This window comes from Bacteroides sp. MSSM.1001136sp1_RTP21357st2_D2_RTP21359_211015, assembly GCF_040913205.1.
GTDB lineage: Bacteria > Bacteroidota > Bacteroidia > Bacteroidales > Bacteroidaceae > Bacteroides > Bacteroides ovatus.
Map to the genome: position 1 here is coordinate 1 of NZ_JBDFVF010000033.1, position 57,671 is coordinate 57,671.

At 45.0% G+C, this 57,671-nt stretch carries 30 protein-coding genes (1 of these 30 running past the window's edge); 10 read left to right on the forward strand and 20 right to left on the reverse strand.

Going from position 1 to position 57,671, the window contains the following annotated elements:
- The 7 genes from AB5217_RS19020 to AB5217_RS19050 all read left to right on the forward strand — a co-directional run.
- A partial coding sequence (locus AB5217_RS19020; RefSeq protein ID WP_368117378.1) for an alpha-L-rhamnosidase C-terminal domain-containing protein occupies positions 1-275 on the forward strand: 275 nt, incomplete at its 5' end.
- A gap of 3 nt (positions 276-278) precedes the next feature.
- The gene (locus AB5217_RS19025; RefSeq protein ID WP_032844332.1) at positions 279-1,058 is read left to right on the forward strand and encodes a DUF5040 domain-containing protein; all 780 of its coding nucleotides are present in this window, start codon (positions 279-281) and stop codon (positions 1,056-1,058) included.
- Between the two features lie 18 nt (positions 1,059-1,076).
- A complete protein-coding gene (locus AB5217_RS19030; protein WP_032844331.1) occupies positions 1,077-2,996 on the forward strand; it encodes a sialate O-acetylesterase in 1,920 nt (639 codons plus the stop codon).
- Positions 2,997-3,173: 177 nt separating this feature from the next.
- On the forward strand, positions 3,174-4,310 hold the full coding sequence (locus tag AB5217_RS19035) for a GNAT family N-acetyltransferase (protein WP_004298422.1): 1,137 nt from the start codon (positions 3,174-3,176) through the stop codon (positions 4,308-4,310).
- Between the two features lie 9 nt (positions 4,311-4,319).
- On the forward strand, positions 4,320-6,197 hold the full coding sequence (locus tag AB5217_RS19040; protein ID WP_004302623.1) for a DNA topoisomerase IV subunit B: 1,878 nt from the start codon (positions 4,320-4,322) through the stop codon (positions 6,195-6,197).
- Positions 6,194-6,652, forward strand: a complete 459-nt coding sequence (gene coaD / locus AB5217_RS19045) for a pantetheine-phosphate adenylyltransferase (protein ID WP_032844330.1) — start codon at positions 6,194-6,196, stop codon at positions 6,650-6,652. The genes AB5217_RS19040 and coaD overlap by 4 nt, the downstream gene beginning before the upstream one ends.
- A gap of 37 nt (positions 6,653-6,689) precedes the next feature.
- A complete protein-coding gene (locus AB5217_RS19050) occupies positions 6,690-8,267 on the forward strand; it encodes a S41 family peptidase (RefSeq protein ID WP_032844343.1) in 1,578 nt (525 codons plus the stop codon).
- Between the two features lie 155 nt (positions 8,268-8,422).
- Here the strand turns inward: AB5217_RS19050 and AB5217_RS19055 are convergent, their stop codons facing one another.
- From AB5217_RS19055 to AB5217_RS19075, 5 genes are all read right to left on the reverse strand, one after another.
- Positions 8,423-10,651, reverse strand: a complete 2,229-nt coding sequence (locus AB5217_RS19055; protein WP_080706876.1) for a glycoside hydrolase family 3 C-terminal domain-containing protein — start codon at positions 10,649-10,651, stop codon at positions 8,423-8,425.
- A 22-nt stretch (positions 10,652-10,673) separates the two neighbouring features.
- The gene (locus AB5217_RS19060) at positions 10,674-13,229 is read right to left on the reverse strand and encodes a beta-galactosidase BoGH2A (RefSeq protein WP_080706875.1); all 2,556 of its coding nucleotides are present in this window, start codon (positions 13,227-13,229) and stop codon (positions 10,674-10,676) included.
- Between the two features lie 19 nt (positions 13,230-13,248).
- Positions 13,249-16,113, reverse strand: a complete 2,865-nt coding sequence (locus AB5217_RS19065) for an alpha-xylosidase BoGH31A (protein ID WP_185968687.1) — start codon at positions 16,111-16,113, stop codon at positions 13,249-13,251.
- A 143-nt stretch (positions 16,114-16,256) separates the two neighbouring features.
- Positions 16,257-20,306, reverse strand: coding sequence for a two-component regulator propeller domain-containing protein (locus tag AB5217_RS19070; protein ID WP_032844329.1), 4,050 nt, complete (start codon positions 20,304-20,306; stop codon positions 16,257-16,259).
- Positions 20,307-20,551: 245 nt separating this feature from the next.
- Positions 20,552-22,033: a cellulase family glycosylhydrolase gene (locus AB5217_RS19075; RefSeq protein WP_050486365.1), complete on the reverse strand. Its 1,482-nt coding sequence runs from the start codon at positions 22,031-22,033 to the stop codon at positions 20,552-20,554.
- Between the two features lie 243 nt (positions 22,034-22,276).
- Between AB5217_RS19075 and AB5217_RS19080 the strand changes: the two genes are divergently transcribed.
- Positions 22,277-23,845 carry a glycoside hydrolase family 43 protein gene (locus AB5217_RS19080; protein WP_032844328.1) on the forward strand — a complete coding sequence of 523 codons (1,569 nt, stop codon included), beginning with the start codon at positions 22,277-22,279 and terminating at the stop codon, positions 23,843-23,845.
- Positions 23,846-23,955: 110 nt separating this feature from the next.
- Here the strand turns inward: AB5217_RS19080 and AB5217_RS19085 are convergent, their stop codons facing one another.
- From AB5217_RS19085 to AB5217_RS19105, 5 genes are all read right to left on the reverse strand, one after another.
- A complete protein-coding gene (locus AB5217_RS19085; RefSeq protein ID WP_032844327.1) occupies positions 23,956-26,556 on the reverse strand; it encodes a hypothetical protein in 2,601 nt (866 codons plus the stop codon).
- 21 nt (positions 26,557-26,577) lie between these two features.
- Positions 26,578-27,957 (reverse strand): hypothetical protein, encoded by a 1,380-nt coding sequence (locus AB5217_RS19090; protein WP_368112631.1) that lies wholly within the window; start codon positions 27,955-27,957, stop codon positions 26,578-26,580.
- A gap of 108 nt (positions 27,958-28,065) precedes the next feature.
- A complete protein-coding gene (locus tag AB5217_RS19095; protein WP_368112630.1) occupies positions 28,066-28,620 on the reverse strand; it encodes a hypothetical protein in 555 nt (184 codons plus the stop codon).
- A gap of 49 nt (positions 28,621-28,669) precedes the next feature.
- Positions 28,670-30,349 (reverse strand): RagB/SusD family nutrient uptake outer membrane protein, encoded by a 1,680-nt coding sequence (locus AB5217_RS19100; RefSeq protein ID WP_032844325.1) that lies wholly within the window; start codon positions 30,347-30,349, stop codon positions 28,670-28,672.
- A 21-nt stretch (positions 30,350-30,370) separates the two neighbouring features.
- Positions 30,371-33,565, reverse strand: coding sequence for a SusC/RagA family TonB-linked outer membrane protein (locus AB5217_RS19105; RefSeq protein WP_070783044.1), 3,195 nt, complete (start codon positions 33,563-33,565; stop codon positions 30,371-30,373).
- A gap of 434 nt (positions 33,566-33,999) precedes the next feature.
- On the opposite strand from AB5217_RS19105, the gene AB5217_RS19110 reads away from it, so the two are divergent.
- On the forward strand, positions 34,000-36,360 hold the full coding sequence (locus AB5217_RS19110) for a glycoside hydrolase family 3 protein (RefSeq protein ID WP_032854207.1): 2,361 nt from the start codon (positions 34,000-34,002) through the stop codon (positions 36,358-36,360).
- Positions 36,361-36,596: 236 nt separating this feature from the next.
- Here the strand turns inward: AB5217_RS19110 and AB5217_RS19115 are convergent, their stop codons facing one another.
- A complete protein-coding gene (locus AB5217_RS19115) occupies positions 36,597-36,926 on the reverse strand; it encodes a hypothetical protein (protein WP_032854206.1) in 330 nt (109 codons plus the stop codon).
- A gap of 762 nt (positions 36,927-37,688) precedes the next feature.
- On the opposite strand from AB5217_RS19115, the gene AB5217_RS19120 reads away from it, so the two are divergent.
- Positions 37,689-38,348, forward strand: a complete 660-nt coding sequence (locus AB5217_RS19120; RefSeq protein ID WP_004323992.1) for an HU family DNA-binding protein — start codon at positions 37,689-37,691, stop codon at positions 38,346-38,348.
- A gap of 100 nt (positions 38,349-38,448) precedes the next feature.
- Here the strand turns inward: AB5217_RS19120 and AB5217_RS19125 are convergent, their stop codons facing one another.
- The 9 genes from AB5217_RS19125 to AB5217_RS19165 all read right to left on the reverse strand — a co-directional run.
- A complete protein-coding gene (locus tag AB5217_RS19125; RefSeq protein WP_032844316.1) occupies positions 38,449-40,791 on the reverse strand; it encodes a hypothetical protein in 2,343 nt (780 codons plus the stop codon).
- A gap of 94 nt (positions 40,792-40,885) precedes the next feature.
- Positions 40,886-42,853, reverse strand: a complete 1,968-nt coding sequence (locus AB5217_RS19130) for a hypothetical protein (RefSeq protein WP_032844315.1) — start codon at positions 42,851-42,853, stop codon at positions 40,886-40,888.
- Between the two features lie 19 nt (positions 42,854-42,872).
- On the reverse strand, positions 42,873-44,141 hold the full coding sequence (locus AB5217_RS19135) for a DUF4861 domain-containing protein (protein ID WP_032844314.1): 1,269 nt from the start codon (positions 44,139-44,141) through the stop codon (positions 42,873-42,875).
- Between the two features lie 60 nt (positions 44,142-44,201).
- Entirely contained in the window at positions 44,202-48,311 is a 4,110-nt protein-coding gene (locus AB5217_RS19140) for a hypothetical protein (protein WP_032854860.1), read from the reverse strand.
- A 12-nt stretch (positions 48,312-48,323) separates the two neighbouring features.
- Positions 48,324-49,496: a glycoside hydrolase family 105 protein gene (locus AB5217_RS19145; protein WP_004302643.1), complete on the reverse strand. Its 1,173-nt coding sequence runs from the start codon at positions 49,494-49,496 to the stop codon at positions 48,324-48,326.
- A gap of 39 nt (positions 49,497-49,535) precedes the next feature.
- Positions 49,536-50,585: a formylglycine-generating enzyme family protein gene (locus AB5217_RS19150; protein ID WP_229115765.1), complete on the reverse strand. Its 1,050-nt coding sequence runs from the start codon at positions 50,583-50,585 to the stop codon at positions 49,536-49,538.
- A gap of 28 nt (positions 50,586-50,613) precedes the next feature.
- Positions 50,614-52,143, reverse strand: a complete 1,530-nt coding sequence (locus tag AB5217_RS19155; RefSeq protein ID WP_004302645.1) for a RagB/SusD family nutrient uptake outer membrane protein — start codon at positions 52,141-52,143, stop codon at positions 50,614-50,616.
- Between the two features lie 12 nt (positions 52,144-52,155).
- Positions 52,156-55,356, reverse strand: a complete 3,201-nt coding sequence (locus AB5217_RS19160) for a SusC/RagA family TonB-linked outer membrane protein (RefSeq protein WP_032844312.1) — start codon at positions 55,354-55,356, stop codon at positions 52,156-52,158.
- Between the two features lie 156 nt (positions 55,357-55,512).
- Positions 55,513-57,671: the 3' portion of a two-component regulator propeller domain-containing protein gene (locus tag AB5217_RS19165; RefSeq protein ID WP_050486522.1), read on the reverse strand. The gene runs 1,909 nt beyond the window's last position; the window shows 2,159 of its 4,068 coding nt (coding positions 1,910-4,068); the start codon falls outside the window, past its right edge; its stop codon occupies positions 55,513-55,515.

Here is a 57,671-nt window from a genome sequence, read left to right on the forward strand (position 1 = left end):
AACATCCCGGATTCAAGCATATTTTGCTAAAACCTTTCTTTCCGGCAGACATGAATGAACTTACCATACGCTATAATACTCCCTATGGCTGGTTAAATATCAACTGGGTTCGTCAAACTAATGACTGCATCCGTTATACAATCGATATTCCGGCAGGCACTTCTGCAACATTTGTTCCTTTTACAATGCCAGAACCCCAAAAATCTATAACTTTACAAGCCGGAAAACATTCACTTGAACTTGATTTTATTCACCAATTAATCAATCAACGATAACTTATGTACAAAAGAATCACCTTATTCACATTCATTTGCCTGCTCGCTTTAGCAGGAATAGCCCAAAATAAAGACACTTATACCATTTTATTATCCGGAGCATCTTTTGCCGAACCTAACAATAAGTGGTTTGAAATGGGATGTCGTGCCCTTCACGCCATCCCCATCAATCGGGCTGTAAGTGCAGAATCTATTGCTCACACTGCAAATAAAATGCTGGACGGCACTCTCTATACCCCGGAAGAATTCGATAACATTGATGTATTTGTCTTGATGCAAGTACATGAAAAAGACGTATATAACGAAGCAAACTTAAAAGAGAACTACAAGGATTATAAAACTCCTTTTGATGCTTCCGACTATGCCGTTTGCTATGATTATGTCATCAAGCGCTACATATCAGACTGTTATAACCAGAAATTCAATCCAAAATCCAGATATTACAACACTCCTTATGGGAAACCTGTTTCTATTGTCTTATGTACTCATTGGCATGACAGTCGTCCTATATTCAACACTTCGGTCCGAAAACTGGCAGAAAAATGGGGATTCCCAGTAGTAGAATTCGACAGATACATCGGATTCTCCAAAAAACAGAAACATCCGGTTACAGGAAAACAATATAGCCTAATTTACACTGGGGATTCACAAAAGACTCATGGAGAAGTATTTGGATGGCATCCGCCACATGGAGAACATTCATTTATTCAACAGCGCATGGCTGCAATCTTTGCCGATACGCTTCGTAAGATATTGCTTCCCAAAGAATATATCAATGAATAATCACCAAATACTCATCGGATGAAAAAACTTCTATCATTAACAGTTTGCTTGCTATTTGTCCTATCACAAATGATGGCACAGCTTTCCGTACCTTCTTTCTTTTCAGACCACATGGTGCTGCAACGTGAGAAGCCAATCAATATATGGGGCACAGCCAGTGCCGGCGAGCGAATTAGCGTAACATTAGGAAATGCTCAAAAGAGTACCCGAACCGATAAAAATGGGAAATGGTCAGTCAGCCTGCCCCCTATGCAAGCCGGTGGACCGTATACTCTAAATATGAAAAGCCCCAAGCAGACTTTATCATTTACAGATATTTTAATCGGTGAAGTATGGATCTGTAGCGGACAGTCAAATATGGAGTTTCGTCTGCGTAGCGCTAATCATGCTACCGAAGAAGTCGCAGCTGCCAATTACCCTCAAATCCGTTCATTCAACGTAATTCAAGAAATGGGGCACACTCCTAAAACCAACTTAAAAGGTAAATGGGAAGTATGTTCACCCGCCTCCGCTTCTGATTTTTCAGCTGTCGGCTATTTCTTTGCACGTGAATTATACCAAAAACTCAATATTCCTATCGGATTCATCAACTCCTCATGGGGTGGTACGGACATCGAAACCTGGATGAGCATGGAAGTGATAGAGCATTTTCCGAAATATGAAAAATCATTAGCCCGTATGCGCTCTTCTGAATTCGAAGAATACATCAAACACAGTGACAAAGTCAAAAAGGAATTCGAACAAGCCATCATAAACGAACCGGGAGAAAAAGAGAAATGGTATTTAGAAAACACCTCTACAGAAAACTGGAAGGAACATATTGTTCCGTCATTATGGTCAAATGAGGAATTATCCGGTATAGATGGAGTTGTATGGTTTACTTATCAGTTTTCCATACCGGTCAACTGTTTAGGACAGGATGCAGAATTGAGTCTCGGTACTATCGATGACGATGACATTACCTGGGTTAACGGACATGAAGTAGGACGAACGGTAGGATATGACCTGAAACGTCTATACAAGATCCCGGCAGAAGTATTAAAGGAACAGAATACCATCACTATTAAAATATCCGACTATCGTGGAGGAGGCGGTCTATATGGTCCTAAAGATGAAGTATACCTGAAAGTCAACAACCGAATTTTCCCTTTGTGTGATAATTGGAAGTATAAAGTTGCAGTATCGAGTGCACAATATGATTATGTAGAATATGGTCCTAACGCTTTTCCTTCTTTGCTGTTCAACGCAATGATTCATCCACTGGTAGGTTTGGGGATGAAAGGGGTAATCTGGTATCAGGGAGAAAACAATGCCGCCCGCGCCAACGAATACATTGATTTATTTCCGGCTTTAATTACAGACTGGAGAAGTAGATGGAATAACGAATTCCCATTTTATTGGGTTCAATTAGCAAACTTCATGTCTCCGGCCAAGCAGCCCTCTGAAAGTCATTGGGCAAACCTGCGGGATACACAGTCGAAGACACTGGCCTTACCACATACAGGACAGGCCGTCATTATAGACATCGGTGAAGAAAATGACATACATCCCCGCAACAAACAAGATGTAGGTAAACGACTTGCTTTGCATGCTCTCCACAATGATTACGGATATAACTCTATTGTTTGCACCGGCCCGATATTCCAGTCGGTAAAAAGAATCGGAGATGCACTGGAGGTCACCTTTAACGCTTGTGACGAGCAACTAGTAGCTCGTAATAAATATGGCTATTTATCAGGATTCGCCATTGCCGGCGCAGATGGAAAATACCAATGGGCACAGGCTAAAATCGAAAACAATAAAGTAATAGTATGGAATAAGGAAATACAGCAACCGGTCTCTGTACGATATGCTTGGGGAGATAATCCCGATGATGCTAACTTATACAACGCAGCCGGTTTGCCTGCCTCGCCTTTCGAAGGACACATCAGCCAATAAACGGCCTACAAAAACAGAAAAAGAATACCGGCAATGAATGTATGATCATCATTTCCGGTATTTTTCATATTTACAGTCCACTCCCTAATCGTCCAGAGACTATATTTTCTCTTTCCGGCGCGTTGTAATTTAAAGATTATCACGTATCTTTGCTTCCTCAAATCATAAATACGAGATATGGCTATTACAATCAAGAAAGTCTCCACAAAGAGAGAACTTAAGAAATTTATCCGTTTCAATTACAGAATGTACAAGGGCAACCCTTACTCTGTGCCTGACCTCTATGACGACATGCTCAACACCTTCAACAAGAAGAAAAATGCAGCATTCGAATTCTGTGAAGCTGATTATTTCCTCGCATATCGGGACGATAAAATAGTAGGACGTGTAGCTGCAATTATCAATAACCAGGCGAACAAGAAGTGGGAATGTAAAAACGTTCGTTTCGGATGGATAGACTTCATCGACGATCCCGAAGTATCATCCGCACTTATCAAAACAGTGGAAGAATGGGGAAAAGAACGGGGTATGACTCATATTGCCGGTCCTCTCGGATTTACTGATTTCGATGCGGAAGGAATGCTGATCGAAGGATTCGACCAGCTTAGCACCATGGCCACTATCTACAACTACCCGTACTATCCGGTACACATGGAAAAACTAGGCTTCGAGAAAGATGCCGACTGGGTGGAATACAAAATCTACATACCGGATGCTATTCCCGACAAACATAAGCGTATCTCCGAACTGATCCAACGAAAATACAACCTTAAGATAAAGAAATATACTTCCGGAAGAAAGATAGCCAAAGACTATGGACAGAAGATTTTCGAACTGATGAACGAAGCATATAGTCCACTTTATGGTTATTCTCCGCTGACACAGCGGCAAATCGACCAATACGTGAAAATGTATCTGCCAATCCTTGACTTACGGATGGTTACACTGATTACTGATGCCAATGATGAACTAGTCTGTGTAGGTATCTCTATGCCATCTCTCGCTGAAGCTTTACAGAAATCAAACGGACGTCTGTTGCCGCTCGGATGGTTCTATCTGTTAAAGGCATTATTCATGAAACGTCGTGCCAAAATGCTTGATCTGCTACTCGTTGCAGTGAAACCGGAATATCAAAATAAAGGTGTTAACGCTTTGTTATTTTCCGATTTAATTCCAGTTTATCAAAAATTAGGTTTTATCTTTGCGGAAAGCAACCCCGAACTGGAACTGAATGGAAAAGTTCAGGCACAATGGGATTACTTTGAGACTCAACAACATAAGCGCCGCCGTGCGTTCATCAAAGAGATAAAATAAAAAACAGCTATGGAAGAGAACGAATTGATACCTGTAGACAACAACAATGCAGTAGAGTACACTGACGACAACATCCGCCACTTGAGTGACATGGAACATGTACGCACACGCCCCGGTATGTATATCGGAAGGCTGGGCGACGGTGCACATGCCGAAGATGGAATCTATGTCCTCCTGAAAGAAGTAATTGACAACAGTATTGACGAGTTCAAAATGCAAGCCGGTAAGAAAATCGAGATTACCGTTGAAGAAAACCTTCGTGTCAGTGTACGCGACTACGGACGAGGCATCCCACAGGGAAAACTCATCGAGGCTGTCAGCATGCTGAATACCGGTGGTAAATACGACAGCAAGGCATTTAAGAAAAGTGTCGGACTGAATGGTGTCGGTGTGAAAGCCGTCAACGCTTTAAGCTCCCGTTTCGAGGTACGCAGTTACCGCGACGGCAAAGTGCGTATCGCCACTTTCTCAAAAGGAAACTTACTGACCGATGAGACGAAGAATACCGAAGAAGAAAACGGAACTTACATCTTCTTCGAACCGGATAATACACTATTCCTGAATTACTGTTTCAAGCCCGAATTTATTGAGACAATGCTACGTAACTACACGTATCTCAATACGGGGCTTGCTATCATCTATAACGGACACCGTATCTTGTCGCGCAACGGTCTGGTAGACCTTTTGAACGACAACATGACGGCAACCGGGCTTTACCCGATCATCCACCTGAAAGGGGAAGACATCGAAATCGCCTTCACACATACCGGACAATACGGAGAAGAATATTATTCTTTCGTCAACGGTCAGCATACTACCCAAGGTGGTACACATCAAAGTGCCTTCAAAGAACACATTGCCCGTACCATCAAAGAGTTCTTCAACAAGAACATGGACTACACCGATATCCGTAACGGATTGGTTGCCGCCATTGCCGTCAATGTGGAAGAACCGATCTTCGAAAGTCAGACGAAAACTAAACTGGGTTCTACCAATATGGTTCCCGGTGGCGTAACGGTCAATAAGTATGTAGGCGACTTTATCAAACAGGAAGTGGACAACTTCCTGCACAAGAATGCGGACATAGCCGAAGCAATTCAACAAAAGATACAAGAATCTGAAAAGGAGCGTAAAGCCATTGCAGGGGTAACGAAACTTGCCCGTGAACGTGCCAAGAAAGCCAACCTACACAACCGCAAACTACGTGACTGCCGCATACACCTCAACGATCCGAAAGGCAAAGGACTGGAGGAAGACTCCTGCATCTTTATCACCGAGGGAGACTCTGCAAGCGGTTCCATCACCAAAAGTCGTGATGTCAACACCCAAGCTGTATTCAGTCTCCGTGGTAAACCATTGAACTCTTTCGGACTGACCAAAAAAGTGGTTTACGAGAACGAGGAATTCAACCTGCTTCAAGCAGCCCTGAATATAGAAGATGGTATTGAAGGATTACGCTACAACAAAGTAATCGTAGCAACCGATGCCGATGTGGACGGTATGCACATCCGCCTGTTGCTGATTACTTTCTTCCTGCAATTCTTCCCTGATCTCATCAAGAAAGGGCACGTATATATCCTGCAAACGCCTTTGTTCCGTGTACGCAACAAGAAAAAGACAAATTACTGCTACAGCGAGGAAGAACGTATCAATGCCATTAATGAACTAGGACCGAATCCGGAGATCACCCGATTTAAAGGTTTGGGAGAAATCTCACCGGATGAGTTCAAACATTTCATCGGTAAAGATATGCGTCTGGAGCAGGTGACACTGCGCAAAACGGACGCGGTAAAAGAACTACTCGAATTCTACATGGGCAAAAATACCATGGAACGACAGAACTTTATTATAGACAATCTGGTTATAGAAGAAGACTTGGCATCATGAGAAAAGCAATATTCCCGGGTACTTTCGACCCTTTCACCATCGGACATTACTCGGTAGTGGAACGTGCACTTACCTTTATGGACGAAATTGTGATAGGAATCGGTATCAATGAGAACAAGAATACCTACTTCCCCATTGAGAAAAGAGAAGAAATGATTCGGGAACTTTATAAAGACGAACCTCGTATCCAGGTGATGTCCTACGACTGTCTGACAATTGATTTTGCGCAGGAAGTAGAGGCCAGGTTCATTGTCCGCGGTATCCGTACGGTGAAGGATTTCGAGTACGAAGAGACCATTGCAGACATTAACCGCAAACTGGCAGGGATTGAAACCATCCTGCTCTTCACAGAACCGGAACTGACTTGCGTCAGCTCTACAATTGTACGCGAGTTATTAACCTATAATAAAGATATCAGCCTGTTTATTCCCAAAGGAATGAAAATGAGTGAATAACACTCGTTAGGGAATAGGCGGTGAGTCAGAAAAGATGATGAAGAAACTAACGATTATACTATCCGTTTGCTTGTGGGCAGTTGCCGCACAAGCCCAGAACTTCGGTTCCGAAGCCATGCGAAAGCTACAAATGGCAGAGTTTGCAATCTCCAATTTCTATGTGGACAAAGTAGATGAAGACAAGTTGGTAGAAGAAGCCATCATCAAGATGCTGGCACAACTTGATCCGCACTCTACTTACTCGGATGCAGAGGAAGTGAAGAAGATGAACGAACCGCTCCAAGGTAACTTCGAGGGTATCGGAGTACAATTCCAGATGATAGAAGACACCCTGTTGGTGGTACAGCCTGTCAGCAACGGACCTTCCGAGAAAGTCGGTATCCTTGCCGGTGACCGTATCATTGCCGTGAACGACAGCGCTATTGCCGGAGTGAAAATGAGTACGGAAGATATAATGAAGCGTCTTCGTGGCCCGAAAGGTTCGAAAGTCAATCTGACAATTGTTCGTCGCGGCGTAAAGGACCCTTTATTGTTTACAGTAAAGAGAGATAAGATACCTATCCTTAGCCTCGACGCCTCTTATATGATTCAACCTAAAACGGGTTATATCCGCATCAACCGCTTCGGAGCAACAACTGCTGAAGAGTTCAAGAAAGCAATGAAGGATCTCCAAAAGCAAGGTATGAAAGATATGATTCTTGACCTGCAAGGAAACGGAGGTGGTTATCTCAATGCAGCCATTGACCTTGCTAACGAATTCCTGGGACAAAAGGAGCTAATCGTATATACCGAAGGCCGGACTGCCAAGCGTAGTGATTTCTATGCCAAAGGTAACGGAGACTTCCGTAATGGCCGCCTCATCATATTGGTAGACGAGTATACAGCTTCCGCCAGCGAAATTGTCAGCGGTGCGGTACAGGATTGGGACAGAGGAATTATTGTAGGCCGCCGTTCTTTCGGCAAAGGCTTGGTGCAACGTCCTATCGATTTGCCGGATGGTTCCATGATTCGTTTAACCATCGCCCGTTATTATACTCCATCAGGGCGCTCGATTCAGAAACCATACGACAGCACTGTCGATTACAATAAAGACCTGATAGAGCGTTTCAACCACGGTGAACTGATGAATGCCGACAGCATCCATTTCCCGGATTCACTGAAAGTACAAACCAAGAAACTCGGACGTACCGTTTATGGTGGAGGTGGCATCATGCCGGATTATTTCGTGCCTATCGACACGACTCTTTATACGGATTATCACCGTAATCTGGTAGCTAAAGGAGCTGTGATTAAATTCACCATGCAGTTTATTGAAGGACACCGGGAAGAGTTGGCAAACAAATACAAGAAGTTCGAATCATTTGATGAGAAGTTCGTAGTCAATGATGATATGCTCGCCACTTTAAAGGAAATCGGAGAGAAAGAAGGGGTGAAGTTCAATGAAGAACAATATCAGAAATCACTTCCTCTTATCAAAACCCAGCTCAAAGCACTGATAGCCCGTGACCTTTGGGATATGAACGAATATTTCCGGGTAATGAATACCACGAATGAAAGTATACAAAAAGCTTTGGAAATACTGAATTCGGACGAGTATCAGAAGAAACTAAAATAGGGTATTCAATAAACAATCATAAGACATCGTCCTTCAGTTCGGTGGACATATATACTTATCGTAGTGGACATATAGATACACAATGGTGAGTATATATATCCACCGCGCTGTATCTATATGTCCACTAAACACGGTGTATTAACCTGTTAACTTCATCATTGGGTATACTCGAATGTCACCGTACCGCGAATATCAGAAGAAGAAGCGGCAATGTATGCCTTAAATTTACCAGGTTCTGCCACCCAAGTATGCTGTTTATCATCAAAGAATTGCAATGCTTCCGGTTTGATCGTAAACTTCACTTCTTTTTCTTCATTCGGAAGAAGCTGTACTTTCCGAAAGTCCTTCAACTCTTTTACCGGGCGAAGAACACTACACTCTTCGTCACCAATATATAACTGAACGATCTCTTTCCCTACCATTTCTCCTGTATTCTTAATTTTTACAGTAAGATCAATACTGCCATCAGCATTCATTGTTTTAGCCGATACTGCAGGCTTACTATATTCGAAAGCGGTATAACTCATACCATAGCCAAAAGGAAAGAGCGGTCGAATCTTCTTCGTATCATACCAGCGATAACCAACCAAAATATCTTCTTTATATTCCTGGCGGATGCTATCGCCCGGATAACTGATTTCTCCAAAGAAATGTGCCGGACAATCCTTCAATTTCACCGGATAAGAAAAAGGTAGTTTACCACTGGGAGTCACCTCTCCACTCAACACATCAGCCAGCGCCTCTCCACCAACAGAACCTAAATACCATGATTGGACAATAGAAGGAATCTCCTTCACCCAAGGCATTTCCACTGCATTTCCACTAACAATCACTGCTACCAGATTTTTATTTACTTTCAACAGAGCTTCTATCAATTCATTCTGTCCAAAAGGAAGTCCATACGACAGACGGTCACCCCCCTCACAATCCTGAAAATGATTCTTATTCAGTCCTCCGACAAAGATCACCAAGTCCGCATTCATTGCTTTTTTCACCGCGTCATTACGTAAAGAATCTACAGTTGTCTGTGGAATAACATCCGCCCGGCCATACATCGGGCGACCGCTTGTATAGCCTTGTGCATAAACCACATTCTCACCAAACTTCGCTTTTATACCATCCAATGGTGAAACTACCCTCTGAACTTTCAACTCCGAAGAGCCGCCGCCTAACATCAAATTACGGGTAGCATTATCTCCCACAACCAAAATACGTTTATATTTTCCTTGGGGAATAGGTAATAATGCAGGCTGTTTCTTACCTGTCCCATTTTTCAACAAGACAATGCCCTCTGTTGCAACCTCATAAGCTGTACGATAGTGCTCTTCGCTGGTCAGTGCACCGAACGGTTTCCGGCGATTCATCGCTGTACGGAAAATCAGACGTAACACACGTGCGGCCTTATCATTCACTACCTCCATCGGAATCTTACCTTCGCGAACCATTTTCAAATAAGACTTACCCAAATAATAATCATCAAAACCAAATTCCGATTCCGAAGTCAAACCATTCGTATAAGATCCCATTTCAATATCCAAGCCATACATGGCAGCTTCATAGGTATCATGCGCAGCTCCCCAATCTGTTATGACACAACCGTCGAAATTCCATTCTCCCTTCAATATATCATTATTCAGCAGTTTATGATGAGTAGCATGGGTTCCGCGCACCTTATTGTACGCTCCCATAATAGACCAAGCCTTCCCTCTTTCCACAGCAGCCTTAAAGGCAGGCAGATATATCTCATACAATGCACGGTCACTTAGCTGCACATCGATATGTCCCCGCCATAATTCCTGATTGTTCAGTGCGTAATGTTTTACGCAGGCGGCTACTCCATTCTTCTGCACTCCCTGAATATAAGGTACACAAAGCTCCGAGGCTAAATAAGGGTCTTCCCCCATATATTCAAAGTTACGCCCGTTGAGCGGAGTACGATAGATATTCACACCCGGTCCCAGCAAAACATCCTTTTCACGATAACGGGCTTCTTCACCGATAGCATATCCATATTTCGCTGCTAATAGCGGATTCCAGCTAGCTGCCAGACAGGTCAGTGCAGGAAAGGCTGTGCAACTATCGTTCGTCCATCCGGCATATCCCCAATCATTCCAGTTAATTTCGGCACGTACGCCGTGAGGTCCGTCACTCATCCAAAGTTCAGGAATACCCAAACGGGGACAGCCAGGGGAGCTAAACTTCCCTTGTGCATAACTAAGACGAGTTTTCTCCTCCACAGTCATACGGTTCAACGCATCCTGTACCCTAACCTCTATCGGTTGTGTATCATCCAGATACACCGGTGTTTGTTCTTTGTCTTGAGCAATCGCCACCATACCTGTCTGAACAGACAGGAAACATATAGTCAATAAAAATGTCTTCATTATTCCAATAATCATTTACAGTTTACAATTCCTCTGCCGAAATCTTTAGTACAGCTTGCCGAAGTCCCTCTGAAGTAGCCGTCAGCTTTGCTTTTCCCGGTTTTCCATCGTTCTGAATGACAACAAGGCATTTTCCATAAAATGCTTTCCTCTTTTCATCCTTAAAGCGTTCCATCGATACCGGGTTTCCGTTGTCTACCCCTGCGATAAAGCCATTACCTTGTACTGTGAAATTCACTAGATTGTCAGCATCAGGGCAAAGATTTCCTTTCTCATCCAACACCTCCACAGTGACAAAACACAAATCTTTTCCATCAGCAGTCAGAATAGAACGATCAGGAGTCAGACGAATCTCTGCGGGTTTTCCGGCTGTGCAGATTTCCTTTTCCGCCACTACCTTACCACTCTCTCGTGCAATGACCTTCACCGTTCCCGGTTCAAACTTCACACGCCAAGCTACATGCAGATTATCAAGGTCTTTACGCTTCACTCCTTGCGACTTTCCATTCACAAACAGTTCCACTTCATCAGCCTGATTATAGTAGCACCACATATCAATCTCCTGTCCCGGAGTCCAGTTCCAGTGCGGGAAAAGGTGCAACACCTGCTTATCCGTCCATTCCGACTGATACAAATAGTAGACATCTTTCGGGAAACCAGCCAGATCTACAATACCAAAGTACGAACTACGCGCAGGCCATCCATAAGGAGTCGGTTCCCCGATATAATCAAATCCCGTCCATACATATTGCCCGCTGATAAAGTCGTTGTCCCTGACTAATTTCAAGCTTTCCTCATGAGTGTTTCCCCAAGGCACATGACAGTTTTCATAAGATGAACAGGCAAATGTGGAATCGGCAAAGGATTTGTCCCAACGCTCGGGCCAGATAAACATCCGGTCGCTGGGCATACGGTAATATCCGCGAGTCATCAACGCTGAATTGCTTTCAGTAATGATAAACGGCTTGTCCGGGAAATTAGCCGGAACATTGGGAATATCCTTGTTATGATAATTATAGCCAATCACATCCAGTACGCCGGAACGGAATAAATGATTGCCGGAATTCGGTTCATTGCATCCGGCAGTGATAGGACGGGCAGGATCAAGCCCTTTTACAAAGCTTACCAGTTTTTTCGTCAGCAAAGAGTTGACACTCTCCTCTCCTTCTTTGGCTAACATTTCAGAAGAATGTCCGAAATTTAAGATCAGATTGGCCTCTTCCAGACTCAACGTATCCGCTTTGGCATCACTCCATTGTTCGAGGACTTCATTACCGATACTCCACATAAAGACAGAAGGATGATTACGGTCACGCAAAATAAAGTCATTCAAATCGCGCTCGTGCCATTCATTGAAGTAACGGGCATAATCATGTGCCGTTTTTTTCTTCCGCCACATATCAAAAGCCTCATCCATCACGATAAATCCCATACGGTCACAAAGATCAAGCAGTTCGGGTGCGGGAGGATTATGGGAACAACGTATGCCGTTACACCCCATTTCTTTCAGAATTTGCAATTGCCGTTCAATGGCACGTGTGTTGACTGCCGCTCCCAAACAGCCCAGGTCATGATGCATACACACACCATTAATTTTTGTCTGCCTGCCATTCAACGTGAATCCTTTCCGGGCATCAAAACTAAATGTGCGAATACCAACAGGAGTAGTATACCTATCCATACATTCTTCGTTTCGCATCACTTTGGTAACCAGTGTATACAGATAAGGAGTATCAATATCCCACAGTTGAGGTTGCTTTACAGTCAGTTGCTGGGTAAAAACAACTTCCTTACCGGCTTCCGCTTTCCCGCTCGACCGGGTTTCAGCAACTTCTCTGCCTTCAGCATCCTGCAAGGAAGAACAGACAGTAACATTTTCGTTCGTATCACTTTCATTCACAAGGGTAGTAGCGAGATTCAGTACAGCCTGTTTTTCGTCAACTGACGAGGTTGTGACATACGTTCCCCATCCACCCACATGTATTGGGCCGGTCTTGCTTAGCCACACATTCCGGTAAATGCCACAACCTGAATACCACCGTGAATTAGGTTGCTCCGCATTATCCACACGTACAGCCAGCACATTCGGTTCATCCCATTTCAGATAAGGAGTCAGGTCATAGCTGAAACTAATATATCCATAAGGACGTACTCCCAATGAAACACCATTGATAAATACCTCCGAGTTCATATATACTCCGTCAAACTCAATGCGAAATATCTTTCCTGCATCCGCTTTGTCTACACTAAAGGTTTTGCGATACCAACCGACTCCTCCCGGAAGTGCCCCTCCTCCTGTACCGGAAGGATTTTCCTGACTGAAGTCTCCTTCAATCGCCCAGTCGTGGGGCAAATCCAGTACACGCCAGTCATTGTCGGCAAAACCAGGTTGTGCCGCTTGCAGCCCGTCTCCCAAATGAAAACGCCAGTCTGCATTAAAGTCGGATCGCTCCCGCGGAGATACAAGGGGAGAACTGCTACATGCTCCTAATAACATCAGACAGCCTCCCAATGCCAAGCAGCTCCCCAGTATAAGGCAGCCCCCCAGCATCAAATATTTTAGTTTACCAATCATCATCAACGGATTATCATTCAGCTTACAGTTTCAATGTCTGCTCGCTGCCATTATACTTCACAGTCCCCCCTTTCGCGTTCAAATCAAACGGTTGGGCTTTCTCCTTATTCACCGTAACTACCGTGAAAGTACGCTCCTTCAGCATACCCGGGAACTCCCCCTGACGCTCACCAATCACTAAAGTCTTGGTAGCCTCATCATACTTCATCGGTATCATGGCATACATCCCTTGTTCATAGTTATAATTCACACCTTCATCTTCGTATAACGTAAACTCCCCATCCGCTCCCTGATAAATATACAAACGGATGTGCTCCGCCGGTTTTTCATCCGTATACTGAATATCATCTCCGAACGGAATGATAGCGCCTGCACGCACATACAACGGAATACGCTCATAAGGAGCTTCTATTACTTTTCTCTCTCCTCCAGCCTGGAATTTGCCGGAATAGAAATCATACCAGCCCTCTGCTTGAGGGAAATAAATTTCACGACTGCGGTCACCATAGCGATAAACCGGAGATACCATAAACGAAGGACCGAACATAAACTGGTCACCAATATCATTCACTTCAGCATCCGCTGTGAAATCCATTACCAAGGGACGCATGATTGTATAATCATCAAACCAAGTCATACCTGCCAGCGAATAAATATACGGCATCATATTATAACGTAACTTAGTATAATATACAACCGACTGATAAGCAGGATGCCCTTCCGGCGCAATCTCCCATATTTCACGGAAAGGGTATTGTCCGTGTGCACGATATAAAGGAACAAACGCACCGAATTGATACCAGCGGGTATTCAGCTCACGCCATTCTTTATAATCAGCATTTTCCGTCTTTGTCGCGTTCCATTGTTTCTGTCCGGCCACATAACGATTCTCTACACAAAAACCGCCAATATCCATTGTCCAGTAAGGTATTCCACTCATGGCAAAATTCAATCCGGCAGAAATCTGTGCCTTCATGTCCTCCCAACGTGTACCGATATCCCCACTCCATGTAGCCGTGGAATAACGCTGTAATCCGGCAAATCCCGAACGGGTTAATAAGAACACCCGTTTGTTATTATCTACTCCGCGCTGACCGTCATAAATGCCTTCTGCATTCATCAGTGCATACGCATTGAAAAATTCCGTAGAGGAACCCAACGCTGTAGGTCCGCACAAAGCTTTCCGATATTCCAAGTCAGTACAGTCACGTACATTCGGTTCGCTGGCATCCATCCACCAGGCATCGATACCCAACGGATAATAGTGCTCATACATCTGTTTCCAGAACAGTTTCCGTGCATCGGGATCATACGCATCATAAAAACCATAATGGTAACCGGGACCTACCCAATCTTTCAAACTATCTTTAACAGACTGCTGATACATCCACCCATTCTCGTCGAACTCCTTGAAATGTTCGGTAGTAACATAAAACTTAGGCCATACCGAGATCATCATACGGGCATGCATAGCATGGATGGAATCAACCATTGCTTTCGGGTCCGGAAAACGAGCTTTATCAAACTCATGACTTCCCCAGGCATTCTCCGGCCAATGATTCCAATCCAGTACGATATTATCCACCGGAATTTTACGATCACGGAAACCTTTCAGTGCTCCCAACATTTCCTCCTGTGTATTATACTTCTCACGACTTTGCCAGAAACCCATTGCCCATTTCGGCATAACGGGAGACTTTCCGGTCAGCGAACGATAACCGCTAATCACGTCGTCCATATCCTCACCAGCCATAAAATAATAATCGAGCTGCTTGGTCATTTCACTCCACCACGACTGTTTCCCCTGTTCTTCCGGATTAACAGGTGTCAATGCACGCAGTCCGCAATAAGACTGCCCGCCATCAGGCTGCCACTCGATTTTCAACGGCACACGCTTTCCTGCTTCCAAATGAGCAGCAAACTTATAACTATTAGGATTCCATGCAGTCCGCCAACGTTCCGGCACTACCGGCTCATTGTTCAAATAGACCTTAACATATCCCGCATAATAAAGAATAAACTTGAACTCTCCCGTTTGAGCAGGTTCTATCTCTCCTTCATAAGTGACTTTAGCCCCCATTAACGGCAGTTTCTTCGGAAGATTCTCAATCGTTTTCAGATTCTCGAAATAGATGGAGTCTTCCCGGCGGACCAGAGTTTCTCCTTTTTTCGGCACATAAGTACCGGTTAGCGCCCCTTCCTGGCCTGTCTTATCATAAAGTTTAAAGATACGATTCAACTGGGAGTAATCATTCGGATTACCGAAACGACAGAAGGAATAACTATCCAGCAGTATACCATAGTTTTTATTCGAAACAACAAATGGAACAGAAACTTTCGTATTGTACTGGAACAGTTCCTCGTTCTTACCCTTATAATTAAATTCATCCGCCTGATGCTGACCTAATCCGTAAAACGCTTCATCTTCGGGAGATTCAAAAACCTGACAGACCGTATATCCTTTCGTTCCTTCCACTTCTATCGGAGTAAACGTCTTTCCTCCTCCCTTATTTTCCTGCAGGATTAACTCTCCGTTTTTATCCGTAAACCACACCTCTCCGGTACTAGCCAGTACGGATGCTTTCACTTCTTCAGTAGACACTGTAATCGTATCGCCATTCTGCACGACGGCAAAAGATGTTTGTTTTTTCTGCGGGACAACAATCAGACTTTGCGGATCGGCAAACTTGCTGTCGGCAGTGGCAGAAACGTGAATTAACTTATCTCCCATCACCTGAAGGCGAACCAAACGGGGACCTCCTGTTTCTTTGTGTTGTACTTTGACTATCACACTATCACCTGTCTTCTCGTAGACCTTATTGGAACATGCTCCAAAAAGAAGTCCCGGCAACAGGCAATAGAAAATGTTTTTCATATTCATAATCATACCTACCTTTAGGGTTCAACAATATATTTTCTCATATCGCAAAAGTAAGTACTATAAATGAAAAGTTCCCCTTCTAATGTTTTATAGAAGGGGAACTTTTAAACAGTGACCGGACGATATGTTTTTTTCAGAGGTATCATTTGTTATTTCCCTTCTTTTTCCTGGTAAACGGAGGGTAAAACACCAAATTCATCCTTGAAATAACGGCTGAAATATTTAGGATTATTGAAGCCACACTGATAGGCTATCTCCGACACATTCCGCTGGCTTTCACGCAATAATTGCGCCGCCCGCTTCAGGCGGATAACACGAATAAATTCGATAGGAGTCTTACCCGTTATCTGTAATAGTTTTTTATAAAGATGTACCCTACTCATACCCAGTTCATTACTCAACTCCTTCACCGACAAATCACACCGGGCGATGTTTTCCTCCACATACTTGATGGCGTTCTCCACCAATTTCTCGTCCATGGAAGTAATGGCAATCTCGCTCGGCTCGGGGTCAATACGCGTCTTTATCTTGTCAGTCCGGTTTCTACCACTCAGTTCTATCAGTTTTCGCATACGCAGTATCAATATCTCCACCATGAAAGGTTTCGTCATGTAGTCGTCCGCACCGATGGTCAGTCCCTCCACTTTGTCTTCCACAGCCTGCTTGGCTGTAAGCAATATCACCGGGATGACACTGGTACGATTATCCGTCTTCACCAAGTGACACAACTCGTTACCATCCATTTCGGGCATCATCACGTCACTGACGATGATATCCGGCATCAGGTCTGGTATCATCGACCAAGCCTCCCGGCCGTTGGAAGCCGACTGCACCCGGAAATACAAGCTCAGACTTTCTTTCATGAACTCAATTAAGTCCCCGTTGTCATCCACAATCAGCGCCACTGGCTTTTCCCTTTTGTTTCCGTCTTCTTCCTCGTCCGGAAGTTCATCCAAAGAGATTTCTTCCTCCTCCATGCTAGACAACAGTTCTTCACGTTTGCAGTGCTTGACAGGCAGTTCGACCAAAAATACGCTGCCCGAACCGACATTATCCACCACCCGTACCGATCCTCCATGCAACATTACAAAATCACGCACCAAACTCAAGCCAATACCGCTTCCCGTAGACTGATGATGATCCGATCCCTCCTGTTCCACCTGATAAAACCGTTCAAAAATCCGTTCCTTGTCTTCATTCTTGATGCCGATGCCCGTATCTGAAACCTTTATCAACAACCTGTCCGGTTTTTCCTGCTGCATCTCCAAAGCCACATCCACCCGTCCTCCTTCCGGAGTAAACTTGAAAGCATTGGACAAAAGGTTCATCACAGTCTTACCTATCTTATCTTCATCAAACAACATATTCAGGGACTTCATGCCAGCATAGAATGTCAGATTCACATGCTTCTTCTCGGAAAGCATCAGGAAAGAAGCACAAATATTGCGTACAAACGCCACGATGTCCCCTTCGGATAAAGACAGGTGCATACCCGACATCTCGTTCTTGCGGAAATCGAGTAGCTGATTGACCAGGTTCAACAATCGCACGGCATTACGGTGCATCAACTGTAACTTATTCTGCAGTTTCTCATCTGTCATTTCCTTCATCATACCCTCCAAAGGGGATATAATCAGCGTGAGCGGTGTGCGCAGCTCATGACTGACATTCGTAAAGAAGCGGAATTTCATCTGGTTCAATTCATCTTTCTTCTTTGCATCCTCTTCGATCTGGCGTATCTTGAACTTATTCCGCTCTCTACGCCGCACGGAATAGAATACAAACAAGATAATTCCGGCAAGCAAAAGCACGTAAAGAACGTAAGCCCACGGAGTCATCCAGAAAGGAGGAAGAATCACTATCTTCAAGCAGGCTTCATCAATCCCTTTATAGCCATCGCTATTGACAGCCCTCACCCTGAGCGTATACGTGCCGGGAGCCAGATTGGTATACGTCACACGGTGCATATCAGCCGTACTCGCCAGCCAGTCGTCATTAAACCCTTCCAGTTTATAGAAGTAACCGGTCTTTTCGGGTAACACATAATTGTCCGAAGCGAAGAATACCGTAAATACATTCTGCTTATAATCCAAAACGATTTCTTCCACCTCATTCAGGGCTTTCTTCAATATCACGCGGCCCGCATATTCTCCGCCCACCCTTACATCCTCATTGAAGAGCTGGAATCCGGTAAACATTACTTTGGGAAAAGTGCGGTTGTACTTTATATTGTCGGGATAGAAACGGTTTAATCCATACAGCCCGCCTACCACGATTTCTCCTGTATGCAAACGCTTGAGCGAACGCTGGTTGAAATCACAGCTCTGCAACCCATCCTTGTCGTTATAGGCATAGCAGTGAAAAACAGGTTGCTCCGTCTTGCTGTCCACCTGCAAGACCACATTTATCAGTTCGCCTCCTGTACTTACCCACATGTCTTTATTGTCACCTTCCGTAATACCCAATATCGGCAACTTTGAAAAATCTGTCTTGATGGGAACCTCGTACAGTTCGTCCCGCTTCAGATCGTAAACATTGAGCCCCTCACGCGTGGCCAGCCAAAGCAGCCCGCGACTGTCTTCATAAACCTGGTTGATAATCAAATGGGAAAAAAGCGCCTTACCGGACTTGGTGCCGGTGACGTTTGTAATCGTCCGCATGTTCAGATCCATGACAGCCAGGCCCGCTGTCGTACCCACATACAGCATATGATCGCGCCCAATACAAAGAGAGAATATATAATCGGATACCAGATCAGAATTTCCGGTGGTATAGGTCGTAAAAGTTCCCGTTTCAGGATTCAGACACTGCAGCCCCTTGCCTAAGGTACCGATCCAGATATTGCCTTCAGCATCTTCGGCCAATGCCCACACATTGTCATATATCAACGAATTGCCACCTCTCTCGTCGGCACGGTAATGCACAAAACGGTTTCCGTCGTAGCAGTTCAGACCTCCCCAGAAAGTACCTGCCCACAAACGCTCCTTGCTGTCGCGCAAAAGACATACAATCACATTACTCGAAATGGAACGGGAATCTGCCGTATGCAAAAATACTTTCCGCTCATCCGTCAGCATATTCCAACGAATCAATCCGCAGTCGTTTGTCCCCAACCAGACAATGTTTCCCGGCCCGTCTTCCACGCAATTGATATCGCCTACATCGGCAAAACCAAACTTGAAACTGCTTTCATTATAATACGATACACCTTTCTTGTATGTTCCCGCCCATAGCGTACCGGCCGCATCGGTATAGAGCGCAGTCACCGTATTGTTCGAGAGCGTGCGGTCATCATTGGGATCGTTCATCAGCCGAAGAACCTTCCCGTCCTTTCCCAGCACCTCAATGCCATCCTGATCCCGCCCTATCCAGATATTGCCATAGTTATCTTGCGAGACGGCACGCACGATACTGCTATAATTTCCGTTTCCGCCGGAACAGGTCTCCCACGTTTTGCGAGAAAGATGGTAGATCCACATGCCTTCAACACCATACATCCATATACGTTCATCATGGTCTACAAATAAAGTAAACACTTCCTCCTTTTCCTTTTCCCAATGGCGGGCAATATCTTCAGTAACCCATTTCACTTCCAGCTTCTCCTTATCCAGGCAAGCCAAAGTTCCGTTATAGAGAGCCAACAAGATGCCTTCGCTGCATTCCGCTATATCGGAGACATCCGCATTTGACAGTAAGGTATCACTTCCCCTAACCATTGCGGCACTTCTCTTTCCTTCCTCAAAACAATAGATTCCTTTTCCCGGGACTTTAATCCAAAAAGACATTTCCCGATCAATATAGATAGCCGAAAGCTCCCCGTCTATGCCGATATTCTCCATCCAATTTTCCATATTGCGGTCGAAAGTGTCGGAATCTGAACGATAAATGGTATAGCCCGCTCCCGTACGCAGCCACAGATTTCCGGCCGCATCTTCCTGAATGTCTTCAATGTAATTGTCCAGCAAAGATGTTTCGTCATCCTTCTGGCTACGGTATACACGGATGTCGTAACCGTCATAACGATTCAGTCCGGACGCCGTTCCAAACCACATGAATCCGCGTGAATCCTTATAGATAGCATTAACCTGATTATTGGAAAGGCCGTCCTTTACTTCCAGATGCTTGAACATATAATCGTGTGGAAAAACCCTAAAGCATATCGGCCAGACACACAAAATAAACAGTAGTATTTCTTTCATATTATTAGAGATAAAAGTCTCATTTTATTGCAAAAAAACCAAAAAGCTCACAGAAAAACAAGAAAAGCCGAAGCTTTTATCGTGTGCTCCTTGATTTATTCCATAAACACAAAGGAACAAGGAGAAGCATATCCCTTGCAGAAAGCTTCTCCGAAACCAATCAAAAATATTCAATAAGCTTATATCTCTAAAGCCTCACATTCAAAAACTTATTAAAATACCTTATGCTGTTGCTTATTTCACCATCAGAAAGGATAATTACCGGCTGCGGCTCCCTTCATGATACCCTCAATGGCATAATCTTCTTTCGCTGTCCCTGTAGTACGGTCGATGTCACCGCCCGTCTCCCAGTAGAAGGGCAGACAACCGTGGGCTTTCGCTTCCCGGGTGACCACCTCATTCCAGTAGGCACGGCTCTTGTCGTGCATCTCCTGATTCTCGCTTACGGTGCGCTTCATGGCACTGTACTCGCCCAACACAGCAGGATAGCCCTTGTCCACAAAATACGTCTTTATCTTAGCAAACTGTTCTTTCACATACTCCTCTTCGCCCCACGTGGCGTTGTGTTCCGATCCGGCCACGATATTGTCCTTGCCCCAGTACCAGAATATCTTGCCCCAGTCGGCGTCATTCTCCATCAGGCAGAAGTTATACGGGTCGTAGAAGTGAAATTCCACCATCAAACGACTCTCCACCACATCCGTCGGCATGGCATAGACTCCTGCCACGGCATCGCTTATTCTAGTGGCCGGAGCCTGTACTATCAGGCAGCGGGTGGCGTTGTTCCCACCGGTGGCACGGACGGCGTCCACAAATGCCTGTTCGTATTTCATGATGGTGCGAATGTCTTCGGCATTCTTAAATTCGTTATTCGTACTGCTGGTTTCGTTCATGCCCAACTCGTTGCTTCCGGCAAAGAGCAGGTGTTCATCGTAGTCATTCAACTTGGTAGCAATCTGCGTCCATAGGGTTTTCTGTTTGGTATTCAGCGCCTCGCTGTAACCGCCCAAGATATGATCTTCCAACCAACCACCGTCCCAGTGGATATTAAGAATAGCATACATATTGTTTGCCACGCAATAACCTACCACTTCACTGACACGGTTCAGCCATGCGGCATCTATCTGATTCGTCGTTTCATTGGAGAGATGAGAATTCCAAGCACAAGGAATGCGCACGGCGTTGAAGCCCAAAGCTTTCAATCCCTTGATGTAGGCCTCACTTATCCGCGGATTTCCCCAGGCAGTCTCACCTCCGGTAGCCTCCAACGTATTACCGATATTGACACCGGCATAAATCTTTGCCGCCAAGGTTTTGGCATCGCTTTCCATGGAACCCGACGGAATCTCCGGTTCTCCGGCAGTTTTGGGTTTCTGTTTAACCAATACCCGTCCCAACGCAATGTTGTCGCTCTTGATAGTGACTTTCGCTTCGCGCGGTGTGGTTTCGACATTGGCAGCCATCGTAGCATAATAGCTTATACCTTTTTCCGCCTTTTCCGAGATTACACACCAAGAAGCGTCACTACTAACGGTAACGGCTGCATCGGCAGTAAGCAACAAGATTTCCCCCTGACCTTCCACGGGAACATCGACCGTACCGGCGACAATATGTACAGCAGGAGTGATCGGATTTCTTTCATCATCGGAACATGCGATAATCATACAAAAGAAAAAGAATGCTGGAAATACAGCAACAAAATTGAAACGTTTAATGGTATTCATCATCTTACTTAAACTTATGGTTAATCTTTGATGCCAAAAGTAATGAAAAGCAACGAGAATCAGGTTATCAGATGTTGCTCGAAAGGGTATCATTTGTTTTCTATCGGGATCAAAAAGTAATCTATGGCAGACATCCGCACATTCCGGAGTCATTTCAGCTTGCAAGAAAGGGAAATATGTATTATTTTTGTGTAGATGCCTGTGGGCACAAAACCGCTAATAACCATTTAAAACATTTATGTACCGATGAAAAAAAGTATACTACTCTTCGGACTGGCTTTCAATCTCTCTTGTTTCGCCCAAAACGGACAAGGCTATCAAAACCCCATTATCCCCGGCTTCCATCCCGATCCCAGCATTTGCCGGGTGGCGGACGATTATTATTTGGTAAACAGTAGCTTCCAGTACTTCCCCGGCGTACCGTTGTTCCACAGCCGCGACCTTGTGAACTGGGAGCAGATAGGCCACTGCCTGACACGCCCCTCACAACTGCCGCTTCATTCCTCCAGTGCCTGGGGTGGCATCTATGCGCCTACCATTCGCTACAACGACGGCACGTTCTACATGATTACCACTAATGTGTCCGACAAAGGAAACTTCATTGTCCACACCACCGACCCGCACGGCGAGTGGTCCGAACCTGTCTGGCTAAAGCAAGGCGGCATCGATCCCTCCCTCTACTTCGAGGACGGCAAATGCTACTTGGTGAGCAATCCCGATGCCGGCATCTGGCTTTGCGAGATAAATCCCCGGACCGGAGAGCAACTGACAGAATCCAAACGCATCTGGAACGGTACGGGCGGACGACATCCCGAAGGACCGCACATCTACAAGAAAGACGGCTGGTACTACCTGCTGATTTCGGAAGGTGGCACGGAATACGGGCACAAAGTGACAATCGCCCGCAGCCAAAGCATTGACGGGCCGTATGAAGGCAACCCTGCCAATCCTATCCTAACCCATATTAACAAGAATGCCCAGAACAGTCCGATTCAAGGTACCGGACACGCTGACTTCGTGCAGGCCTCCGACGGAAACTGGTGGATGGTCTGTCTCGCTTTCCGCCCGCAAACCGGCTCTCATCATCTGTTGGGACGGGAAACTTTCCTCGCTCCTGTCCGCTGGGATCCAAATGCCTGGCCGGTGGTGAACGGAGACGGCACCATAGCCCTGCAAATGAACGTGCCCACCCTGCCCCTGCAACCTTTTGCCGAAAAGCCCGTCCGCACGAAGTTTAAAAGCGGAAAGCTGGGAAATGAATGGGTACACATCCGTAATCACCATCCGGAGAACTATACTTTCGTTTCCGGAAAACTACGTCTAAAAGCCACTTCCGTCAATTTGGACAATAGCACAGAAAGCCCCACCTTCATAGGTCGCCGACAAGAGCATATCGACTTCTGCGCCACCACTTCCATGCAGTTGCAGAAAGCTACGGCGGGCGATGAGGCCGGACTGACGGTCTATATGTTCGAACCTGCCCACTACGACCTCTTCGTGAAGCAACTTGCCGACGGGAAGCAGGCCGTGACGCTCCGCTATCGCTTGGGAGCGTTGTCCCACACGGAGAAGGAAGTCATTCTGCCACAGAACAGGAAAGTACAGCTTCGAGTGAAAGGTGGCAGCGAGTTATACACCTTTGAATATGCCACTGACGGAAAGCATTTCCAAGAATTGGGCAAGATGAACACCTGTTACATCAGCACAGAGACAGCAGGCGGATTCACCGGAATCATGTTAGGCCTGTATGCCGCAGCCAATGACGATGCCTCTGAAGCATCTGCAGATTTTGAATACTTCGACTATCTGAAGTAGAGTATCAAAAGCCACGACTTGAAACAATTATAAAAAAGAAAATCCGGGATGTTTAGAAGCACCCCGGATTTTTTCTATTGTTCATAGGATCCGTCAACCGGTATCTACAGTTACCATTGCGGAACGGCAAACAGGCTGTGAATGGTGAACTCCACTTCCATAATGTTTCTGAAACCAAGTTCCTTGATGACATCACCTTCCGGCGTACCGAAGGCACAACCGGTATCCTTCGTCTTGCCATAACAGTTCCAAAGTTCCAGACGATAGCTATTGCCGTCATTAGTATCGATCACTTTCGTTGCGTCATAGCCCGTCACTTTAGTACCATCCAAATAGAGATTATCCAACTCGGCGTGCATCTTCGGAAAATATTGAAAGATGTCGTCCACCTGCACAAACGTCATGATAGCACCTGCGGCATGGTCGGTCGACTCATACTTGATGTCGAAAATAGGATTTTCAACGGAATATTGGAAGTTCTCGTACTTCACGTTGAACATAGCACCTTGGTTATTATTCCAATCACCGCCCCAAGTCGGATTAATAGAGACGAGTTTCGGGGTATAAGCCTTTGCCACATCGGCATCGGTAATGATTGTACAGGTAATCTCCAGACTGCCTCCGAAGCTGAAAGTCGGTTCGGAACTAACATTCTGCGAATCACTGAAAGCGCTGTTCAGCACCTTGCCTTCAGCAGCGCCCTTCCCCCAAACATTGAACAATTCAATGCGGTAATTACCATTATTCTCGATATCTCCATAGAAAAAGTTGTTAGCATTGAACTTAATGGCATTGCCATCGCATTTCATTTCGTCGATACGGACAAACACGTTAGGGTATCTTGAAACCAATCCTTGAAAATCGAGCGTAAATACCATAGCGTCACTGCAAGCCCCTTCATATGTAAAAGTATGCTGTCCGTCCAACTTAGCAGGATCGATCTGTCCGACAACGGTTCCCCACGTTCCGGGCTCACCGTTTCCCGCACAGAGGAGCGTTACAGGAATCATCGCATCCGCCTCAGCCTTGCGCTGGCTGTAATAGTTTACAGAGTATGCATAACCGTCACCGTTGGGCAGGGCTATCTGCAAGCCGTCACTTGTCAAAGTCAATATATTCAACTTACCGCTCTTTCCGGCTACCCACGTATCGGCACAAAGCACATTGATGTCAATGTCAATCACCTTATCGGCCTCATTAATGGTATATCTGCCGGTTTCGTCAGTGGAAACACCCTCTCCGGTCAGACGGTGAATGTTCACTGTTCCGTCTTCAAGGAACTCCATGTAACCATAATCCTGACCGTAAGTATAACCTATCCATCCGTTGTCCGTACCCATTTCCCAATGAATCTGCTGCTCAATATTAGGTTGTCCGTTGGAAACGGTAGCCCAGCTATCCGTATCGCCCCATTGAGTGAACGGACCCTCAAACACATGCTGCTTGCCGTCCTGCCCGTTATCAATGTACCATTTACCATAAAGCAACGTTTTGTCAAATCTCACATTCTTAGCCGTAGATACCGGACGGACAGCAAGCGCCTGATAAACCGGAGTCGTCGTACGTCTATCGGCTCCCGCATTGAAGTGGTAGCTCATGGCAAACCGGGAATCGGAACTGTTGATAGAACCGGACAGATAATAGCCTTCCATACCTGCTCCCTCCGTAACCGCCTGACTGCGCGAACCTGCCGCCGGCAAGAAGATGGAGTTTCCGTTGGGACCAGTAAGTTTATAGCCGGACACACCGTCTACTTCCGTCCATTCTTTGGAGCAAAGGGTGAAAAGTTCTTCAAATTCCGCAATGGTAGGCATCGTTACTTTTCCTTCAAACGCCTTGTTTGCAACGTCACGAGCAGTCCTGTAAACATCAGCGGAAGCATATTGTGCCGGATCAAGACTGGTATTGAATCCGGTCATATCACCGAATCCGAACAAACCTCCGATTTCCGATTCAGTAGAAGCACCCACATTATATTTTGCCCATTTGGTGGAAAGGCCGAGATCGACCAAGTCGTCATCGAGGCTGAAAGTCTGGGAAGCAGTCGTGAAGGACTTCACATCGCCATAGACTAATCCGGCACCGAGATCCAGATAAGCCACATAATAATAGGTAGTGCCGGGCATCAAGCCTTCCACATCTACCGTATAGCTGTCCTTGGGAACAGTGGCGACACGCACGCCTGCACGAACGTTTTCCGTGCCTGCCACACCCGACACCATAATGCCGCTTTCCGCATTTGCAGGGAAGTCGGCAAGCGATCCGGCAAGCGTAATCCTGTTGGCCTCCACATGGGTGGCGTCACCAGTAGTGGCTCTAGCATTGGTCAGCACCAAGCTTTTGACCTCGCCAATGTAGGTAACCTTACCTTGCAGGGTGACGTATGCCTGGTAATAGATGGTCTGATTGACACTGCCCGCTACGGTAGCGGAGAAATCCTCCCCGCCCGTAGCCACCACCTTCTCCGTCAACGCATCGGCACCCTCACCATAGTTAAAACCGGTGGTGTATGCGCTCGAAGCCTGTCCTCCGAGCCCTGACACCGTCCCATGCAGAATGGCCGAAGTAGCTGTCACATCCGCCGATCCCGTCACTACCGAATTGTCGGCAAGCAACGGCTGTGTACTTATGGCATAATCGTCATCGCTGCATCCCGCCATGAAAACGCCCACGACGAGAACCATTATTCCGAATAATATCTTGTTTTTCATTCTACTAATTCATTTATGTGATTACTCAATAGTCATTGAAACAATTTCTACCTGAACATTGGGGCTTCCGTCTTCCAATGTTTCCACGGTGGCGTTGCCCTTGTTCTGTATACCTATGATGAGACAGCTTGTCCCGTCATAAGTCACCGTCGCACCGGTAGTATTGGTCACAGTCACCGTCTGGGTCGCACCCGAAACCATGTCAAAGTTTACGGCATGTTCCAGACTGTAGCAACCGTCTTCCCACGCGTTTCCGATGTTGTTGTCCAAAATGACCGTCTTGGGAGCCGCTCCTTCATTCCAGGTGATGCCGCCAAGCACCTTATATTGGATGGTGAGTTTCTGATTCTTTTTCAATTTCACCTTTGTGACATCGATAGGCCATTCCACATCTGAAACCCACGGGTTATAGAACTGGATGCGCAGGCGTTCGGGATTGCCGTCACCGAAGATGACCTGTACCTTACTGTTGTCCACCTTCACCTCAGTTGGTCCGGTTGTCCCCGAAGAGACTTTCTTGTAAAGCAGGTTGGCTACGAGGTAAGTGTTCACCACTCCGTTCTCGTCCACCGATTCGGGAATGCCGAGAGTCAGTGCTTCACCTGCCTCTACGCTCAATACATTGAAAGAGGTGCCCTTCACAATGACAGTACGCTGATCGTGCGAAGCGGTAAGGAAGGTGATTTCCTTATCAAAGGTTATCACGTTGCCGGCTATGGTCATATTGCCGCTCAAGTCTCCGCATTCGTACTTATACGTACCGTCAGAAGCTTTGCTCAGAATCAGTTCAAAGTCTTCCGTCTCCTCGCCCGGAGCAGGGGCCCAAGTGGTGTTGTAAGATCCGCCTGTCACGCTTTCCCATTCGGCAACATCAGGCGAACCGTTCCACCACAACCAGTCGTAAGGGATTTCAGTATTGAGGTTGAAGGTCATCTGTTGACCCACGTAAGATACACCTTCGATTTCGGTCGTGAAGAGGTCTGTCTGCAAATTGTCGAATGACGGCAATACGGGTTCTACCTTATTTATCAGTCCGCTTTCTTCCTTGGGAATGCACTCGCCTGCGGTTTCAATCACTTCTTCGGAAACGAAGTTCCATACGATGTACCAGTTGCCTTCGTCATTGGTACGCTTGGTCACTAATTGCAGGATGTAAGGAGTTAGTTCTATAATCTGGATATCCTGCGTATAGTTGGAGCAAACGGCATCAAAGCCTGCGTTGTGCATAGAATAGCAGTCGGTGAACGAGATGAGGGGTTTAGTCTTGTCCGCTAGATTCATATTGAATTTCCCCGTCATGTTCGAACCCGTGCTGGCCCCTTTCGTACCGTTCTCCCCCCGATACATGGTAGCCACGCAACCACCGGAAGCATCCATGCTAAAGAGCATATACGAATCCATGTAAGGGTCGGTAGCTGAAATCAGCCAGTCCTGAAAGCCGGGATCCCAATTGGGTTTCCAGTTGCCCGTACCGAAGACGATATCCTTATAAACAGCATCGGCCTCTTCCTATTCAGTATAACCGGCGCCATCGCCGTCCGGGTCGAAAGGTGACAGGTACATTACCGGACCGGAGCACTGCCCGATACCGTAGTTGGCGTCACAAGGATACCACTTCTTGCTGACACCGGCAGCCAATGTCTCGGCATCGGGAAGGGCATCGCCCGTCTTGAAATTCTCGTCCGCCAGAAGGAACCACTTCTCATCTCCCAACAGCGAGAAGTCGTTCTGCCCCAACGTGAAAGAATAAGGCTCGCCATAAACAATGCCACCGGGAGTTTCAGCTCCAAAAGTCACCTCATAAGTACCCGAGAAAGGCAATTCGATAGTGAGGTCGCTCTCCTGCGAGCGTCCTTGAGGAGTAACCCACAACGGAGTGCAGCCGGAGATGTTCGATTTGAGATGTACCTGATTTCCCGAAATGGTGACCGTATAGGCCGTACCTTGCACCAAATCACCGGATACGTAGGTCTTTCCACCCATATCGTATTTATCAGGCGTACATGCCGACAGCATCAATATCAAGCCGGCAATGAGCGAATATATATAACGATTCAATTTCATATCTTACTAATTTTAATATTTTTCATCAATAGCCCGAACCTTCCGGAATTTACCAACCCGGATTCTGCACAAGCTTGTTGCCCGAAAGCGTGATTTGCGTACTCGGAATCTGCATCAGTCCTTTCTTTGCGGTGAAGTTGCTTTCGGAGAAAGAAGTAGTGGCCTCGTTGCCGCCAATCATTACCTTAGCGCCGTTCTGTGCGGCGGCAATGGCACGTGCGGCATAGGCGCCATCTTTCTCATAGCGCATCAGGTCCCAATAGTGCACGCCCTCAAAGGCCAACTCAATGGCACGTTCGTTGCGGATGTTTTCAATGCTGTAAGGCAAGGATTCACCGGGATATACGCGCTGATGAACCAGATTCAACCCCCGGTTGTTCCCGTTAAGTTCGGAATGCATCAGCAACACGTCGGCATAGCGCATGATGGTGTAGTCCTGATAGTAAGTGATGTTCATGTGTTTCTCGCCCAACTCAAATCCTACCTCTTGACGTGTTCCATCGGCAAAGCACATCGGTGCATACTTGCGGGTATAGTAGCCGGTGTATTCATAAGAATCGGCAATGTCGGCATCGAAACCGGCTTCACTGCAACTCCATACGCAGGCACTGAAACGCGGGTCTTTGGAATATTGCTCCACAAAGGCGGGCGTCACCGAGCAACCTCCCCAACCGCTGGCAATGCATACACCTGTTGCGCATCGGTTGCGCGGACCTAAATAGACCGAGAAGGTGTTGCCGTCTCCATTACCATTGTAGTCAGAAGTACTGTTCATCTTCAGGTTGAGCACAATTTCCTTGGAGAGATTGCCCTGACCAGCCTGCCAAGTAGAACCATCGTACCATTTGCCTGCATACGTGGTTTTCCAGGCATACGTGTCACCGCTTGAAGCATCGGTGGTGCAAGCCGGCATCCAAAAGTCGGCATAGCTGCTTTCCAGTTCATAACCGCCATAATCTACCACATCGTTGATGGCCGCCACCGCTTCCGCTTTCGTACAAGCGGGATGTTCTTCGCCATAGTAACCGGTATAATAAAGATAGGCGCGAGCCATCAGTGCTTCAGCAGCATACTTGGTGATGCGGCCGTCGTTGGTGTTACGGTTTAACAACGGATAGGCATCGGCAGGAATATGCTCGGCGCCATACTTGAAGTCGTCGAAAATAAGCTGATAGACATCTTTTGCCGGAGAACGGGGAATGTTCTCTTCGGACGGAGCGGTGAGCAAAGGCACGTCGCCGAACAAACGAACGAGATCGAAATAAAGGATACCACGAAGTGTGCGAGCCTCACCGATAACACGTCCTTGCGCACCGGTGTCTCCACCCCAGTCTATGTTGTCTTCCCGCGCGATGAGCTGGTTGCAGCGGAATATCGCCTTGTAATAGTTTATCCAGTCCGTATTGAAGAGGTCGTTGTAAGAAGGGGCGATTCCTAAGTCGAACTGGTCTATCACATTATTATTCTTGGCATCGGAAAGGCCGAGACCGGCAAAAGCCTGTTCGGAAGCGAATTCCGCCACCAAATACATGCCCACTCCCTCATCGGAGACAGTGCGTTGCCAGCCGTCGTAGCAACCCACTAATGCCATTTCGGCTGATTCGAGGTTGCTGTAAGCGGTTTCGGTATTCAAGGTTACCTTTGAGGAAGTCTCAAAGAAATCATCGCACGAGGTGAAGGCCGCAGCCGACAGTGCGAGTACCCCCATGGCTAATATATATTTGTTCATATTACTTTTCTTTTTCATGGTTTAAAACGCAAGATTAATACCTACAATAAAGGTGCGCGGATGCGGATAGTAACCCATATCTACGCCCGACACCCATGTTTGGTTGGTCGTACCGTCCGCATTCTGCCTATTGCCGTCCGTACCGTTGAACGATCCGATTTCAGGGTCCATACCGTCATACTTGGTCAGCGTGAAAAGGTTCTGCGCCTGTACATAGAGCCGCAATTTGGAGATACCTTTCCAAGAGATAAGACGTTTGAAGTCGTAGCCCAACGTAATGTTCTGCAGGCGGATGTAATCGCCGTCTTGCAGGTAGAGGTCAGAAAATTGCCAGTTGCCCACATCGTTGTAGGTCACGCGGGGAATATAGTTGCTGGTTCCTTCGCCCGTCCAGCGGTTGAGAATCCGGCGGCTGTAGTTGGCTTGCGAGGAATTCGGGTCGCGATAAGACTGGGCGATTTGGAAGCCTGCGGCACCGGTAGCATTCAAGCTGAAGTCGAAGCCTTTATAGCCTAGGTTGAGGTTAAAGCCGAATACATGTTTGGGAAGTCCGTTGCCCAAATCCACCTTGTCTTTGGCATCAATGGAGCCATCGTGGTTCACGTCCACATACTTCACGTCACCCGGCTGCACATTGCTCTGATAAATGCCGTTCCCGGCTGCAATCCAGTCATTGATTTCTTTCGTGTTCTGGAAAATGCCTGCTGTCTTGAATCCCCAGAAGTAGCCGATGGCATGACCATTCTCGGCACGATAAAACTCTTCAGCATTACTGTATATCTGATTGATGGCACCATGGATGATACCGTCTTCGGTAGGAATACTACCTACTTCATTATGATTGTATGCAAAGTTAGCGCCTACACTATAAGTGAAGTTCTTGCCTATTTGGTCATTCCAAGAGAGTCCTATTTCGATACCCTTGTTTTTCACGTCGCCGCCATTAACGATAGGACCGTCGGCACCTGCTGTAGCCAATACGGGAGCCTGTACCAGCCAGTCTTTGGTATTCTTGATGTAACCATCGGCCGTAAACGAGAGGCGACCGTTAAGGAAGCGGGCATCGATACCCACGTTATACTGTTCGGAAGTCTCCCACTTCACATTTTCATTGGCAAGACGGCTAGTATAGGAACCGGTAACCCAACCTTCCTGCCCTCCGGAAGAGCCGAAGTTATAATTGGTATTTGTCGTGGATACCGGAGCAAGATACTGATAACAGTTGATATTAGCGTTACCCACCTGCCCCCAACTGGCACGCAGCTTCAAGTATTCGAGCCAGGATTTCGTCGATTTCATGAAACGCTCCTCTGAAAGTGTCCATCCGGCAGATACGGAGGGGAAATACCCCCATCGGTTTCCTTTGGTAAACTTGGAAGAGCCGTCGGCACGCACGGTAGCGTTTACCATATAGCGGTCTTTCCATGTCCAGCCTGCACGAGCAAAGAAGGACAAGCCTCGGGTAGAATCGTAAGGCTTTCCTTCGACAGTCTTATTTTCCGTACCGTTGGTGTTGGCAAGATAGGCATGATCCCAGTCGTCGAAGCCGGGAATAAGGCCAGTATTGGAACCACCGGAACTGCTACCGTCATAAGAGGACAATTCACTGCCTATCAAAGCATTCAGATGATGCTCTTCGCCAATGTTGAAATCATAGGCCAGTGTATTGGTCCATACCATAGACAACCCGTTGCCATGACTCTGGCTCACTTTGCTTGTGGCGACTGCGCTCTGCGGGGTAAACTGGTATTCCGGCGTATAAGAACGATAGTCGGAAGCACCGTAGCTGATGCCGTAGACCGTACGGAACTTCAAGTTCTTGACAGGTTCTACCTGCACATAAACATTGGCATCCAACGAAGCGTTCTTGCTCTGGTTATAACGGTTCATCATCATCACTCCATACGGATTACCGTCATTCACGTTCCAGTCGGAACCTACCGTAGAGTTGTAATTGCCGTCGGCATCATAAACGGGGATAATAGGAGAAGCCGAGAATGCGCTGCGCAGGTTGTTATTCCAAATGTTTCCGGTATTCATGCCGCGCGTGTCTTTATAGACAAAGCCCACGTGCTCACCGATTGTCACCAGTCCGTTCCACATTTTGTGCTCAGAATTGGCACGGAAGTTATACCTCTTATAATAAGAAACATCAGAGCCGCCGATCAGACCGTCCTGACCGGTGTAACCTCCCGAAATGGCATAAGTGGATGTTTTGGAACCACCCGTAAAGGACAGGCTATGGCTGGTTGTCAAAGCACCATTATCAATGGCCTGGTCAATCCAATCAGTGTCATGTACATTGCCGTTGGCATCGTAAATAGAGTTGAGTGAAGCCCAATCTACCCGGGACATGCCCGAATTAAGGCGGGCCTCATCCATGATGTTCATATACTCGGCGGCATTCAGCACATGGAACTTACGCCCGATCGTCTGCCAGCCAGCAAAGCCGTCGTAAGAGATTTTGCAGGAACCTTCCTTACCGCTCTTGGTGGTGACCAACACGACACCATTGGCAGCCTGCGCTCCGTAGATAGCAGCCGAAGCTGCATCTTTCAGCACGTCGATACTTTCGATATCGGCAGGATTCAGTGTGGTAATGTCACCGCCTACACCATCTATAAGATAAAGAGGTTGCGAATTACCCACCGTACCCAAACCGCGGATAGTGACACTCATGCTGGCACCGGGCTGCCCGGAGGTAGAAACGATGTTCACACCCGGTGTCTGTCCTTGCAGGGCCGACAGCGGGTTGGTGGTATTCAGCTTGGCAATATCGTCGCCTTTCACCTGAACCGTGGCGCCGGTCACAAGTTTCTTTTTCTGCACACCGTAACCGATGACGACTACTTCGTCCAGAACCTCGCTGTCTTCTTTCAGTACCACATTGATGACGGAAGACGTACCGACCTTAACTTCTTGAGACTGATAGCCGACGTAAGAGAATACCAACGTTTGCCCCTGTCCGACATTTACCGAATAGTGACCGTTGATATCTGTGATGCTACCCGTTCCGATAACTTCTTTCACCCGCACGCTGACACCAATCAACGGCTCGTTATCCATACCCGCCGTCACCGTTCCCGTGACGGTCTTTTTTTGAGAAGGATTAGCCTGAAGGCTGCTGATTGCAGGCACGAGCAATAGCAGTACCAATGCAACATGGCATAACCATAAATACTGATTATGCACTTTTTCCAAGAATGTTTTTCTCATTGTACATTTTTAAGTGGTTAATATCAAAGATTTATTGCGTTCCTTAAATGATTGCAAAACACACCCGCAAATATAGAAACGAAACAAAAAAGTAGGCTCAGAAATTGTTACTAAAGACATACAAATTAGTTAATCCTCATCATAAAAATGTTATAAAAAAGGGTATAATTTGTTTTCAATTTCATTGAGATATCTTTCTAAAAGCCTATTCTATCTTTTTTCAGACACATCTGTTTCGTCACATTTCCCCGATTTCCGCAAGAAGTCGCTCCACTTTCCGGTCTGCGGGTCCGTCACTCCCCAATGCTTATAGAGAATAGAATGTATTTTATTGGGGCATGATTTGTATTCAATTGCATTTCGCCCTTTCGGGTGACTGCAATTCTTCCTACATTTGTAATAGAATTAAAGTCTCACTCTAAAAATATCAACTCATGAAAAACATTAAGAAAATGGTATTAGTATCAGCCTTTGCCGGTACTTGTCTTACGCCTCATGCACAGACTGCCTCTCCTGTCATCCCGACCGATCCGGCTATTGAAACTCATATCCGGGAATGGCTTCAGAAAATGACTCTCGAACAAAAGATCGGTCAGATGTGTGAAATCACGATTGATGTGGTATCTGATCTTGAAACCAGTCGTAAGAAAGGATTCTGCCTTAGCGAGGCAATGCTCGACACGGTTATCGGTAAATATAAAGTAGGTTCACTGTTGAATGTTCCTTTAGGGGTAGCACAGAAAAAGGAAAAGTGGGCGGAAGCCATCAAACAGATACAGGAGAAATCGATGAAGGAGATCGGTATTCCCTGCATCTATGGGGTAGATCAGATTCATGGAACGACCTACACACAGGACGGAACGATGTTTCCGCAAGGCATCAACATGGGAGCCACTTTCAACCGGGAACTGACCCGAAAAGGTGCTGAAATCTCTGCTTATGAAACCAAGGCTGGCTGCATCCCCTGGACGTTTGCTCCGGTAGTCGACTTAGGACGTGATCCGCGCTGGGCACGTATGTGGGAAAATTATGGTGAAGATTGTTATGTAAATGCAGAAATGGGCGTATCGGCCGTGAAGGGTTTTCAGGGAGAGAACCCGAACCGTATCGGAGAATACCATGTAGCCGCATGCATGAAGCACTACATGGGCTATGGTGTACCTGTCTCCGGTAAAGACCGTACTCCGTCTTCCATCTCACGCAGCGATATGCGTGAAAAACATTTCGCTCCTTTCCTTGCTGCCGTTCGTCAGGGTGCATTGAGCGTGATGGTGAATTCCGGCGTTGACAACGGACTACCTTTTCACGCTAACCGTGAATTACTGACCGAATGGCTGAAAGAAGACCTGAACTGGGACGGTCTGATTGTAACAGACTGGGCGGACATTAACAATCTCTGTACCCGGGATCACATTGCTGCCACCAAGAAAGAAGCTATCAAGATTGCCATCAATGCCGGAATCGACATGTCGATGGTTCCTTATGAAGTGAGTTTCTGCGATTATCTGAAAGAGTTGGTTGAAGAAGGAGAGGTATCTATGGAGCGTATCGACGATGCAGTAGCCCGTGTGTTGCGTCTGAAATATCGCCTGGGATTATTTGACAATCCGTATTGGGACATTAAGAAGTATGACAAGTTCGGTTCTAAGGAATTTGCAGCCGTTGCCCTCCAGGCTGCCGAGGAATCGGAAGTGTTATTGAAGAATGACGCCCATACCCTGCCGATAGCGAAAGGCAAAAAGATTCTGCTGACCGGTCCGAACGCAAACTCCATGCGTTGTCTGAACGGCGGATGGTCGTATAGCTGGCAGGGACACGTTGCCGATGAATATGCGCAGGCATATCATACCATCTACGAGGCTTTGTGTGAGAAATACGGAAAAGAGAATATTATCTACGAACCGGGAGTGACCTATGCTCCTTACAAGAACGATAATTGGTGGGAAGAAAACAAACCGGAAATTGAAAAACCGGTGGCAGCGGCAGCACAAGCGGATATTATCATCGCCTGCATCGGCGAAAACTCTTATTGCGAAACTCCGGGCAACCTGACGGATCTTACCTTATCGGAAAACCAGCGCAATCTGGTAAAAGCTCTGGCCGCTACGGGCAAACCTATCGTTTTGGTTCTGAATCAGGGACGCCCGCGTATTATCAACGATATAGAACCTTTGGCAAAAGCTGTTGTCAACATCATGCTGCCAAGCAACTATGGTGGAGACGCACTTGCAAACTTATTGGCAGGCGACGCCAACTTCAGTGGAAAGATGCCATTCACTTATCCACGACTTATCAACGCTTTGGCAACTTATGACTTCAAGCCTTGCGAAAACATAGGGCAAATGGGAGGCAACTACAACTATGACTCGGTGATGGATATTCAATGGCCGTTCGGTTTCGGATTAAGCTATACGAATTACGAATACAGCAACTTAAAAGTAAATAAACCGACTTTTAATGCTGACGACGAACTGATATTCACGGTTGACGTAACCAACACGGGCAAAGTTGCCGGAAAAGAGAGTGTGTTATTGTTCTCTAAGGACTTAGTGGCAAGCAGCACACCGGACAATATCCGTTTACGAAACTTCGAAAAGGTTTCTCTGAAACCGGGAGAAACAAAGACGGTTACGCTGAAACTGAAAGGAAGCGACTTGGCATTTGTGGGATATGACGGTAAGTGGAGACTGGAAAAAGGAGATTTCAAGATTAAATGTGGTGACCAATGGATGGATATTGTATGCGATCAGACAAAAGTATGGAATACTCCGAATAAGAATACGGCCCACAAATAAACCTCTTTTTAGATATTTCTATAAAAACATCTTCATATAGAATCTTCTTTTTATATAAAAATACACATTCCTCTATCACCTATCACCGCCAGTAATCAAAAGCCTTATTCATCGAGGTTTCCGACGGTGATAGGTTGTTTCTGAACCTATCACCACATCTGTCACCTATCACCGCAAAAAGCACTACTTTCATCACATTTTTGCAAAGGCAACCTGAACAGCTATGACTTAGAGAGCTATTCCTTTTTTTTCTTCACAGAAGTCATCACCAATTTAGTATGCAGTTCTTTAATCTCACATAAATCGAACCTTTCCTGTATATACACATACATGATGACCAAACGGATGAGTTCTTTATTCGGACATGAGAATTCATCTTTAGATAGTCCGTCTATCACTATATCCAATAAACAGAGAGAACACTGCAATTCAGCTTTTGGCAATCGGTCTACATTTTCAATCTGTGCAAAGCTAGGCCAGTTTTCTTTCATAAAACTAAGTTTGTCGACGGAACATTCTAAATCGCGCTTCATCAGGCAGGAACGGGAACAAGTAAGGTTACTCATAACTATCATTTTTTAATTATGTGTTTCCGTATGCCAATAAAAAAGGCGCGGAAACTATTACTGTACTATCCTCCGACGGCTCTGGTAAGCCTACACCTGAATAATAAGCAATAGCTCCACGCCCGTTGAGGTATATAACAAATATATATACAACATGGACGTGGAGACCGGTCGCTTATTATCTGCAGGTGTTAAATTTACCAGATTTACGGAGCAGATAATAAAAACACTATCTCCAATACAAAACAAACATATCCTCTTCCTGAAGATACGCTACAAATATAACTATATTTTCAGATAATGTCACTGTTATCACAGTAAAATAGTTTAATTCTCCCCTTGCCCTACATCTATCAAATAGAACAAGGCATATAAATACCTACAACAAGTAGGAATACTTTGCTTTTCTCCCTGATATAGTTTATCTTTGCTACCGATATAGTTACTTCTTCACGGCCGTGACGAATTCCTACCACGGCCGTGGAAAGATCCTACCACAGCCATGAAGAGATCTCACCACGGCCGTGGGAGATTAATGATAAAGGCACTGTAAAGCAACTATACCTACACTTTAATCCAAGAATAAAGGCAGGACACTTATATAAAGCCGCTTGATAACAAACAAACAACAGCTATATAACAACAAATCCCCCCTAAGTCCAAAGATTGATTAGTTTTACAACAAAGAAAAACAACGCCCTTATAGGACTAACAACGGCAAATTATAAATACGTAGTCATATAAGGCAAAAACAAGTAAATAATGGCAATACAATTTGAATTGTACAAGACTCCCCGTCCCAAGGACGAGGAAGGTAAGGAAATGTATCACGCACGTGTAGTCAACTTCCAACACATTGACACAGACTATCTGGCAAAAGAAATCCAGATAGCAACCTCTTTGACTGAAGGAGATGTGAAGTCTGTTCTCGAATCTCTAAGTCATTTCATGGGAGATCGTCTTCGGGAAGGGCAAAGCGTCCACTTGGATGGCATCGGCTATTTCCAGATTAAGTTGAATAGTAAAGAACCTATCACCTCGCCCAAACAAAAAGCGAATCAGATGAAACTCAAAGCCAACATTAGTTTCAAAGCGGACGCCAAATTGAAAAGGTCTGTTAGTGTTGTTCATATGGAACGGAGCAAACTAAGACGCCACTCTGCTTCCCGCTCGAATGATGAAATAGACAAACTGCTAACAAGCTATTTCAGCAATAATCCGGTATTGACCCGTGGCGATTTTCAAGGACTATGCAATTTCACTTCTACCACTGCTTCCCGTCATATCAAACGGCTAAAAGAGGAGAAAAAACTGAAGAATATCAATTCTTATTATAATCCGATTTATGTGCCGATGCCGGGATATTACGGTAAGGAGGAAATAAAGACGAATCAAGGGTACAATATAGAAAAGGAAAATTAAAAGAAGCATTCAGTTGTTGCAAATTTTGCGACAACTGAATGCTCTTACTATTTCTACCTAACTGATCCAGAAATTGCACAAATTGATTATTACCCACGTTTCATTCATTTCTTTCCACTTTCCAATTTCCTTCCTTTGTTATTTCAATTTTCAATTTATTCTTATTGGCAAGAGTAATCCAAACATTACTTTGATGAGTAGCATCCGTTTGAGCAGAAATAGCTTTCGCTATGTCTTCAGCTTTCCATAAAGCAGTGTGAGGAACAATAATAGTTACGAACGTAACAGCAGAACCGGGGATTACCTTTTGTTTGGCAAAAGTTGTAACAGGCTTGACTGTATACTCCTGTTGTTGCGCCCCAAAATGCCGCCCCTTCTGTTCCTCAAAGTAAACTAATAGTTGATTTGTTTCAATATCTTTCCCCGAACGATCTTTCCACTTTTTATTCTCTCCTGTGGAATTGAACCAATTCTTACCGCTTTTATCCAACGAATAAAGTTGCCATAAACTGCCGGCGGTATAACCTTCCGTTCCTGCCCCAGGCAATAAATGATCCTGTATAACAAGTATTCCTTCTTTTGTGAGCACCATATTCCGTTGTAGGACAGATCCATCCACACATTGGTCATCCAACACAATTCGTCCATAAGAATCTCCCTCCCGCGTTTCTGCCATAGCTTCTTTTACTATGTTTGGATTAAACAATGTTCCTACTTTCTCGTGAATATATTCCTCACCCGGAAGAGAAACCTTATTATAGGCGCGTATCATAAAATCTAATACCGATTTCTTCGCTCCGCTTTTTGCCGTATGCTTCCAATCACAACCAATATACCGATAATCATTCAGACTAAAATCTGCGGCTACATCCAGATTCACAAAACAGACATTCTTGTCCGGAAGAACAACTTTCACAGCTTTTCCTTCTTTACCCAAGTCAACCAAAGTCACGTTTTTACTCCAGTTCTCTAACGTGCTACAGTCATGCAACAACCTGTTTCCTGCCTTTCCAATCAACCGGACATTCTTAATATAAATCTCTTCACCCGGTTCTCCCTGAAAGCGGAATGTCATCTTTCTCATCCCCCGCATTGCAGTATCACCGGAAATCTCCGTAGACTGACTGAAATCAACACAATCTGTAAACCAGCTATTAGTGAACAACCGGCTGCCCTTCTCATCAAACGGGAATCCACTCCCGTTCTCTTTCATCAGAACGACAGTATTGCCATGACGCACATCGGTAGCATGCCTCTGTACACCATGAAACAGAGGGTTATCATCCACTTCAAAGTAATTAATCGTACCACGCAGATTTGGATGCTGATGAGTGCCGGATGCATACAAGTCACTCATTATAAACGGGGTTCCCGCTTCAGAAGAGGCTCGCAATAGCAGCTGGTCGGGTATATCCGTTTTTCCTTTCCGGTTTGTACGGGTGGTGACCAGAGAAGTACGAACAGGAGAATCTGATTTTTCAAAAAAGGTAGGCAACAGGGCTACCTCTGCAAGAGCAGCCCAATCACAGGCCTGCCGAAGATTCCATCCCGGTTTGAAGTACTTAATATCTAAATTAGGGTATCCGATAGTAAATAACTTCCAGGCAGCTTTTCGAAAAGAAGCATCACCGGTCAGGCGTGCCATCTTTTCAAATACCAGTATCCAGTTGTTATAGGCAAAGAAATAATCATCTCCATATTCGGGCATATAACCGCTGGGAGCCTGTTGGTCACGATAGCGTTCGAACCACCGTCTTATTTCCGGAGTCTTCAACAACGCCACTTTATCACTCTCAATGGCAATATTGATGATGTCATTCAAATGAATGGAAGCATAGAGAGTCGCAGTTTCATCTACGTCTTTATTACGATACCAAAAGTGCCACATCTTATCAACATACTCTTTCCAATGGGAAACGCCCGGAGCATCGGGGAACAAATTACACATCCGTACAAACCCCAATGCACGTTCCTGTCCCTGATTATTATCAATTACAAAATCAGGATCAAAGTGAAGATCGGCAAAACGAATCATCACTTCATCAGCTCCCATTGGCAGACGGTCATTGTCCTGCAATATTTCATAGGCCAGCGCCAAGTTCTGCAATGCAAAGAAATCATCCTTGCCGTGCATCAGTTTCTCATTTTTCTTCCATTCACGAATGGCATTCCCAAACACCTGCTCTGACATATCCAGGTAACGCTTCTCGTGCGTTGCCTTATAGAAAACAGCAGATGCCGACATCAGATTAGTCACCCAACGGACATTTTTAGCCCTTATTTCTTTTACGATCCGTTCCTCACTGTATTTCTGCGTCAGCAAATCAAAAGCTGCAGAAGCCTTAGGGAGAAAATCCGCCCGACATAACTCCTGTGCATAAACATTACATACCAGCAATAATCCGATAAGCCAAAAACAAGATTTCAGTTTCATAACCTTCATAGCCGATCTATTAATTATTCACGAATTTATAAACTCTCCATTCCGAAAGACCGCACACAGCAAAGATGTCCGTGCAGCAAAGAATAGATTAAAACTATTCTAACTGTAAGTTTTCTGTTCCTGTTGCCGTATGGAATTGCACACTATTACTACCCGCCTTTTGTTGCATATAATCACTTTTGGATATGTATTCAGTATTTAAATCCACAGCCTTGCCGTTGACCTTATATTGTCCGTTATATGACATTTCCGGTGAAAAGAAAGTCAGTTCCAATACATCCCCTTGAATATTGGTGTAAGATATGGACGGGGTATCACTCGTTTCATAGTCAGCAGAAAGCTGAAGTTTTACTTTTGCAGCAATGTCACCGGCAAACTTTTTCAATTCAGCATCCATATCACCTTGAGCATCTTTGTATCGTTCAGTAATCTCTGTTGTTTCCAACACCCAAGAGCCTCTACGGCGGTTAACATCTTTAAGCGTCAGTATATGGTGATCTTTGATACCATACTTATTATCTTGCAAGCCGAAATCCCAGTCTTCAGGAGTAGCAAAGGCAAACATCATCGAACCGGTATGGCATAACACCCACCGCATACCATTAATTTCTCTAATCATTTTCGTTTTAATCCCTTTACGAGTGAAAGGCACATACATCTGATAGAACTTAGGTTGGTCCATATAATCCTCCGCCACATTATACACCCCGATAGCACTTCTTTCGTACCCTAACACCCTGTGATAAGGATTTTCCCCATATCCCGGTTTATTTGATACCGTCTGATAGCTTTGCGGACGTTCGGGATTATCATGGCACACACTGAATACGGAGGCTTCAGGCAGATCAGACTGCCACACCAAATGCAGATTTTTAGTTTCCTTAAAAGCATAAGTATACTGGAAACCTTTCAACTTATTAGAAAAAGCCTCTATCGTTTGTGTGGATAAGCCATAGTTTTTACTTTGATACGTATATCTGCAACAGAAATGATCGTCGTTTATACGCAAAGCCTCAAAATGATAGGGGTATTGCTTACCGGCATTGAGCGACTGAAGGTAAGGGAGAGGTTTGACATTACGTTGGTAAGCCATCCAGAAATTGAAACAGGCAAAATTATCTTTACCGGCATCCAAACGAATCTTACGCTCATTCTGTCCTCCGTAAAACAGCCAGGCCAACTGCCCAATCTGCACGTCTACACTCAAATTTCCGGTACATAAATTCGCCCAGCCTTTACAACGGGAAGGATTGGCACAATAAAGTCCCTGATTCCAAGGTAACAGCAGCTGTGCCACCATGTGTTGATAAATCGTCGCAGCGGTTTTTCGAATTTCTTCATCCCGGCTAAATTCTGCAAGCATCCTCACATACTGAAGATTTATTCCCAAATAAGTAAAAGCGTCGGCTTCAGGGCAGTTGTCTGTGAAGAAAGATTTCAAGGTTTTCAGTATTCTGCCATGCAAATAGCTTTTTAGCTGGGAAGAAGTTTGCCCGTCCGCATCCACAAAATCAGACCATTCTTCAGCACAAAGGAAACCACTTGCCTGTCGCATCATCCTCATATTCAGCGTACCTTTATCAGTTGCATACTTCCCTAATTTCATGAAATCCTTTATCTTCTTCTGCAACTGTTCCGACATCCGGGTCTTCGTAAGCATATATCCATGCATAGTAGCATGCACAAAGAACTCCAAATCGGAATCTGAATGATAAACCTCATCGATATGTTCCAACTGATATTGATAGATTTCAATCAGTTTGGCCGTTGCTTCCGCCGTTTCATGATTACTCCACAGTCTGGCATAATAGAACGGAGCCAGATACTTGATACTGTAACCTTTACCCGGAGACACCCGGAGCATACAGTCGATAAGCGACTTTCCCCTTTCTTCATAAGTAGTCCCCCGCATAAAAGGACCAGCCTCTTCTACCTGCCCTTCCTCCGGAGTTGAAGGCAAAGGCTGATTACTGTTTTCCCTGGCATCGCTATCATTACAAGCCGAAGTGCAGAAGAACAACAACAGAGAGAGAACTATATATTGAAAAACTTTCGGTTTCATCTATTCTTTTATTATCAGGTTAATTAATATGTATACTAACAGGATGATTTAAATAATCGGCATACGTATCGACCAGACGAATAAATTCCTCACGTTTAGAGAAATCATCCACTCCTAGTTCCCAGCCGGCATACACCTGATAACGATATCCATTATTACCCGGTTTCAGTTTGGCACACCATGTTTTAAGAATTCCGTTTCCTTCATCGGGTGCATGGAACGTTTCCACTAATTGATCCTTAGGGATTAGCAATGCCATACCCAATTCGTAATCCTTATTCACCGTCTGTTTATCATGTGTAATCATGGAAACCCATTTTCCTGCATACTGCTTCTCTACAAATTCCTTCGTATTGTTATTGGCAACAAGTCCTGTTACCAATACCGCATTCTCCGGAAGCGGCGAAGTACGTATTTCTTCCTCATATCCGTTTTTACCTGCCCAGATAGTGACCGTTTCATGAACATCGACTTTTGTTCCCAACACATCCCATCTCGTAAAATCCAACCGGAAGACGGAACGTACAGGTCCTTCCGCTATCACCTCAAAATGAGAAGAATCAATGATGTCCACTGTATCTTTTTGCTCCACTCCCATCCGCAACAGCGTATCCTGCAACTGGATAGCAATTCCTCCCAGTCCGAAAGAATTCGCCACACTTAAAATATCACATCCCCATTCTCTCAACACCTGATAGGTATTGTCAGGATATCCATCTGCACGGAGACCTACCGTATCAAGTACCATTTCAGAAACTCTCTTACCAAATAAATCGCGACAGTTCCTACCGTCAAAATAATGGCGGAATCCCACTTTGTCATTCTCCCATGCCGGTCCATCCATCTGATAAGGATAATTGACCGAACGGGGCAGATTCTGCTTTCCATGCGTATCGGAGGATAATTCTTCCACCTGTCCCGGAGAAGTCATCTTCCCATAGCGGATATTGGTACGTCGTTCAAAAACCGGATAATCGGCAGCCGACATCCAGTCCAGCAACAGCTCTACCGTTTCATGACCGCCCAAGGTATATACAAAAGCCAGCTCATCCCATAAACCATCCTGATCCATATCGTCCACCTGACAAGGAATATATGTTCCATCCGCTTTCTTCACCACAGGAAGTAATTCGTCTCCAACTGCCCTCAACTCCATACGCGAAAGTCTGAAGCTTTCATCCACACGCTCTTCATTTATAGGATTCTTCAACACAATAGAGGTAGCGGGCTTCTCCTTGCAAGAAGAAAGAACGAACACCAACGCCCATAAAAAATATATTATTCTCATTTTATTTCTGTTATTTTAGACCCTACCGGGCATTTTAACCGGACATAAACCGGCACGTTATTAATCAGGATAATACTTCTCCGGCGACATATTCGCAGACATATATGGAGGCATCCAGAAAGCTGATTGACGTTTGAACTTCAATGTAACAGCCGGATACCAATTCTTCCACGAAGCGGGATCTGTATTTTCAACAGGCGACAAGGCTCCTTCGCCATTTCCGTTGACAGAGGCCACTGCATATTCATACACCATCAAACCGTGCCTGTCCTGCAAGCGGTTATCCAATGAACCGGGCATTGCAAATGCCTTACAAACTCCTGCTGCTGTCTTATCAACAAAACAATTTGCTTTGCCTTCATATATCAGACGAAATTCCTGTTCCCCCTTTACCCTCCGATACAAACGGTATTTCTGTACTCCGAGCACTTTTCCCCATGATATTTCCACCTGGTTATCATCCAGTTTCATCCAGATTCCTTCCGGATAATGAGGAGCCTCACCGGTAACATAAACCGGATATTCCTTGGCGGATGAAGCTGCTCTTTTGCCATTCATAGCAACAGCACGGATATGTATTTTATCTTTATATCCATCTTTAGACAGCTTATAAGGAGAATGAAGAGTTGTCGTCACTGTTTCCCAATGTTTTCCACCATCCACAGAAACTTCCAGCCGGACGCTCTTCAACCGGTTCGGATTCTGCCAGTAAATCAAGAAATGATTCTTCTCATATTCCACATCTGTGATTTCAGCAGGCAATGGCATTGCTTTTCCGGCTGTGTATTCCAGACTATGTTGTCCCGCCGGAAGGGTTAGCACTGCCTGACCGGCTTTCACACGGACAGGTTGAGCCACTCCATCTATATAAAAAGTCCCTTTGGGCGTCACTCCGGTAAGAGTGACCTTTGTTACTTTCAGAGCCTTAAACGTACCGAATAAAGTTTCGTCAACGGCACGAGTCAAAGCAATCGCTGCCTCATCCCCGGCTTCCATCGACAGACCTAACCCGTCTGCAGCAATCTTAGTACCTCGAATCAAAGCCAACTGCAGACTGCCGTCTTTCATCCGTCGAATGACTCCTGCTTTGCCTTCAAAATCTTCCTGTTCCGTAAGATATTCCAAGGTTTTTCCTGCACGAAATACCAAATCCTCACTTTGGGGAGCACGAATACCGATGACTCCTTCAGGATAAGCCCCTTCCTTTGCCGGAATAAAATCAGCTACCTCTTCAGTTCCCAATAAAGGAATATTTTTCAATTTTCCACGCAACGGAACCACTTCTCCCTTTTTATGCGAAACCAACGTAAGCAGCGAACCAAACGCATCCCGATAGAAGCCTCTGGAAGTAGCAGTTTCTGCCACAGTCCAATGGTCATCACGTGCTTTTTTAGATAGGAAAGTAATTTGGGGATATTCAAATCCTTTCCCGGTGAACCAGGAAAAACGATGTGCCGCTCTCCAATTAGTTCCTGTTTCATCAAAAATCAAATAGTAGTCCGTACCTACCAGCAAAATGCTACGCGACTGATATTCAGGCCAACTATATAAATCTTTTCCGGTGGCAGGCAGTAACTCCGCAAACTGTGCAACACCCAAGTCATACAAGGGAGCAGTCAACTCATTCATGCCGATGGTACGGAATTCCCCGTTCTTCATGACACCGAAGTTAGTGACACCATCCAGATTATTGGTGATGTGATCTCCGGCATTCTCATTCTCATGCCCTGTAAAAATCTGTCCCTGCGCATAAAAGTAAATACCACCGGAATTTCCCTGTGCCTGATTTCCCCAACGATAATTGGGTCCCTTGTCCACCTGCTCCAAATGAATGGATAATTCTTCCGGCGTATCGACTCCCGCACGAAGCACAATGCCGTGTCCCACGTATTTACAGCTTTTCAGATGAGGATTTGTACCCCGGTTATCTACTGTATGAATTCGCTTATACACTTCAGCCCAGTCAGAGTCTTTCAGTTTATGCTCTAACTCTTTGCCAAATGTTCCTGCCCAGAATATATTCTCTGCTACTATCGGATCATAATTAAACAACCATTCACCCAATTCGAACAATGAACTGGGACGATCTACGGTTGTTCCCCCACCATGCGCACCATGAGCGGGATATTGACGGGTGAAAGATTTTTCATCCAAGGCATCTCCCGGCCTCCATCCTTCCGGATAGCCCGGCTGTGCTCCTTCCACATTTCTATAATTATACACGGGAGCGGTCAGCATATCCACCAGCCATTTTCCCCTCTCCGCCATATACGAACTGGCAAAACGGTTTTTCCCGTCATATAATTCACCTGCAATGTTGGAATGCCCTGTCGGACGAAGATAAGCCCAATTATAAACACCCAGGCTTTCTACCCAACGTCCGCCTTTACCTTCGAAAGTCCTTACTTCGGGACGTGTATAAAACACTCCGTATATCTCCAGACATTTCTCGAAAAAGTCCCCCCATTCTTTTGCCATCGGATGCTCTGGAAACAAATAGGCTGTCTGCATCGGGACACACCAACCATCAGCGGCCATATTAGCGGTACCTGCCAATGAATTCCGGATGGCATTCATCTCTTCAAGCATATTCACGTAGCCACCGAGAATAAACAAAGCGTTCACTGTTTTCCGTTGCTTTTCCGTCAAACTCCGGGCATGAAACAAGTATCCTTCTACCAACTTGGAATATACCGGACGATGTTCTATCGAATGAATCCCCGGATAAAAATTCAGTCCCATCGGATAATAAGCAAAAGCGGACGAAATCATATTCTGATAGAAACTTTCCGCTGTCTGTCCGGTATGATCCTTTGTAAACAGGTTCTCCGGTTGTTTTTTGTCATTAGCATATTCAAGTTCCCAATCTTTTATCCTATCCAGGCTTAAAGAAGCATATTGCTGATGAAGCATCTGTGTATACCGATACGACAAAAACTCTGATTTATGCGCGCCTCCGGCTTTGGCTATCTCATCGATACGTTTATTAAAACCGGCCACTGCTTTCCGTCCCTGTTCTTCGGAGAAAAAGGCGATTGCCGTAGAGCGGCTTCCATCGACAAGCGGATATTTAAAGTATAGTTTGTTATCATCATACCGGAAATAAATACTCAAATCAGGAGTAGGCTGCCAGATACCATACTGCCGGTCATCCCACTTTTGATGATCGTAAACAAAGACGCCCAATTCATCCGCATTCTTTCCCTCTTCCCAAAAAGACATGACAGGAGGCTGTTCCCTGACCGAATTTCCACCAAACGGGGAAATGCGGAAGATCATCTCTTTAGAAGGGTCTTCGATCCATCCCATTCCTGTCCAGTGCGGGTCTTCCTGAGAATAGCTGGTATGTACAGGCGTATCAATACCTATCCATTGTGAAGCCTTGTCGAACACGCGGTCCCATTGTGTACCGAAGCGTTTGACCGGAGCAAAATTGTCCCAACACATATCCAGATATACCCGGTCTTCTTTTGATAACCCGTTCATCTCTTCTTCCAATATGACAAACGGATATCCTTGTACCACCTTTATCCATGCAGTATACGTAGCGTTTCCTGCCAGATAGTACTTCACCTGATATTTCACAAACAGTTCACCGACCTCCACCGGAAGCGTTTCAATCCGTTCTACATTCTTACGGTGGGCATACAACCTATTATTCCCTATCTTCCGGTCGCCTTTCTGCACAGACAACACCGGAGCCGGAGCTTTTCCGGCTTTTACAGACTGTGATGCGGGAATGTACACAGTCATATCTTTATTACCTATTGAAAACTGTCCGTCTTCTGATACCACTGCTAAAGGGTTGTCGACAGTAACCGGCTTCCGCCCGGTTGCGACCAGTTCATACGCATATTTCCCCCCCTGTGGCAATGCGGCAAAGAAACTGACTCTGGCGCGTTGCAAGAATCCGTTTTTTACCACTTTCTCCGATAACTGAAAAGGAACAGGTACGCCTTGGCTCTTATCCGTTAACGATAGCATTTCTTCTTTTACTCCTCCATCAAATACCACTACATAACTTATCAATGTACGTGGCCAGTTATATGTAGCAAGGTCAATCACATCCTGTTTTTCGAACAAGACTGGTTGCCCGGCGACCATACGGACCTGTGCCTGTATGCACGAAGCAACTATTATCAGGAAAAAGAATATGATACGTGTTTTCATGGATTTTTTTGTTTACTTATTTGTTTTAAAATCTGTCACCAGAGCATAAGCACACCAAAGTACGGGTGCCTGTCCGTGAAGATCACCTGTCAATGCCAAACGATTGATATAGTGCTCACGACTGTTTTTTATCATCGTGCCTTCGCATACCGCCTTCACATCACCCGCTTTATCAATATAGCTACATAAAGCAATCCATCCTTTGCGGGCAACTTCGCCATACTCTTTCGCATCCAGCCAACCTTTTTTTACTCCTACAATCATGGCATACGTAAACATTGCACTTCCTGATGTTTCTTCCCACAACTCCGGATCGTCTACCAGCTGTCTCCACATTCCTTTTTCATTCTGTGTCTCTTTCAGCGTTTTCATCATTTTCAGATAAGCAGCCATTATTTCCGCATAATCCGGATTCGTTTCCGGCAAGATACGTAACAATTCTGCCATACCCACAGCCATCCAGCCGTTGGCTCTTCCCCAACAATAAGGAGCAGAAGGAGCATGATAGAACAAACCGTTGTCCAACTGGAGGGAGTCCAGATACACTACCATTTCACGGGCAGCACGGGTAATATATTTCATATCCTGCGTAACCCGGTAGGCTTGCGCCTGAACGGCTGTTATCATAAACATATCATCCATCCACAAACGGGTTTGCCAGGAATATCCTTTGTCGGCCCATGCTTTTTCTTCTTCGGTTAGTTCTTGCGTTGCAGGTGCATCCCACTGTGTATCTGCATATTTCATACCCATTGCCAGATACTTTTCATCTTTAGTCTGCATATATAATTCCAGAGGAACAGCACCAAACACATTATTATCCACATGATTGGCTTGCGGTTGCAGATAAGCCTCTGTCGTGAAGAGAGGTTGGAAGCGCGCTTCCAAGCGTTCCTCCAAGCCTCTGTTTTTTGTTGCCTGCGCGAACCACAATCCACCCAACCAAGTGCATACATCCGGATAAGTGATTTGTGTACGCGGTTCGTCTACACGTAGCGGACTGCCATACTGCGAATGCCATTGCTCCAGAAAACGATCGGCTATCTTGTTTCCAACCGTCACCGGATCAGCTTCTGCCGGAAAATCCGTCAACAAATAGTCAGCCTCTTTATGCCCTCTAAATGTGAAAGCACAAATCACCGCTACCCCGACAAACACGATCCCTATTATACCATACTTCTTCATTACTTTACCTATTAATATTCAATACCTTAAAACAAACACTTATTGTACATTCTCCAATTTAGGATGTACTAACCTGAAACCAATCAACTTATTACGTTTATCTACGGGAAAGGCAGCACGGGCAGAAACCCGGCAAGCACTCGTATTTGTATTCCATCCTCCACCACGACAGATCCGTTTTTGAGGCACATCCGACGGCAATGCGTCCGGACCTACCGGATCTACCTGATCTTCACCACTATATTCGTCGTACCAGTCGAGGCAGACTTCCGCTACATTGCCGGACATATCATAAAGTCCTAATTCGTTTGGTAATTTTTTTCCTACTTCTTCCGGCCAGAACTGCATACCAGTCTGTCCTTCCGGCAAACGGTAACAATTGGAAAGATTGTAGCCCACTTCATCAAAATTATTACTTCCGGCATAAACCGTTGAAGTTCTTTTCCTGCCTCCACGAGCCGCAAACTCCCATTGCGCCTCCGTAGGTAAGGTAAAATGTAATCCTGTTATCTCATTCAATTTATTACAGAATGTCTGCATTTCAGAGAAAAGACGATTATCCATCGGCAACCGGGTAGTAGCAAGATCTTTCCATGAGAAATTCTCCCATTTACCCATTACGTATGAATACATTTCCTGTGTTACCTCAAACCTGCAAATATAGAAATCGCTCACAGTTACTTTATGTACCGGAAGTTCGTCAATATGCACACCTTCTCCCTGTTCTGCCGTAGCTCCCATCAGGAACGTACCCCCATTGACAAATATCATATCTTCTTTCAGGAATTTCTCAAAAAACTTCACACGTTCCGGACGAATAACCGACGCCCATGTATCTCCCGGATCTAACGGATAGTATCCATCCAGGCCAGTATTCTTGTTCGAAGTGACCCGGGGAATCTTACTGGTATTTATGGTTGCGGCATCAAAGAGGGAAGGACCTTCTTCAACCGGTTCCGAACTGAAGTAGGAATCACCCGGCTCTACCGGACGTGAAGGATTGTCATATTCATCATTATCACTGCAAGAGGTCCCTGCCATAACCAGCACAGCACCCAACATCATATATCTCAATGTTTTTATCATCATAGCTTTCTTTTTTTGTGTTAACCAACGATTAATAACCATCATTCTGCCACATAATATCCTTATTTCCATAAGCTAATATATCCGACAGAGGAATAGGCGCCAATTTATTATATGACTTCATTGCATACGTAGGCTGTTCGGTCGTTTCATTATAACCTTCGTCTACCAGGGCAAAGTGTGTTGCCATCGCCTCTTCTGCTAAATCCCAACGAATCAAGTCCGGCCAGCGGATTCCTTCGAAAGAGAATTCTACAAAACGCTCTTTAACGAGATAGTCTAATACCGCTTGTTTATCGGCAAAATCACTTGACAATTTAGCAGACAGACCTGCTCTCTTTCTTACGTCATTGATAATTGGCAATATATCGGTAGATAGATAAGTAGCATAATCCAATTCGTTCAGTGCTTCCGCATACATCAACTTAACATCCGTATAACGCAGGATAGGAATATTATTTCCCCATTCGTCAACTGCCGTCGGCGCATTCTTAGTGGCTCTTAAGAACTTCCGCACCACATATACATCGGCCTGCGGAGCGCTCTTGTCAAGATACAGGTTATTGACTATTGTCAAGTCTCTTCTCTTATCTCCTGTTTCATACACTCCGTCGCCCGCAATGGACATGGAAGCACGGATGGAGCTGGAAGCACCATTGAACGTAATGCCGTTCAACTTAGCATAGTCCCCTTTCTCTTTATTCAGCGTAGAAGGAATGAACCAACCACTAAAACTTTGACTTAATCCCAAAGCCTTACCAGTAGTACCACCCAGATATTGAACTTCCCAAACCCGTTCTTTACCATTATTATATTCGTCACTGAAACAATCTTCATATTTACCAGCCAGTTCATAAAGAGTGCCTTCCTGTTCAATGACTTTTCCCAAATATTCTGCCGCCTTCGTGTAATTATGCATATACATATAAGTACGTCCCAGCATACCGGCAGCAGCATATTTCGTCACCCGTCCTGCCTCACTGCTTGCCCAACTGTCAGGCAGCCTGTTAAACGCATCTTCAAAATCAGAAATCGCCTGTTTGTAAGTATCCTCCTGACTGGAACGTGCTACCTTATACACTTCTTCACGAGAAATTTCCTTAGTAATCAACGGAGCACCACCCCAACACCAGGCAAACTGAAGATAAGCCAGTCCGCGCAATGCATAAGCCTCTCCGGTAATATATGCTTTACGATCTTCATCGGTAAAAACCACTGCATCTATCCTGCTTAATAATTGATTGCAACGAAACACCAGTGTCCACCAAGCCGACCAGGGCTTTGACCATTTGCTCTCCATCGGGGTATCCATGAAACGTCCTATCGGGGTAGAGTTACGAACCTCGTCGGCACGAGTGACAATTGCTTCCATATAATTCTTATTATAGATAGTCTGCAATTGTGCATAACAACCATTAATCGCCGTTTCAAAATCCTGCGGCGTTTTATAATAGTTCTGGTCAGTATAAATAGAGGGTTGCTCCACATCCAGATATCCTTCACAGGAAGATAGTGCGAACAGACAACTTATACTTACTATTAATTTATAAAATGATTTCATAATGGCAATAGATTAAAATGTTAAGTTAACTCCGAATATATACTTTCTCGACTGCGGATAAGTGGTATAATCCGCACCACGCACCATCGGATTATCGGGCGAATAGCTATTTACATCCGGATTACCGATATAATCTGTAAACGTATACAGGTTTTCTGCCGTCACATAGACTTTAGCTGCCTGAATATGAGATTTTCTCAACCATTTCTTAGGCAATTTATAAGTCAGGCTGATGTTCTGTATCCGCAAGAAAGAAGCATTATAAATAGCCATGTCTGTCATGTGCATTTGACCGTCCTTATTAAGAGGAGAGTTGTTGCCAAGTCCGTAAGGTAATGGAGTCTTACCATCCCAGGACATGTCTACTCCCAGACTTGTCGGTATCGGATTTCCTCCGGCATATTCTTCTTTATAAGCATGTAGCCATCTTTTCAATCCATTGTAATTTCCACGTCCCGTATCCAAACTACGACCAGCCAGATAAAGCACCTTACCACCGATTTGTCCACGAAGGAATACACTTAATTCCAAGTTCTTATAAGAGAAACGATTGGTGAATCCGTATGTCAGATCCGGATCATTCGATCCATAAGGAACCATATCGTCGGAATTGATTTCCCCATTACCGTCCATATCTACATATTTCACATTTCCGGGAATCTGGTTGGTCAGGACAGGAACACGAGGACGGGATTTGTCATACTTACCATCAGGACCAAGTTCAAAGTCGTCGTTTGTTAACAAACCATCCGTACGGTAAACATAGAATTGTGAAATCGGACCTCCCACCTTTGTGATAAAACGAGCATCATAGGCTTCTGTAATTACATTATCATTTCCTCCCATATCAAGCACCTTATTCTTATTGGTTGCCAGATTGAGCGAGCTTGACCATTTAAATGCTTTAGTATGTACATTGACTGTCGTCAGGTCTATCTCCCATCCTTTGTTTTCAATAGATGCAAGATTGGTTTTTACTGTACTGAAACCGGTCGCAGCAGGCAACTTCGTAGAATAAAGCAAATCATCTGTCTTATTTATATAATAGTCTACATTCAACTGTACACGATTATTGAATAAAGAGAGGTCAAAACCAATATCAAATGCTTTGGTTGTCTCCCATTTAAGTTTGTCATTGGCTATATTCTTTGCATACACACCCACTTGTGAAGTTCCTCCATACACGGTGTTAGTCACATCATAATTAGGAATATAATCGGCAGTACCAATACGGTCGTTACCGGACATACCCCAGGAAGCACGTAGTTTCAACAGGTTGATAACTTTGATATCTTTCATAAATTCCTCACCACTGATCTTCCATCCGGCTGATACGGACGGGAAAACAGCCCAACGATTTCCCGGACCGAAACGAGAAGAACCATCACGGCGCACTGATGCTGAAGCCAGATATTTATCTGCATAATTATAGTTCACACGTCCGAAAAGCGATGAAGTACGAACAATGGTTCTTGAACTGCTGGCTTCCGTAGGGGTAGCACCCATATTGAGAGTCGGTACACTTTCCAGCGGATAGTCCATTGCTCCCAAACTTGTCCTGAATTCATTACGTTCGTCAATACTTTGCCCCAACAGAATCTCTAAAGCATGCTTCTTATTCAGTGTTGTGTTATAAGTCAACGTATTCTGAATACCGGTACGGCTTATGCTAAGAGTAGAGGTAGTTCCTTGCGTAGTCGAGCCATTATTGGGCTGTACATTTGCCGGAAGGAAGTACTCATCAATTCTCATGTCCGAGTTATAGCTGAACAATGTTTTGAAAGTCAATCCTTTTATGATTTTTGCCTCCGCCCACAAAGAGGTATTGAAGGTTTTCTTTTCCCTCTTATCTACTACTGACATCAATCTTTCGTAAGGGTTCACGTTATTACGGTAGCTTGCATTGAATCCATATTCACGGGTATTTTCATCCAAGCCAATGATAGGAGGCATGAGCAATGCATTCATTATCTGTTTATCCTTTCCTTCAGACTCTCCTTTATCCTGGTGAGAAATAGTAGGGGCAAACGTAGCGCCAGCCTTGATATATCTATTCAGATCTACCGAAGCATTCAAACGGAAGTTGAAACGTTCGAAACCTGTATTTTTAACAATACCTTCCTGATTCAAATAACCGGCAGAAAGATAGATAGAATATTTCTTTCCTTTACTGGAAACAGATACCTGGTGATTATGAGTCAGGGCATTTTGCATAATCTGATCAATCCAGTCGGTAGTCGGAATGTCATTTCTAAACGTCCAGTCGGCTACATCTGAATTAGGATTCACCAACCATTGTTCGTTGATCTGATCGCCGGAGGATCTTTTCTTATTAGGAACATACATACTATTCGTTCCTCCTTTATTCAAATACTTGGCATTGGTATACCATATATTATATGCCAGCCATTCTTTTGCTGTCATCATTTCGGGTAATCCCACCGCATTTTGTGTACCAATGTAGGATTCCCAGGTAATCACCGGTTTAGACCCACTTGCCTGCTTGGTTTCAATCAGCACAACTCCCGCCGAACCTCTGGCTCCATAAATAGAGGTAGCGGCAGCATCCTTCAATACCTGAATAGAAGCTACATCTGACGGATTTACATCACTCATGGATTCTGTAATTACACCGTCCACCACAATTAGCGGAGAAGAGGAACCATTAATGGAGCTTGCTCCTCTGACGAGAATCTGCATCTCTTCACCCGGAATACCACTTGATGTCTGTGTCTGTACACCTGCCAACTGGCCGGAAAGTGCGTCACTTAGGCTGGTAATGGGGCGTCCATCAATCGCATCGGAGGAAATTTTAGCAACTGAAGTAGTCAGATTCGACTTTTTCACTGAACCGTATCCTACCACGATCACTTCATCCAACGTTTTAGAATCTTCTTCCAGTTTAATGGTAAGCTGTGACCTGCCGTTCACTTTTACTCTTTTCTCTGTAAAACCTACATAAGTAATGACCAACGTTGCTTCTTTACTTACATTCAGGGTAAACTTACCATCGAGGTCGGTAATTGTACCTACAGTTTTATTCCCACTTTCCACCACATTGGCGCCAATAATGGGTTCCCCCATCATATCGACCACTGTTCCGGTGACTTTCATCTGCGCCCAAGCCATCGTGCTCAAGCATAACACAAAAAGAGTCGCCAGAAACCTTAGTTTTTCATAAGAACTCTTTTCTTGATTTTCTTTGTCGTTCATAAACTAAATTTTACAAGGTTAATAAATCATTTACTATTCCTTAGCGGTGCAAACATAGAGAATGTTCACCCGCTCGACTTGGAAAATAGTATCAAAGACCTGTAAAATAAGCCCAGAACACTTCGTCTGGGACATTTTTACCAGAGAAACACGATTTTACATCCGTTGCTTCAGGTAATTGGCAGGTGCGATGTTATACGTAGATTTAAAAACTTTACTAAAATAAGAAGGGTCAGAATATCCGACATCATAAGCTACTTCAGAAACAGTATATTTACCTGTGGCCAATTTCTCGGCAGCCAGCTTCATGCGGACATTCAAAATAAGTTTATTAGGTGATACATCGGAAACAGCCTTTATTTTCCGGAAGAACTGCGAACGGCTCATGCCCAATTCTTCATGCAGATCGTTAACGGACAAGTTAGGATCATGTACTCTTTCACGGATTAGCTCCATCAGTTGTTGCATGAAACTATCCTGAGCACTAAGTTCAGCTACGGGAACTTCAATAGCATCCAGCTTTTCACAGAAAATCCGGCGAAGACGATTCCGATTTTTGATGAGACTATCCAGTTTTGCCAATAATACTTTCGGAGCAAATGGCTTTAATACATAATCATCTGCCATCACACTATAGCCCTCTTCAATATGCTCATTCAAGGCCTTTGCTGTCAACAAGACAACAGGTATATGGGCCGTAATCATCTCTTCTTTAATTGCCTTACATAATTCAAGCCCATCCATAACCGGCATCATCACGTCACTGACTATCAAATCGGGAATCTGTTCAACCGCTTCTTTCAATCCTTCCTTTCCATTGGAAGCTTCGTACACAATATACTGTTGGGATAGCAAAGACACAATATACTGGCGCATATCGTCATCATCTTCTACAACAAGTACACGATAACGGTTGTCATCTTCTACTGAAGCCGGTTTCTCTTCTTCGATAGGAGCAATACACTCCCTCCTTACTTTTTCCAGATAGGTATCTTCACGATTTTCAACAAACTCTACATTCGCCCCGGCAAAACACTCTTTTCCCAAGTTCAATTCCACCAAAAACTCGGCTCCATGTCCGGGTGTGCTTTCCACTGATATTTTCCCTTTATGCAGTCTCACTACATATTGCACCATATTCAACCCGATGCCACTACCAAACAGATCTGACTTGCTACCTTGCTCTACCTGGAAAAACGGATCGAATATCTTCGACAAATTCTCCTCCGAGATTCCTTCCCCACAATCTTTCACCGAAATCACAACACTGCCAGCTTTCTCCACTGAACGAACTTTTATCTGCGTGCCTTTGGGAGAGTGTTTCACAGCATTCGATAACAGATTGAAAATAACTTTTTCCATCAGGTCTGTATCCATCCAAAGATTATCCCCATAATAATCATTGTCATATCCGATTGTCAGCTCCTTCTTATGTAATAAATCCGAGAAACTATCAATCTGGCTGGTAAGGAAAGTCCCTATATTGACACGACTCAACTTTAATGTCATAGCTCCATACTCTAACTTTCGGAAATCCATTAGTTGGTTGACAAGCAAAAGCAGGCGATTCGAATTTTTATAAATCTGCTTCATCGGGAAAAGGAATTTATGAGGCAGCGTCTCATCCTGCAAAATATCTTCCGCCGGGCCGGTAATCAAAGTCAGCGGAGTACGTAATTCATGTGAGAAGTTGGTGAAAAGTTCTATCTTCATCCGATAATTACGTTCAATATTCTCTTTTTCTATTTCTTCTATCCTCCGCTGATATTTATCCGATTTCCGCTTGTAGAAATAATACAGCACGCCTCCCACCAGCATCAGTGCCAGAAGCACATAGATCACTTTAGCCCATCCGGTGAGCCAGACAGGAGGATGAACCACGACATCGATACCTGTCGCATCCCCCCAAATGCCATCGCTGTTACATGCTTTTATATAAAAGGTATATTCCCCGGCTGGCAAATGCGAATAAATGACTTCATTACGTTCAATATAATTCCAATTCTGGTCAAGTCCCTCCATCCGGTAAGCATATTTATATCCTTTCGGAAAGATATAATCCAAAGGGGAATACTTGATGAGTACGGCGGCATTCTTATAGGATAATTCCACATGTTCCAGACTGCGTGTATTATCGTATTGTACCCGGTCGGCTCCTTCGTCGGAGTCGAGACTATTTACGGAAGATACATGTACTACAGGTAATAGTCTCTCTTGACCGGCGATAATTTCCTGGGGAGCAAACTCTGCTATACCATTGTTGCCACCTACATAAATCCTCCCATCCTCTACCTGTAACAGAGTATTCCGGGAAA

Excerpts from the sequence above, each read along its gene's own strand:
- AB5217_RS19110 (WP_032854207.1), top strand. The coding sequence starts at position 34,000 with ATGAAAAACATTAAGAAAATGGTATTAGTATCAGCCTTTGCCGGTACT.
- AB5217_RS19145 (WP_004302643.1), bottom strand. The coding sequence starts at position 49,496 with ATGAAGAAGTATGGTATAATAGGGATCGTGTTTGTCGGGGTAGCGGTG.
- coaD (WP_032844330.1), top strand. The coding sequence starts at position 6,194 with ATGAGAAAAGCAATATTCCCGGGTACTTTCGACCCTTTCACCATCGGA.
- AB5217_RS19090 (WP_368112631.1), bottom strand. The coding sequence starts at position 27,957 with ATGGATTCGTATATGCTCTTTAGCATGGATGCTTCCGGTGGTTGCGTG.
- AB5217_RS19155 (WP_004302645.1), bottom strand. The coding sequence starts at position 52,143 with ATGAAATCATTTTATAAATTAATAGTAAGTATAAGTTGTCTGTTCGCA.
- AB5217_RS19035 (WP_004298422.1), top strand. The coding sequence starts at position 3,174 with ATGGCTATTACAATCAAGAAAGTCTCCACAAAGAGAGAACTTAAGAAA.
- AB5217_RS19140 (WP_032854860.1), bottom strand. The coding sequence starts at position 48,311 with ATGAAAACACGTATCATATTCTTTTTCCTGATAATAGTTGCTTCGTGC.
- AB5217_RS19065 (WP_185968687.1), bottom strand. The coding sequence starts at position 16,113 with ATGATTATGAATATGAAAAACATTTTCTATTGCCTGTTGCCGGGACTT.
- AB5217_RS19150 (WP_229115765.1), bottom strand. The coding sequence starts at position 50,585 with ATGATGATAAAAACATTGAGATATATGATGTTGGGTGCTGTGCTGGTT.
- AB5217_RS19030 (WP_032844331.1), top strand. The coding sequence starts at position 1,077 with ATGAAAAAACTTCTATCATTAACAGTTTGCTTGCTATTTGTCCTATCA.
- AB5217_RS19125 (WP_032844316.1), bottom strand. The coding sequence starts at position 40,791 with ATGAAGGTTATGAAACTGAAATCTTGTTTTTGGCTTATCGGATTATTG.
- AB5217_RS19075 (WP_050486365.1), bottom strand. The coding sequence starts at position 22,033 with ATGATGAATACCATTAAACGTTTCAATTTTGTTGCTGTATTTCCAGCA.
- AB5217_RS19160 (WP_032844312.1), bottom strand. The coding sequence starts at position 55,356 with ATGAACGACAAAGAAAATCAAGAAAAGAGTTCTTATGAAAAACTAAGG.
- AB5217_RS19135 (WP_032844314.1), bottom strand. The coding sequence starts at position 44,141 with ATGAGAATAATATATTTTTTATGGGCGTTGGTGTTCGTTCTTTCTTCT.
- AB5217_RS19055 (WP_080706876.1), bottom strand. The coding sequence starts at position 10,651 with ATGAAGACATTTTTATTGACTATATGTTTCCTGTCTGTTCAGACAGGT.
- AB5217_RS19085 (WP_032844327.1), bottom strand. The coding sequence starts at position 26,556 with ATGAAAAACAAGATATTATTCGGAATAATGGTTCTCGTCGTGGGCGTT.
- AB5217_RS19120 (WP_004323992.1), top strand. The coding sequence starts at position 37,689 with ATGGCAATACAATTTGAATTGTACAAGACTCCCCGTCCCAAGGACGAG.
- AB5217_RS19105 (WP_070783044.1), bottom strand. The coding sequence starts at position 33,565 with ATGAGAAAAACATTCTTGGAAAAAGTGCATAATCAGTATTTATGGTTA.
- AB5217_RS19095 (WP_368112630.1), bottom strand. The coding sequence starts at position 28,620 with ATGAAATTGAATCGTTATATATATTCGCTCATTGCCGGCTTGATATTG.
- AB5217_RS19060 (WP_080706875.1), bottom strand. The coding sequence starts at position 13,229 with ATGATGATTGGTAAACTAAAATATTTGATGCTGGGGGGCTGCCTTATA.
- AB5217_RS19130 (WP_032844315.1), bottom strand. The coding sequence starts at position 42,853 with ATGAAACCGAAAGTTTTTCAATATATAGTTCTCTCTCTGTTGTTGTTC.
- AB5217_RS19115 (WP_032854206.1), bottom strand. The coding sequence starts at position 36,926 with ATGAGTAACCTTACTTGTTCCCGTTCCTGCCTGATGAAGCGCGATTTA.
- AB5217_RS19050 (WP_032844343.1), top strand. The coding sequence starts at position 6,690 with ATGAAGAAACTAACGATTATACTATCCGTTTGCTTGTGGGCAGTTGCC.
- AB5217_RS19040 (WP_004302623.1), top strand. The coding sequence starts at position 4,320 with ATGGAAGAGAACGAATTGATACCTGTAGACAACAACAATGCAGTAGAG.
- AB5217_RS19025 (WP_032844332.1), top strand. The coding sequence starts at position 279 with ATGTACAAAAGAATCACCTTATTCACATTCATTTGCCTGCTCGCTTTA.
- AB5217_RS19070 (WP_032844329.1), bottom strand. The coding sequence starts at position 20,306 with ATGAAAGAAATACTACTGTTTATTTTGTGTGTCTGGCCGATATGCTTT.
- AB5217_RS19080 (WP_032844328.1), top strand. The coding sequence starts at position 22,277 with ATGAAAAAAAGTATACTACTCTTCGGACTGGCTTTCAATCTCTCTTGT.
- AB5217_RS19100 (WP_032844325.1), bottom strand. The coding sequence starts at position 30,349 with ATGAACAAATATATATTAGCCATGGGGGTACTCGCACTGTCGGCTGCG.